Source organism: Microcoleus sp. PH2017_28_MFU_U_A (genome assembly GCF_020738035.1).
Taxonomy (GTDB): domain Bacteria; phylum Cyanobacteriota; class Cyanobacteriia; order Cyanobacteriales; family Microcoleaceae; genus Microcoleus.
The window spans coordinates 1-41,092 of sequence record NZ_JAEQCX010000143.1; the positions used below are offsets into that span (position 1 = coordinate 1).

General features: G+C 45.7%; 37 protein-coding genes and 2 pseudogenes. 24 read left to right on the forward strand and 15 right to left on the reverse strand.

Going from position 1 to position 41,092, the window contains the following annotated elements:
- From JGK14_RS29980 to sbcC, 11 genes and pseudogenes are all read left to right on the forward strand, one after another.
- Nucleotides 1–379 (forward strand): annotated as a pseudogene (locus tag JGK14_RS29980) (IS1 family transposase); the annotation flags it as partial.
- 409 nt (nucleotides 380–788) lie between these two features.
- On the forward strand, nucleotides 789–1,526 hold the full coding sequence (locus tag JGK14_RS29985; protein WP_293180524.1) for a DUF4079 domain-containing protein: 738 nt from the start codon (nucleotides 789–791) through the stop codon (nucleotides 1,524–1,526).
- A 59-nt stretch (nucleotides 1,527–1,585) separates the two neighbouring features.
- Entirely contained in the window at nucleotides 1,586–1,963 is a 378-nt protein-coding gene (locus JGK14_RS29990; protein WP_293197029.1) for a hypothetical protein, read from the forward strand.
- A gap of 283 nt (nucleotides 1,964–2,246) precedes the next feature.
- Complete coding sequence (locus JGK14_RS29995) at nucleotides 2,247–3,614, forward strand: 2Fe-2S iron-sulfur cluster-binding protein (protein WP_293241876.1); 1,368 nt, start codon at nucleotides 2,247–2,249, stop codon at nucleotides 3,612–3,614.
- A 9-nt stretch (nucleotides 3,615–3,623) separates the two neighbouring features.
- Nucleotides 3,624–4,127, forward strand: coding sequence for a peptide-methionine (R)-S-oxide reductase MsrB (gene msrB / locus JGK14_RS30000; RefSeq protein WP_325315842.1), 504 nt, complete (start codon nucleotides 3,624–3,626; stop codon nucleotides 4,125–4,127).
- 120 nt (nucleotides 4,128–4,247) lie between these two features.
- Complete coding sequence (locus JGK14_RS30005; protein ID WP_293190951.1) at nucleotides 4,248–5,057, forward strand: SDR family NAD(P)-dependent oxidoreductase; 810 nt, start codon at nucleotides 4,248–4,250, stop codon at nucleotides 5,055–5,057.
- Nucleotides 5,058–5,068: 11 nt separating this feature from the next.
- Complete coding sequence (locus tag JGK14_RS30010) at nucleotides 5,069–5,317, forward strand: NAD(P)-binding protein (RefSeq protein WP_293197031.1); 249 nt, start codon at nucleotides 5,069–5,071, stop codon at nucleotides 5,315–5,317.
- 22 nt (nucleotides 5,318–5,339) lie between these two features.
- The gene (locus tag JGK14_RS30015; RefSeq protein ID WP_293287963.1) at nucleotides 5,340–5,519 is read left to right on the forward strand and encodes a hypothetical protein; all 180 of its coding nucleotides are present in this window, start codon (nucleotides 5,340–5,342) and stop codon (nucleotides 5,517–5,519) included.
- Entirely contained in the window at nucleotides 5,516–5,791 is a 276-nt protein-coding gene (locus JGK14_RS30020; RefSeq protein WP_293197033.1) for a hypothetical protein, read from the forward strand. Before JGK14_RS30015 ends, JGK14_RS30020 begins: the two co-directional genes overlap by 4 nt.
- Nucleotides 5,784–6,125 carry a type II toxin-antitoxin system PemK/MazF family toxin gene (locus JGK14_RS30025; protein WP_293180505.1) on the forward strand — a complete coding sequence of 114 codons (342 nt, stop codon included), beginning with the start codon at nucleotides 5,784–5,786 and terminating at the stop codon, nucleotides 6,123–6,125. Before JGK14_RS30020 ends, JGK14_RS30025 begins: the two co-directional genes overlap by 8 nt.
- A 65-nt stretch (nucleotides 6,126–6,190) precedes the next feature.
- Nucleotides 6,191–9,310, forward strand: coding sequence for an exonuclease subunit SbcC (sbcC, locus tag JGK14_RS30030; protein WP_293190955.1), 3,120 nt, complete (start codon nucleotides 6,191–6,193; stop codon nucleotides 9,308–9,310).
- Between the two features lie 264 nt (nucleotides 9,311–9,574).
- On the opposite strand, the gene tnpB is transcribed toward sbcC, so the two are convergent.
- Nucleotides 9,575–10,750 carry an IS200/IS605 family element RNA-guided endonuclease TnpB gene (gene tnpB / locus JGK14_RS30035; RefSeq protein ID WP_293197034.1) on the reverse strand — a complete coding sequence of 392 codons (1,176 nt, stop codon included), beginning with the start codon at nucleotides 10,748–10,750 and terminating at the stop codon, nucleotides 9,575–9,577.
- 180 nt (nucleotides 10,751–10,930) lie between these two features.
- Here tnpB and JGK14_RS30040 point away from each other — a divergent pair, with 180 nt between their 5' ends.
- Entirely contained in the window at nucleotides 10,931–14,251 is a 3,321-nt protein-coding gene (locus JGK14_RS30040; RefSeq protein WP_293277498.1) for a PAS domain-containing sensor histidine kinase, read from the forward strand.
- Nucleotides 14,252–14,531: 280 nt separating this feature from the next.
- Entirely contained in the window at nucleotides 14,532–16,400 is a 1,869-nt protein-coding gene (locus tag JGK14_RS30045; RefSeq protein WP_293190959.1) for an adenylate/guanylate cyclase domain-containing protein, read from the forward strand.
- Nucleotides 16,401–17,287: 887 nt separating this feature from the next.
- On the opposite strand, the gene JGK14_RS30050 is transcribed toward JGK14_RS30045, so the two are convergent.
- Nucleotides 17,288–18,817 carry a YifB family Mg chelatase-like AAA ATPase gene (locus JGK14_RS30050; RefSeq protein ID WP_293190961.1) on the reverse strand — a complete coding sequence of 510 codons (1,530 nt, stop codon included), beginning with the start codon at nucleotides 18,815–18,817 and terminating at the stop codon, nucleotides 17,288–17,290.
- A gap of 244 nt (nucleotides 18,818–19,061) precedes the next feature.
- On the opposite strand from JGK14_RS30050, the gene JGK14_RS30055 reads away from it, so the two are divergent.
- From JGK14_RS30055 to lnt, 3 genes and pseudogenes are all read left to right on the forward strand, one after another.
- Nucleotides 19,062–19,409, forward strand: coding sequence for a histidine triad nucleotide-binding protein (locus JGK14_RS30055; protein WP_293180488.1), 348 nt, complete (start codon nucleotides 19,062–19,064; stop codon nucleotides 19,407–19,409).
- A 615-nt stretch (nucleotides 19,410–20,024) separates the two neighbouring features.
- A complete protein-coding gene (gene psbA / locus JGK14_RS30060) occupies nucleotides 20,025–21,107 on the forward strand; it encodes a photosystem II q(b) protein (protein WP_293180485.1) in 1,083 nt (360 codons plus the stop codon).
- A 479-nt stretch (nucleotides 21,108–21,586) separates the two neighbouring features.
- Nucleotides 21,587–23,254: pseudogene (lnt, locus tag JGK14_RS30065) on the forward strand (apolipoprotein N-acyltransferase); the annotation flags it as partial.
- A gap of 312 nt (nucleotides 23,255–23,566) precedes the next feature.
- Here the strand turns inward: lnt and JGK14_RS30070 are convergent.
- Nucleotides 23,567–24,472 carry a bestrophin family protein gene (locus JGK14_RS30070; RefSeq protein ID WP_293197036.1) on the reverse strand — a complete coding sequence of 302 codons (906 nt, stop codon included), beginning with the start codon at nucleotides 24,470–24,472 and terminating at the stop codon, nucleotides 23,567–23,569.
- 351 nt (nucleotides 24,473–24,823) lie between these two features.
- Between JGK14_RS30070 and recJ the strand changes: the two genes are divergently transcribed.
- On the forward strand, nucleotides 24,824–26,899 hold the full coding sequence (gene recJ / locus JGK14_RS30075; RefSeq protein ID WP_293180477.1) for a single-stranded-DNA-specific exonuclease RecJ: 2,076 nt from the start codon (nucleotides 24,824–24,826) through the stop codon (nucleotides 26,897–26,899).
- Between the two features lie 496 nt (nucleotides 26,900–27,395).
- Here recJ and psb30 read toward each other — a convergent pair whose 3' ends face one another.
- Nucleotides 27,396–27,536, reverse strand: coding sequence for a photosystem II reaction center protein Ycf12/Psb30 (gene psb30 / locus JGK14_RS30080; protein ID WP_293180474.1), 141 nt, complete (start codon nucleotides 27,534–27,536; stop codon nucleotides 27,396–27,398).
- A 17-nt stretch (nucleotides 27,537–27,553) separates the two neighbouring features.
- Here psb30 and JGK14_RS30085 point away from each other — a divergent pair, with 17 nt between their 5' ends.
- Nucleotides 27,554–27,688, forward strand: a complete 135-nt coding sequence (locus tag JGK14_RS30085; RefSeq protein WP_293203180.1) for a hypothetical protein — start codon at nucleotides 27,554–27,556, stop codon at nucleotides 27,686–27,688.
- Nucleotides 27,689–27,714: 26 nt separating this feature from the next.
- Here JGK14_RS30085 and JGK14_RS30090 read toward each other — a convergent pair whose 3' ends face one another.
- Entirely contained in the window at nucleotides 27,715–28,368 is a 654-nt protein-coding gene (locus JGK14_RS30090; RefSeq protein ID WP_293180471.1) for a Uma2 family endonuclease, read from the reverse strand.
- Nucleotides 28,369–28,464: 96 nt separating this feature from the next.
- The gene (locus JGK14_RS30095; protein ID WP_325315843.1) at nucleotides 28,465–28,689 is read right to left on the reverse strand and encodes a ribbon-helix-helix domain-containing protein; all 225 of its coding nucleotides are present in this window, start codon (nucleotides 28,687–28,689) and stop codon (nucleotides 28,465–28,467) included.
- 328 nt (nucleotides 28,690–29,017) lie between these two features.
- On the opposite strand from JGK14_RS30095, the gene JGK14_RS30100 reads away from it, so the two are divergent.
- From JGK14_RS30100 to JGK14_RS30110, 3 genes are all read left to right on the forward strand, one after another.
- The gene (locus JGK14_RS30100) at nucleotides 29,018–29,386 is read left to right on the forward strand and encodes a YkgJ family cysteine cluster protein (protein ID WP_293180468.1); all 369 of its coding nucleotides are present in this window, start codon (nucleotides 29,018–29,020) and stop codon (nucleotides 29,384–29,386) included.
- A gap of 170 nt (nucleotides 29,387–29,556) precedes the next feature.
- The gene (locus JGK14_RS30105; RefSeq protein WP_293197038.1) at nucleotides 29,557–29,880 is read left to right on the forward strand and encodes a hypothetical protein; all 324 of its coding nucleotides are present in this window, start codon (nucleotides 29,557–29,559) and stop codon (nucleotides 29,878–29,880) included.
- 221 nt (nucleotides 29,881–30,101) lie between these two features.
- Nucleotides 30,102–30,389 carry a YggT family protein gene (locus JGK14_RS30110; RefSeq protein WP_293180462.1) on the forward strand — a complete coding sequence of 96 codons (288 nt, stop codon included), beginning with the start codon at nucleotides 30,102–30,104 and terminating at the stop codon, nucleotides 30,387–30,389.
- A 151-nt stretch (nucleotides 30,390–30,540) separates the two neighbouring features.
- On the opposite strand, the gene JGK14_RS30115 is transcribed toward JGK14_RS30110, so the two are convergent.
- The 6 genes from JGK14_RS30115 to JGK14_RS30140 form a co-directional block, all read right to left on the reverse strand.
- The gene (locus JGK14_RS30115; RefSeq protein WP_293180459.1) at nucleotides 30,541–30,972 is read right to left on the reverse strand and encodes a hypothetical protein; all 432 of its coding nucleotides are present in this window, start codon (nucleotides 30,970–30,972) and stop codon (nucleotides 30,541–30,543) included.
- A gap of 111 nt (nucleotides 30,973–31,083) precedes the next feature.
- Nucleotides 31,084–32,085, reverse strand: a complete 1,002-nt coding sequence (locus JGK14_RS30120) for a shikimate dehydrogenase (protein ID WP_293180456.1) — start codon at nucleotides 32,083–32,085, stop codon at nucleotides 31,084–31,086.
- A 266-nt stretch (nucleotides 32,086–32,351) separates the two neighbouring features.
- Nucleotides 32,352–33,722: a P-loop NTPase fold protein gene (locus JGK14_RS30125; protein ID WP_293180453.1), complete on the reverse strand. Its 1,371-nt coding sequence runs from the start codon at nucleotides 33,720–33,722 to the stop codon at nucleotides 32,352–32,354.
- 238 nt (nucleotides 33,723–33,960) lie between these two features.
- Nucleotides 33,961–34,224, reverse strand: coding sequence for a hypothetical protein (locus JGK14_RS30130; RefSeq protein ID WP_325315844.1), 264 nt, complete (start codon nucleotides 34,222–34,224; stop codon nucleotides 33,961–33,963).
- 58 nt (nucleotides 34,225–34,282) lie between these two features.
- Nucleotides 34,283–34,963: a type 1 glutamine amidotransferase domain-containing protein gene (locus JGK14_RS30135; protein WP_293324492.1), complete on the reverse strand. Its 681-nt coding sequence runs from the start codon at nucleotides 34,961–34,963 to the stop codon at nucleotides 34,283–34,285.
- Nucleotides 34,964–35,092: 129 nt separating this feature from the next.
- On the reverse strand, nucleotides 35,093–35,260 hold the full coding sequence (locus JGK14_RS30140) for a hypothetical protein (RefSeq protein WP_293180444.1): 168 nt from the start codon (nucleotides 35,258–35,260) through the stop codon (nucleotides 35,093–35,095).
- Nucleotides 35,261–35,274: 14 nt separating this feature from the next.
- On the opposite strand from JGK14_RS30140, the gene JGK14_RS30145 reads away from it, so the two are divergent.
- Together JGK14_RS30145 and JGK14_RS30150 are read left to right on the forward strand one after the other, a co-directional pair.
- Nucleotides 35,275–36,165, forward strand: a complete 891-nt coding sequence (locus JGK14_RS30145) for a LysR family transcriptional regulator (protein WP_325315845.1) — start codon at nucleotides 35,275–35,277, stop codon at nucleotides 36,163–36,165.
- A gap of 49 nt (nucleotides 36,166–36,214) precedes the next feature.
- A complete protein-coding gene (locus JGK14_RS30150; protein ID WP_293180438.1) occupies nucleotides 36,215–36,853 on the forward strand; it encodes a Uma2 family endonuclease in 639 nt (212 codons plus the stop codon).
- Here the strand turns inward: JGK14_RS30150 and JGK14_RS30155 are convergent.
- The 3 genes from JGK14_RS30155 to JGK14_RS30165 form a co-directional block, all read right to left on the reverse strand.
- Nucleotides 36,850–37,356, reverse strand: a complete 507-nt coding sequence (locus tag JGK14_RS30155) for a hypothetical protein (RefSeq protein ID WP_293180435.1) — start codon at nucleotides 37,354–37,356, stop codon at nucleotides 36,850–36,852. The genes JGK14_RS30150 and JGK14_RS30155 overlap by 4 nt on opposite strands.
- Nucleotides 37,349–37,582 (reverse strand): hypothetical protein, encoded by a 234-nt coding sequence (locus JGK14_RS30160; RefSeq protein ID WP_293180433.1) that lies wholly within the window; start codon nucleotides 37,580–37,582, stop codon nucleotides 37,349–37,351. Before JGK14_RS30160 ends, JGK14_RS30155 begins: the two co-directional genes overlap by 8 nt.
- Before the next feature lie 344 nt (nucleotides 37,583–37,926).
- Nucleotides 37,927–40,713, reverse strand: a complete 2,787-nt coding sequence (locus tag JGK14_RS30165; RefSeq protein ID WP_293324511.1) for a phycobilisome rod-core linker polypeptide — start codon at nucleotides 40,711–40,713, stop codon at nucleotides 37,927–37,929.
- Nucleotides 40,714–40,775: 62 nt separating this feature from the next.
- Here JGK14_RS30165 and JGK14_RS30170 point away from each other — a divergent pair.
- Nucleotides 40,776–41,092 (forward strand): hypothetical protein (locus tag JGK14_RS30170; protein ID WP_325315846.1); only part of this gene is annotated, 317 nt, incomplete at its 3' end.

A 41,092-nucleotide genomic window follows, 5' to 3' on the forward strand; every position in this document is an offset into this window, starting at 1 on the left:
AGTAAAGGAAATCAGCAGTGGGTCTGGCTGGCATTGGATGCCCAGACTAGGGAAATTGTTGGTGTACATATTGGAGATCGTAGCGCAGTATCGGCTCAATCTTTATGGAATTCAATGCCACCAGTGTACCGTCAATGTGCAGTAATTTATACCGATCACGCTTTGTGCTTATGATTCTGTCTTGCCCAGCAAACGTCATCACGCCGTGTAGATAAAGATAGTGGTTTTACTAGCTATATCGAGCGCTTCAACTGTACTATTCGACAACGAGTATCAAGGGTTGGTAAGAAAGAGCTTAGCCTTCTCTAAAAAATTAGAAAATCATATTGCTGCAATTTGGCGCTTTGTACATCATTACAATGATAATTTACAACTCTAAATGTCTACTTTTATTTGAATTCAGTTTTATTCTGTCGATCCTTTCCTTCAGGGCACTACCGGCACGGTGATGCCTTGCAGGGTAAGGCGGCAAAGACGCTGGCTGATGCAATCTTAGATCGTGACGAGGATTAGATGTTAGATGTCAGTGAATTGACGTGTCGTGACAGTTACTGAGAATTAGCTGAGAATCGGCTGAAAGATACATACCCAAAAATTCAGGAAATTATTAAGTTCATTTCAGGCGTGCTTAAAAAACCATTGCGATGATACTAATAACCCAAGTTGCTAGTAGCATTTTTCGAGTGAGAAGTTGGAATTTTGGGAGCATCTATGTTCCCCAGTCCGCCAGTCGAAAACGAACTGCTAACTGACGTTAATAGTCGATCTTCTGCTGTGGATTTATTTTTATGAATGCCAACGATCTATTCTTGCTATTGCATCCTTTTTTCGCCGTTGCCGTAGTTTTCCCCCTCATCGGCATGGTAGTGAGAATGGCATGGCAAACCCGCCAACGACGGCTAGCTGTGGCAACTGGTGGGAAAAGTCAAATTCCTGGAGTTGTAGGCAAAGAGCACGTAGATTTGGGTCGATGGCTGAGCGGCTCGGTTGTAGTGCTGTCCTTAATTGGACTGGCACATCCGATCTTCTCAAAAATACTCGAACAACAAGCTTGGATTAAAGAACCATTTCGGGTGGTATTTATCCTGATGATGTTCGTCGCCACTAGCGGAGCGCTGTTCTTTTTATATCGATCGAGCGAAAAGATTTGGCTGGGCATATTTGCCACATTAACGGGAATGGGCTTAGTAGTGATCGGTTCTCAACCAGAGATCTATCGACGCGAATCTGAATGGTATGTCTCCCATTATTACTATGGGATCGTTGCTGCGATGTTAATGATTTTTTCATTAGCGATTATTCAAGATATTTATCGCGATCGCAGCAATCGTTGGCGCAACGTCCATATCATTCTCAACTGCTTGGCACTACTATTATTTATCGGTCAGGGGTTTACTGGCACGCGAGATTTGTTGGAAATTCCGCTGAGTTGGCAAAAGCCCTATGTAGAATCGCTATACAAATATGAATGTGACAAACAAACCTGTCTGGTACAACCTCAGTCTGCACCATCGATCCCAAAATAGTCGATCTTTATACTCGACTTCACTTCTAATTTTTACAACCCAATTCTAGGATTTACAACATGAAAGCTACTTCTTTTCTGCTGACAACAATCGCTCTGGGTACGATCGCCATCGCCACCGTTCCCTTCCAATCATTCGCTCCTAATTCTCTCCAAGCATCTGCCCAAGAAGTTAAGATCGCTCAAACTGAAACTACGCAAGAAAAGATCGACCAAATTACAGCGGTTAAAGGTAAACCAGGTAGTGGAGACTTACTCCGCAAACTATATCCCAAAGATCTCAATCCAATTGGCGTGCAACCAGGTGGTGCGGGCATGGTAGTTAATCTTTACAGCAAAAACAATGACACTACACTTTCACTCTGTACTGTTTACGATGTGGTTGTGGCAGTCAAAAAAGGCAAAATTGCTAGGTTCAATCCCAGTGAAGTTAAGTAATATCCTCTGCGATCGATTCTAGAATTTAGTATTCTTAGTCTCTCGATCGAACTGGATGGTGGGCATTATCTTAACCAAAATCATCGGGTTTTCCGACGAGCGGGAGCTGTTGCCCACTATCTATATTTTAGCAAAATTTACTGCCATGAAAACTTGGATAAACCTGCTCTGAAGATCGTTGATGCCAACAAGTAATATCTATAACCAAAATAGAATTCAGTCAAATATTTGCCCATTAATTTGATTCTATTGGAAAGAAGCTATACCAACGAGGAATTAGAAAATGCTAGAAAATATACAAAAAATTTCCAATCCCATTATTAGATCGATCGCTGCTGGTATCTTTCTAGGCAGTTTAGTCACAATTCCTGCTGGACTTGCCTTAGAATTACTCAAATCTCCAAAGCAGACAACTCCCGAATCTGCAAGTAAGCTAGTTGTCTACACCTCGTTAGCGAGTTCTGTTATCGGTGCGGCGATCGGTTTGAGTTCGGGTAAGCGTAATAAAGATAATGAAGTTGAGTCTAACGATTTAGGCGATCGAGAATCATTAAATTCGGGATGGCATGATTGGCGAAAATTTATCGTCATGCGGAAAGTAAGCGAAAGCGATAATATTACATCTTTCTATTTACATCCTGAAGATAACGAGCCGATTCCGGCTTTTATGCCGGGACAATTTCTGACGATAAAACTCGATTTGCCAGAGCGAGCCGAGCCAGTAATCCGCACTTATTCTCTATCCGATTATCATCAATCTCCACTTTATTATCGCCTGTCGATTAAGCGAGAAATTGCACCAGTCGGTACCGATCTACCTCCAGGAATTGCTTCTAATTTTATGCACGATCGCATCCAAGAAGATTCGATAATTTGGGTAAAACCTCCGGCTGGCAAATTCGTACTCAATCTTCACCATCCCCAACCTGCGATCTTAATTAGTAATGGTGTGGGAATTACGCCGATGATTAGTATGGCAAAAGCGGCGATGCAACTAAATCCATTGCGACACATTTGGTTTTTACATGGTGCTAGAGATAGCCAAAATCATGCTTTTCGCGATGAAATTAATGCCCTCGCTGCCAGTCATTCTAATTTACATATTATCTACTGCTATAGCCAACCGATGGCAACAGATATCGGACATTATCACCAGCGTGGATATGTCGATGCTGCTCTGATTCAAAATATAGTGGCACCAGAAATGCAGCAATTGTGTGGTTCCACTGAAGCAGATTACTTTCTGTGTGGCTCGGCATCATTTATGGATGCGATTAGAAATGGATTGAGAACGTGGGGGGTAGCAGACGAGCGAGTAATGTTTGAATCCTTTGCCAAGGCAATGCCAAAACCAGCAAAAGCGGGTGAATCTGTAACCACAGCAACTAGCAATACTAAAGAAATTGTCTTCAGTAAATCTGGTCGAACTCATACTTGGAATCCTGCCGATGGGACGATTTTAGAGTTTGCCGAAGCAAATGGTCTGCGACCTGAATATAGCTGTCGTGCAGGGATTTGCGGTACCTGTACGTGCAAGATTGCTGAAGGAGAAGTGGAGTATCAAGAACAACCAAGTGCGACTGTAGAGCGAGGTTCGGTACTCATCTGTATTTCTCATCCCAAAACGGCAAGGGTAGTTCTCGATCTGTAGATTAATCCTATGAAAAAACGTTATTTTTTATCTGCTGGAATTGCGACGATCGGTTCGATTTGGTTGTCGGATTATTTACCGAACAAAGTTCAAGGAAAAACCATAAAAATAGCTGAAAATCATCAGTTTGAAATTATGAAAACAGAGCAAGAATGGCGGAAGATTTTGACACCAGCTCAATTTGAAGTGTTGCGTCAGCATGGCACCGAACGTGCGGGTAGTAGCCCCCTGGATTTGGAGCATGGTAACGGCACTTTTGCCTGTGCTGGCTGCAATTTGCCACTATTTACCTCTACTACTAAATATAACAGTGGTACGGGTTGGCCGAGCTTTTATGCCCCGATCGAGGGTGCTATTGGAACGACGATCGATCGAGCTTTTGCAATGACTCGAACTGAGGTACATTGTCGTCGCTGTGGCGGACATTTGGGGCATGTCTTTGCAGATGGCCCCAAACCGACGGGTAAACGCTATTGCATGAATGGGGTGGCAATGAAATTTATTGCAGCTTGACCAGCTTTTACGAAGTGGGGAGCGGAAGGTAGAAAGGTCTATTTGCAGTAAGCTTTGTCCGAATCATACTACTGATTGTATTAATCAGATTTGTTGTCAAACTATCAATTCACAATAAAAATGATGAAACTGAATGAAAAAGTTGCTTTAGTCACTGGTAGTAGTGGCGGTATCGGTCAAGGTATTGCAATTCGATTGGCACAGGAAGGCGCGAAAGTTGTTGTCAATTATCGTTCCAATCCTGAAGGCGCGGAACAAACGCTGAAGGCAATTAATGAGATCGGCGGTAATTGCTTGATGGCTGATGGATTTTGCGATCGAGATCGGGGTTATAGTATCGGTGCAGATTTGGGAATGGTTGATGATGTACGGCGTTTAGTTGCTGAAAGTATCGAACATTTTGGCACGATCGATATTTTGGTTAATAATGCTGGGATTGAAAAACATTCTGACTTTTGGGATATAACAGAGCAAGATTTTGATGCGGTTATGAATATCAATTTCAAAGGAGTTTTCTTTGCTACACAGTCTTTCGTCAAACATCAAATCGATGCGGGCAAAAATCGCGCCAGTATTATTAATATTAGTTCCGTTCATGAAGAATTACCATTTCCACACTTCACTACTTACTGTGCTAGTAAAGGTGCCGTGAAAATGATGATGCGAAATCTGGCGGTAGAGCTGGGAAGATTGGGTATTACTATCAATAATGTGGCTCCAGGTGCGATCGAAACGCCAATCAATCAACAGCTACTAAATAACCCCGCTCAATTGCAACCTTTGCTTAAAAATATTCCATTAGGTCGATTTGGAAAACCAGATGATATTGCGGCGGTAGTTGCTTTTCTAGCTTCAGATGACGCTCGGTATATCACTGGTTCGACAGTAGTCGTTGATGGTGGTTTGTTGTGGAACTATCAAGAACAATAGAGATGAAAACCATGCTTAACCAACATTACGATGTTATCATTATCGGCACTGGTGCAGGCGGTGGAACGCTGGCACATCATCTGGCTCCTAGCGGTAAAAAGATCTTAATTCTCGAACGCGGCACATTCTTACCTAGGGAAAAGGAAAACTGGAGTGCCTTGGAAGTCTACCAGCGAGAACGCTATCATACCCAAGAACAGTGGTTTGACAAATCCGATCGAGCCTTTCGTCCAGCAACGAACTATTGCGGGCGTTGCTGATTTACGGTATGAAAGGCTAAATATGCCAGTCATAGAAACCAGTATCGACAAAGCTTGGGGATTTTTAACTTATTTTTTTCATACCCTCGGAAATTCGCAGGATGAGGTGAAAATTGAAGTGCGATCGCCGATATGGATTTTCCTCAAAGATATAATGATGGTTGGATCGCACTTTCTTACCCACCACCCAAAAAAACCGTGACCAAAACAGAAATCTTAGCAGCACTCAAAAATCTGACAGCAGAAGAACGCCTAGAAATCATCGAAACAGCTTCGCGGATGATGCGCGACGACATAGAACAAAAAGCCCAGCGCAAAGCCGAGAAAAAGCGCCAACTCAGAGCCGCAGCAGAAGCAGCAGTCAAGGATTATATGCCGGGAGGTGCTTTACATGATTTGTGGTCGCCAGACAGCGAACCATATTTTGAATCCGAGGAAGAATACCTGAACGCTGGGATAAAAACTAATGCGTAGAGGCGAAATCTGGCTGGTTACACTTGAACCTACTGTTGGTGCAGAAATCGGCAAAACCCGTCCCGCAGTTATTGTCAGCGATGAGACGGTGGGAATTTTGCTGCTTGAAGTGATTGTCCCCATCACTGACTGGAAAGAACGATATACAGAGAGAAATTGGATGGTTCGACTAGAACCAAGTAGCGAAAATGGCTTGGCTAAACTCTCAGCCGCCGACACTTTTCAAGTCCGTTCCGTTTCCCAACAAAGATTTGTCCGACAACTCGGAAGCCTTTCGGAAACAATTATGGAAGAAATTGCAGATACACTGACAATTGTGCTGGATCTGGATTGAATAACTAGCCAACAGCGTACAAATAGTGTTATTTATAAATAGATTGTATGGCGCGATGGCCTTAAATGATTCCTATACAACTTACACTCAAAAATTTTCTCAGCTATCGCGAAGCTGCTTTAGACTTTCGCGGACTTCACACTGCTTGCATTTGCGGGCCTAACGGTGCTGGTAAATCTTCTCTCCTAGAGGCGATCGCCTGGTCGCTTTGGGGCAGTTGTCGCAGCGATACAGAAGACGATATCATCCATATCGGCGAAATTGATGTCCGAGTTGATTTCACTTTCTCTACGGGCGGCCAAATCTACCGGGTGATTCGCAACCGCCGGCGCGGACAATCGGGAAGTTTGGAATTTCAAGTTAGCTTGAATTGCGCCGAAACTCAGGATGGACTCAGTTTTCGCACTCTCACTGACAAGGGGCTGAGAAATACTCAGCAGAAAATTCTCGAACATATCAAGCTAGATTACGATACTTTTATTAACTCGGCTTATTTGCGGCAGGGGCGTGCTGATGAGTTTATGCTCAAAAAGCCGATCGAGCGCAAGCAAGTTTTAGCCAACCTCCTCAAACTCGATCGATACGACACTTTATCCGAACAAGCCAAGGAAAAAGCCAGAGATTTTAAAGCCAAAGTCGAAGTCCTAAAACACGGCTTGCAGACAACCCAAGAGCAACTGCAACAAAAAGAAGCGATCGCATCCGAACAAATTCAATTGCAGCAAGCAACCGATTTGCTCTCTTCGCAGCAGCAAGCCGACACAGCACATTTGCAGCAACTGCAACTCCAGCACCACAACCGCCAAACTTGGCAAAAACTCCTCGCCGGCCACCAGCAACAACACTATAATATCTCTCAAGAATGCCGTCGCTTGCAGCAAGAACTCGCAGCCGCCAAGCGGCAGCAACACGAGCTGCAAGCCCTGCTCGCCCAAGAAAATGAGATAACAGCAGGAATTGCCTATTTTCAGAGTTTACAATCCACAGAAGAGACGCAGGCTGGAAAATTCAAAGCTCACCAACAAGCGCAAAATCAGCGCCAAAACTTGCAAGAACAGCAACGGCAAGAATTGAGCCTTTTGCAAAACAAAATTCAGCAGTTGCAAGCTCAATTAGATGTCTTAGAACAAGATGAAAAAGATGTTCTAGATGTTCTCAAGCAGCAGCCGGAGGTTGACAAAGGACTCGCACAGTTGCAAGCAGCCCGATCGCGCCTTAACGAACTAGAACAACTGCAACTGCAAGTTTCGCCGCTACTCCAACAGCAGCAGCAGGCGCAAACTAAGCTCGATCGCGCCCATGCCGGTTTAACCGCCCGCTTAGCCGAAATCAACCGACAGGTGCAAGTTCAGCAACAGCAGCGACAGCCGAAATTGCAGCAGGAAATCTCGGCCATCGCCCATCAAATTGTCCAGTTGGAAAACAAGCGAGTTTATCAGGAACGAGTCCGCGAAAAAGGCCAAGAAAGGCACAGCTTTCTAGAAAATCTGCAAGCTAAAAGCCGCGACTATCAAACCCGACTCGCGGAAATTGACCAAAAACTCCAACTGTTGCGGAAAAATGAAGCAGAAACTAGCGCGGGGGAAGGTAAAGCTGCCCAGTTTGGGGAAACTCAGGAAGCGAATTCGCCTTTAATTGTGCGCGATTCGGGTTTTGGCGCCTGTCCTTTGTGCGATCGACCTTTAGACGAACACTACTGGAATTTGGTAGTCACCAAGCACCACTCCCAACAGCAAGAAATCTGGAATCAACTGTGGGTTGTCCGCGAACAGTTGGCAGTTTCCGAGCGCGAAATTCAAGTCCTCAGACACGAATACCGCGAACTAGAACAGGAATTAGCGCCTTACCAAGAATTGCGGGAACGCCGCAGCCATTTGCAAGCTCAATTGGATGGCCTGGGCCAAGATGAAACTCGACTGCAAAGTATGCGTCAAGATGCTGCCCAAATCGAGCGGTTGTTGCGTACTGGCGAGTATGGATCTGATGATTTGAGGGAACTTCAGCAAATTGAACAGCAACTGCAACAGCTCAATTATAGCGATCGCAGCCACTCCCTCGCCCGCAGCGATGAAAAGCGTTTGCGCTGGGCGGAAATTAAGCAAGCTCAAATCAAAGACGCTCAGCAGAAACTTAATAAAATTAACAGCCGCCGCCCGGATTTGCAAACTCAATTAGCCGCCGTACAGCAACAGTTTGAACAGCAAAAAAATAGCTCGGAAATTCAGCAGCAAATTCTGTCTTTAAATAGATATATCGCGGAAGTTGGCTATAACTTGGAACAGCACGAACACGTCCGTAGCGAAATGCGTAAAACGCAGTTTTGGATCGCCCGTGCTGAAAAATTGCGATCGGCAACTCAGCAATTCCCGCAAGTGCAGCAGCGGGTTAATGAAATCGCCAGTTCGATCGCCGTGCGCGATCGCGATTTGCAAGCTGTCACCGCTCAAAGTTCAGCGATGAACCAGCAGTTGCAAGAACATCCCGATCCGACTGCTCAAATAAGTGCGATCGAACAACAAATGGGCCGCCGCCGCCAGCAGCTAGACCAACATTTGGGAAGTCTCGGACGCCTCCAACAACAGCAGCAAAATCTAGAAGATTTGCAAGTTCAGTTAGTCGCTCAAAAAGAGCAAATGCAGGTTGCTAAACGCCAATACAAAGTTTATCAAGAGTTGGGTCAAGCCTTTGGCAAGAACGGGATTCAAGCTTTGATGATTGAAAATGTTTTGCCTCAACTGGAAGCTGAAACCAATCAGATATTGTCGAGATTGAGCGCGAATCAGTTGCACGTACAATTTATTACTCAGCGGGCGGCTGCTTCTAAAAAAGCAACTAAATTGATTGACACTTTAGACATTCTCATTGCTGATGCTCGCGGTACTCGTCCCTATGAAACTTACTCGGGTGGCGAAGCTTTTCGGATTAATTTTGCGATTCGGCTGGCGCTGGCGAGATTGCTGTCTCAGCGGGCGGGTACGGCTTTGCAAATGTTGATTATTGATGAGGGGTTTGGGACTCAGGATGCGGAAGGGTGCGATCGCCTAATTGCTGCCATTAATGCGATCGCCTCTGACTTCGCCTGCATCCTCACCGTTACCCATATGCCGCACCTCAAAGAAGCTTTTCAAGCCAGGATAGAAGTCACCAAAACTGCTCAGGGTTCTAGCCTTGCCTTGTCAATCTAGATTGATTATTCGATTTTCGATTTTCGATTTTTGATTGGCGATCGCAGATAATACCAGTTTCAAAAAAGAATGCAACTGCTGTAGATCTGCTCCCCACCCTGAGAATATAAGTCATCGGCGAGAGAAAATCTTAAATCAGAACTCGAAAATGAGATAGCCGTTGAAATTGCCCGATATTATTTGTTTATCGGCTTTTTTTCTGTAGGCTTGGTGGAAAAAGCTAAATTACAATAAGATAATAAATTGACACTCCCCCCTAAAGGGCTAGGATTCTTCGTTCACAGGGAGATGCCTTGTAAAAGCAGTGCCTTTACTTGGTCTTACTCTCCCTCCCGAAGCAGTAACGGTATGCCCTGCCGTCAAAATTCGTAAACCTTCATATAAAATATTCTTAGCAGCATTAATATCTCTATCATGGTTTTCTCCACATTTAGGACATTGCCAACTACGAACATCCAAACTCAAGCTATCCACGCGACTTAAACACTTATTACAAGTCTTAGAACTGGGATAAAACCTATCTACTTCGACATAGGTTTTTCCTGCCCACTGGGCTTTGTACTTCAACATGGTGCAGAATTGTCCCCAACCAGCATCACTAATAGATTTAGCTAGTTTGTGGTTTTTGACCATGTTTCCAACTGCTAGATTCTCGACTACTATGACTTGGTTTTCGTCAACTAATTTACGACTTAGTTTGTGTAAAAAATCTTCGCGACACCGAACTATCTTCGCGTGAACTTTGGCAACTTTAACCCTAGCTTTGTTGCGGTTGCCAGACCCTTTAAGCTTATGACTTAATTGCTTTTGTCTCTTCGCTAATTTCTTTTCATACTTTCGATAGTATTTGGGATTCCCATGTTTGGTTCCATCGGATGTAACAGCATAGTGAGTTAGTCCCACATCTATGCCAATGGCTTTTCCTTCTGTTGATTTCTCAGGTAAGTCTTTGCCGTTATCATAGAGGCAGGCCGCCAAGTATTCCCCCGATGGATTAACTGAAACCGTAACCGACTTTAGAGTCCCCTCTGGTTGTCGTGATACTTTACAACGAACATCACCAATCTTAGGCAGTTTCAATGTATCATCTTTTAATTCACAACCTTGAGGAAATCTAATAGACTGTCTATTTTGTTTCTTTTTGAAGTTGGGATATTTAGCCCTACCCTCGAAGAAGTTCAGGAAAGCACTAGAAAGATTTAAAGCAGCTTGCTGAAGGACTTGTGATGGTGCTTCAGCCAACCACTCATACTCTTTCTTCAGGGAGGGTAGAAGTTTGATTATTTCATTTCTGCTTAACCCCTTCCCCGTTTGCTTGTAAGTTTCAGACGTTAAGTTGAGGGCATAGTTATAGAACCATCTAGTACATCCAAACGACTTGGCAAGCAAAACTGATTGCTCACTTGTCGGATAGATTCTGTACTTGAAGGCTTTTAACATTTTGTTTACCAAACCAGTCTTAACTATGGTAACACAGGACAGCCTAAATGCAAATCAGTCTTAAAAGACGGGTTTTTAGACCCATTTTTTTGATAAAATTTGATAAAATAAGAATGTGTCAAGCTATCGATAAATTTTTATTTTCATGTCCGCTCCCTCGGAGTGTGTGTATTGCCACCGATGACAACAGACTCTTTCCACCTGTCTCTCCTAGAAAGGGCGATCGCAGCGTCGAGCAACAGCATCCTGATCGCAGATGCTGGCAGGCTCGACAGACCTATTATATATTGCAATCCTGCTTTTGAGAAACTGACTGGCTACACCCGGGAAGAAGTCATTGGACACAACTGCCGGTTTTTGCAAGGCCCGGATACCGATCGCGCCGAATTAGACAGACTCCGCAGCAGTTTGCGATCGGGAACAGAAGTTAAGGTAATTCTCAAGAATTACCGCAAGGATAAAACACCTTTTTGGAACGAATTAACTGTTTCCCCCGTCCTCGATGGCGACGGAAACCTCACTCATTTTATCGGAGTTCAGAACGATATTACCCAAAGAGTCGCAGCCGAAACAGCCCTGCAAGAAAGCGAAGAAAGATTGCGGGCGATCGCTACTGCGACTCCCATTCCTACGATCATTACGCGCCGCTCAGACAGCACAATTTTGTACGCAAATTCTGCCCTCGGAGAAACTTTCGGTTTGAGTTCAGACAAGCTGATCGCTAGCAAAAAGATCGACTTTTATGCTAATGCGGGCGATCGCCATCAATTGCTAGAATCAGTCAAAAAACACGGCTTTAGCGACAGCGATCAAATCTGCCTCAAGAAAGCAAATGGCAGTTGCTTTTGGGCAAAGATGTCGATGCGAGCGATTAATTTTAAGGGCGAAGCATCAATTTTATCGTCATTTTATGATATTACCGATCGCGTAGAAGCAGAAACCGCACTCCGCCAAAGCGAAGCGAGGTTGCAAAAACTAGCCGCCAACGTTCCGGGAATGATTTATCAATTTCAGCTAGCAGCCGACGGCGCTGTGTCATTCCCCTACATCAGTTCTGGCTGTCGCGAACTCTACGAATTAGAACCAGAGGTGCTGCAAAAGTCAGCTATTCCTGCGATCGAAATGATTCACCCAGAGGATGCACAAAACTTCCACGAAACTCTGGCTATCTCAGCTAAAACTTTAGATCCTTGGCGGTGGGAAGGCAGATTAGTGTTACCGGGCGATCGCATCAAGTGGGTTAGCGGGGCTTCCAGACCCGAACTGAGCGAAAAAGGTGACATTATTTGGGATGGTTTGTTGATCGACATTAGCGATCGCAAACTTGCCGAATCAGCACTGCGACAAAGCGAAGCCCGATTCCAAAAAATGGCCGGCAACCTGCCGGGAATGATTTATCAATACTTGCAGCATCTCGACGGTACCAATGAATTCATTTATGTCAGTCCCGGCTGTTGGGAACTCTATGAATTAACTCCAGAAAAAGTTCAAAAAAACTCAAATTCAATGTGGTCGTTGGTGCATTCAGAAGACCTACAACCGATGCAAGAGTCACTCACAATTTGCGGGAAAAATTTACAACCTTGGAAATATGAAGGGCGGATCGTTACGCGATCGGGAAAACTGAAATGGATTCGCGCCATTGCTCGCCCCGAACTGCAACCGGGCGGCGAGATACTTTGGGAAGGGGTGACAATCGATATTAGCGATCGCAAGGTAGCAGAAATCGCCCTCAGCGAGTCAAAAGTTGCCCTGGAACAAGCCAATCAAGAACTAGAAAAGCGCGTCCTAGAACGCACAGAAGCTTTGCAAAAATCCAAAAAAATGCTGTGGTTGGTGATCGACAACATCCCTCAGTTAATCGCCTGGAAAGATCTAGATTCAGTTTACTTGGGAGGTAACAAAAACTTTGCCACAATCGCAGGTTTAAATCATCCCACTGAAATCACCGGTCTCACGGACTACGATATGCCCTGGAAGCCAGAAGAAACACAATTTTTCCGAGATTGCGATTGCCGGATCATGGCAAAAAATACCGCTGAATATCACATTATTGAACCTCAAATGCAAGCCGACGGCACCCAGCGCTGGATGGATGCAAATAAAATACCTTTGCATGACAATTACGGCAATGTCGTCGGCATTTTATGTACTTTGGAAGACATCACCGATCGGCTTTCACTTGAAGCTAAAGTCCGGGCCAGCGAGGAACTATTTCGCAAAATATTTGAAGATGCACCCATCGGTATCTATTTAGCCAATTTAGACGATCGCCAGTTGGTGCGAGTCAATAAAACTTACTGCGAAATGCTGGGATATACAGCAGCAGAATTGCTGAGTACAACATTCATAGAAATTGGGCATCCCGAAGATCGTCAAAACAATCTCGAAGCTGCTGCCGCTCTCAATCGGGGAGAAATTCCGAGCTATCAAATCGAAATTCGCCATATTTCGGCTACAGGTAAAACTGTTTGGGTAAATGTGACAGCTACTTTGATCCGAGACGGGGAAGGAAAAGCTATTTACAACTTAGGGATGATTGAAAATATTACTAACCGCAAAATTTCCGCAGCAGCACTCCAAGCTTCGGAATCTCAATTGAGAAAACAAGCAACTCAATTGCAAGAAGCCTACGAACAACTCCAACATACTCAAATCCAATTAATTCAATCAGAAAAAATGTCTAGCCTCGGGCAGATGGTGGCTGGTATCGCCCATGAAATCAACAATCCTGCAAATTTTATTAACGGCAATATTTCTCACACCAACATCTATTTTAACGACTTAATAGAACTTTTGAATCTCTACCAGCACTATTACCCGTCTCCTGCTCAGCAAATTACCGAAACACTGAAGCAAATAGAGTTTGATTTCCTCAAGGAAGACTTGCCCAAGATGCTAAATTCTATGAAAGTAGGAGTTGAAAGAATTAGTGATATTGTATTGTCGCTGCGGAATTTTGCGCGACTAGATCAATCAGAAATAAAGTTAGCAGATCTTCATGAAGGAATTGAGAGTACGCTGTTAATTGTGCAGCATCGATTGCACCACGACACTCAAGAAAAACGAATTGAAATCATTAAAGACTACGGAACTATATCGAAAATTTACTGTTGTGCGGGGCAGTTAAATCAGGTGTTTTTTAATATTATCAGCAATGCAATTGACGCTGTGGAAAACCGCAAACAACCCCGGACGATCGTGATTCGTACTGAAATGAAAAAAGCTGGGTTGAACAATAGTAAAAGCAATGTCGGCGAGTGCGATCGCGTGGTCATTTGCATCGCCGACAGCGGCCCTGGAATGACCGAAGACGTTAGCAAGCGCCTGTTTGACCCCTTTTTTACCACGAAACCGGTTGGGTCTGGAACAGGTTTGGGATTGTCCATCAGCCATCAGATTGTGGTAGAAAAACATAAGGGAAGTCTGCGGTGCATCTCAGCGCCCGGACAAGGAGCAGAATTCTGGATTGAAATTCCGGTTTCAACAGTTGACAGTTGACAATTGACAGTTGACAGTTTGAGAGCGACCTCTACCCTTAAGTCCGAGGATTGGAGTAATGAATACTCTGATTTTAATTTCTCCCGCTCCGGCGGGCGGGCTTTCAACCAATTCTTTCTGGTAAAGGATGAAAATTTAGATAAAACGTACGGTCTTCTTTTAATCCCCAATTGCCGTCGGTGCTTGAGTTATCAGGGTTTTGAATTAACGGCACTGAGACGCCGAAATTAATCTCATTTGTGCGGTGTGCTCATCTGCTGCCCTTATTCGCTAGGCAATTATGCTGAAAAAACTACCTTTATCCTGGTCTCGCTACATTCCAGCCGGGTTGACACTTGTTTTGGGTGTCGGATTCTCGGCCCTGGCATTTGCCTTGGTTTGGGACTGGGAAGACAGGCGCCACGACTACGAAATGCACCGCCGCATCGACGATATTTCGATCGGCATTGAACGCCAACTCAACTCAGACTTAGACGCAGTTCTCGCCCTCAGCGACTACATGAAAGCGTTTAGCGTCGTCGAACGTTCTTCTTTTGCTCGGTTTGTCGGCCGTCCCCTATCCGTTCACCCCAGCCTGCAACTGCTGGCTTGGGCCCCCCGCGTTCCCAATTCCCAGCGCGCCAACTACGAAGCCCAAGCCAGAACCGAAACTGACTCCAGCTTCCAGATTACAGAGCGCGGCCCCCAGGGAGAACTCCGCAAGGCCGGCCAGCGTTCCGAATATTTCCCAGCTTTTTACGTCGAACCAACAGCGGGAAACGAGACAGCATTGGGATTTGACCTCACTTCCCACCCAGAAATTCGCGCTGCGATCGATCGCGCGCGGGATACTGGAGAAATGATTGTCACCAGCTACGACGGTCTAATTCAGCGCAATTCGCCGGAAGTGGGTCTTTTGGTAATAGTTCCGATTTACGAAAACAGCACTAAACCGACTACCCTGGAATCCCGCCGCCAACTGCTACAAGGATTTGTTCTGGGCGTATTTCAAGGCAAAGATATTTTCCAAACCTCTTTAAAAGGACGCAATACCGACTACCTCACCATTTATCTCGCCAGCGAGCCTCCAGACAAGCCAGAAGCACTGCCGTTGTTACCGCCAACGCCCGACCCCGTTCTGCAAAATCGGGCTGCTGACGGGCAAATTCCGCAATTTGCGGCTTTGTTCCAATCCTCCACCCAACAAGTGTTCACCGCATCGGCCGCTGCGAAAGTAACTCAAAGGTCAAACTGCCCGATTCTGGACAATCCAGGCCCGCAGTATGCGGCTTGCCAAAGGGTGCTGAAAATTAGCGGCAGCCAGTGGTCTTTATACGTGTCTGCAACGCCGGAAATTCGGAAGACTCGCAAGCACTGGCGTTCTTGGGGAACTCTGAGTATGGGGATGTTGTGGACTCTGCTGCCGGTGACATATATGCTGACAGCGTTGAGTCGCACCGCCCAAATCGAAAAGCTAGCCCGAGAAAGAATTCTCCAAACCGAACAGTTGCAGGCTGCTTACCAACAGTTGGAAGTGGAACAAGCGAAATCCGAGCAACTGTTGCTGAATGTTTTGCCGGCGGCGATCGTCCTGCGTTTGAAAGATAATGAACATAATATCGCCGAAAGTTTTGGGGAAGTAACGGTGATGTTTGCCGACATTGTGGGCTTTACAGAGCTTTCGTCGAGAATTTCAGCGACTGCGGTAGTGTCCGTGCTCAATGATATTTTTTCAGCTTTTGATCATTTAGCCGATCGCCACGGTTTGGAGAAAATTAAGACTATTGGTGATGCTTACATGGTTGTCGGCGGTTTACCTACTCCGCGAGAGGATCATGCCGAGGCGGTGGCGAATATGGCGATCGATATGCTACAAGAAATCCGGTTTCTGAGCTTAAATCATTCCGAACCATTCAGCATTCGGATCGGAATTAGCAGTGGCCCTGTAGTTGCCGGCGTCATCGGCTTAAAAAAGTTTATTTACGACCTTTGGGGCGACACAGTAAATATTGCTTCGCGCATGGAATCCCACGGGATTACCGGCTGCATTCAAGTCACCGCCGAAACCTACGAAATATTAAAGAATAAATACACTTTTCAGAAGCGAGGGGCGATTCAAGTTAAGGGCAAGGGATACATGGTTACTTATTTGTTGACTGGTCGTAAATAATAGCAATTTTCCAAATTTATTTTGTAGGGTGTGTCGTTATCGCTCGTACCCGAAAAAATCTAAAATCGAGCTAACGACGCACAGGCGAGAATATTTGAGGAAACAACTTGGACGTTCATTCCACTAAATAATTGTGTTGTAGCAATATTTGTTTGTGCTTGGTATATAGCCTTTTTCAGATAAATGAGGTATGTTGTTGGGCTTGGGCCCTCTTAGGAATGAGAATTAAATAACTTACAATCTTTATTATTCTTGTGGGATGGGCGTCCCGCCCGTCCTTTCTGGACGGGCGGGACGCCCATCCCACTTTCAAGAGTGTAAATTATTCAATTTGCGATCCTTAGTTTAGTTGTTATATAAGCTGTCAGTCATACCTCATCTTTTTGAGAAAGGCTATAATGCCAAGACCCACGCATATTCCAATAAGGTTGAGTTAAGATTTTTTTATGATTGCGAGCGAAAAGCCAAGCAATCAAGTGTGTCTATTTTTCACAGAGTTTTCTAAACCGGACTGTGTTAACTCAAGCTTATTTTTATATATCCAATTTAGTTGAGTAATATCAAATCCGGCAGCATCGGAATTATGAGAGTGCGAGCGTCTCGCTCGCGATCTATGCCACGAGCGAGACGCTCGCACTGATATCATCCAAATATATTATTCCGATGCAGCCGTAAATGATATAATATAGCATTTCGAGCGAAAGATGAGGTATGAATGAAATGGATTTTTTGATGCGAACTCGCTAAGTATATAATCACTATAAGAGGGCTGAAGCCCAACAACATACCTCACTTATCTGAGAAGGGTTATATCGACGTTCATTCTGTTATTTTAGATGAATTAATGTCTCATTTTCCCTACGCCCGATCGCAAATAGCAAATAATTCTACTGCATCCGATCGATCGTCCGATACTGCACCGCCTCCCCCACGTGATTAGTCTTCAAGCTGTCATCCCCCGACAAATCCGCAATAGTCCTAGCAACCTTCAAAATGCGATCGCTAGCCCGCGCCGAAAGCCCCAATTTCCGAATCGCCATCTCCAACAAATTCCGCGAAGCATCATCCAACTGACACCATTGGTTAATGTGGCTGCTTAGCATCTGCGCGTTACACCGCAAGCCAGCTTCTGACTGAAAACGGCGAGTCGCCATCTCTCGCGCCCGCTGCACCCTCACCCGCACCGGTTCCGACTCCTCCCCCGTCGCCTGTCTGGTAATTTCCTCAGGTTTCAAACGATTAACCGCCACTTGCAAATCAATCCGATCCATCAAAGGCCCCGAAAGTTTTGCCCAATATTGTTCCCTCTTTTGGGGCGAACAAGTACACTGTTGGATCGAGTCGCCATAGTAACCGCAAGCGCAAGGATTCGTACTAGCAACTAATGTAAATTGTGCCGGAAACATCACCGATTGTCTGGTTCTAGAAATCGTCACATAACCGTCTTCTAAAGGCTGTCGCAAAAACTCCAAAACATCTCTTTTAAATTCAGTTAATTCATCCAGAAAAAGTATGCCGCGATGTGCTAAGGAAATTTCACCCGGACGCGGAAAACTGCCCCCGCCAACGAGAGAAGGCCCGGATGCTGAATGGTGAGGACTGCGAAAAGGTCGATCGCTCACCAGCATACCCTTATCCTTCAACAAACCAGCCACCGAATGAATTTGAGTCACATCCAAAGCTTCATCAAAAGTCAGCGGTGGCAAAATACCCGGCAAACGTCTCGCCAGCATCGTCTTGCCGCTTCCTGGCGGCCCCACAAAAATCAAATTGTGTCCACCGGCAGCCGCAATTTCCAAAGCCCGCCGCGCGTGAATTTGCCCCTTTACGTCTTTTAAATCTAGACCCTGAAACCTAGTTTTTCCTAACTCTTCTCTACCGTTTACTTGTATCGGTGAATAAACTTGAGGATTGTTCAAAAAATCAGTAACTGCAAATATATTTTCAAAACCGTAAACAGATATTCCTTTTACTAAAGCCGCTTCCTTTGCATTGGCTGCTGGTACAATTAACCCCGAAATACCCATTTTGGCAGCAGCAGCGGCGATCGGCAAAACCCCCGCCACAGGCCGCAAACTCCCGTCCAAAGAGAGTTCCCCCAAAAACAAATAATCTCCCAACAGCTCGGCGCTGACCTGTTCGGATGCTGCTAAAATGCCAATGGCGATCGGCAAATCAAAACTCGGGCCTTCCTTACGCAAATCCGCCGGAGTCAAATTAATCACAATACTCCGCATCGGAAAACCATATCCCGAATTTTTGAGCGTAGCCTTAACCCTTTCTTTAGCCTCTTGCACCGCCGAATCCGGCAACCCCACAACCACAATTTTCGGCAGTCCCCCCGATACATCAGCCTCCACACCCACCTTTACCGCGTCAATTCCTACGATAGATGCACTCCAAACCCTCGCAAGCATTATTTTTTATCCTCAATTTGCCTGTCTTCGATCCATCATCTATTATGATTAACAATGACTAATGAATATCAGAAGAGGCAAGAAAAACTTTTCGTTGCCTCTTCCTTTTCTCCTCTTCTCTTCCTTCTCTCCTCCTGCCTCTTCCCCCTTCCTCCCTCCCCTTGTCCCCTCCGCCTTCCCCCTTCCCTGAAAATTTATCCGTTACATCCCGTACATTGCCCGTTGCCGAACTTCGTTAACACCCATGACAACCCAAGAAACGCTTTTCAGCAAAATCATCCGCAAAGAGATTCCCGCAGACATCGTTTATGAGGACGACTTAGCCCTCGCCTTCAGAGATATCAATCCGCAAGCGCCAGTCCACATCCTCGTCATTCCCAAAAAACCTATTCCCAAATTAGCCGATGCCGAATCGGGAGATCATGCCCTCATGGGACACCTGCTGCTGACTGTAAAACGGGTAGCCGAACAACTCGGACTCAGTAACGGCTATCGCGTCGTGATTAATACCGGCAATGACGGTGGCCAAACCGTAGATCACCTGCACCTTCACATTCTCGGCGGACGGCACATGAAGTGGCCCCCAGGCTAAAGGCTAATTTTTAGGCACAATTTACGAACTCATCCTCAGAAACCCGGTTTATGGCAATTGCAAAGCGCCTTATGAACCGGGTTTTTAGTTGATGAATCCGGTTGATTGCGGATTCTGGAGAATTTAGTGCGATCGCCACATCCGTGAGAACATAAATAACTTCTTGAATAGAGCCGATACTCCTCAAGCATCAATGATTTGATTCTCGTTCTACAACCGTCAACAGTCAACCGTCAACAGTCAACTGTCAACAGTCAATCCACCTAGGATATGTAAACAAATATTAAAATTCATCTGCTCAATCGCCAATTAAGATATGTTTAACTATAAAGAAGTTTGACCTCAACAAAAATAATTTGACTTAACTGCTGAACCAACCTACAGAATAAAGATTCAGCTCTTCTGCCCGCTTTATTTTAACCGTATTTATTCTGTAATATTACTTTGCAAACAGCCACAAAAATTCATCAAGAATCAAGTTATGTAAAGGATTATAAATTTATTCAAATATAAGCACTAATCCCTTTGCAAACTGTTGTGAATAGTGTTACTAATATAAGCGTGGAGATTTCCACAACAGAACGTTGAAAATTCAATTAAGCAATCATAAAACAAATGACAACAACCGTACAGCGTCGCGAAAGCGGCAACGTTTGGGAACGGTTCTGCGAGTGGGTAACTAGCACCGATAACCGGATTTATGTTGGTTGGTTTGGGACAATCATGATCCCAACTCTGCTGACCGCAACCACCTGCTACATCATTGCCTTTGTAGCAGCTCCTCCTGTGGATATTGACGGCATCCGCGAACCAGTTGCTGGTTCCTTGATGTTCGGCAATAACCTGATCAGTGGTGCTGTTGTTCCTTCGTCTAATGCGATCGGGCTTCACTTCTATCCCATCTGGGAAGCAGCCTCTTTAGACGAATGGTTGTACAACGGCGGCCCTTACCAGCTCGTCATTTTCCACTTCCTCATCGGCATTTTTTGCTACATGGGCCGCCAGTGGGAACTGAGCTATCGCTTAGGAATGCGTCCTTGGATCTGCGTAGCCTACTCTGCACCTGTGGCATCTGCTACCGCAGTATTTTTGATTTACCCGATCGGGCAAGGCAGCTTTTCTGACGGAATGCCCCTGGGTATCAGCGGCACATTCAACTTCATGATCGTGTTCCAAGCCGAGCACAACATCCTAATGCACCCCTTCCATATGTTGGGAGTTGCTGGTGTCTTCGGCGGTGCTTTGTTTTCTGCCATGCACGGTTCTTTAGTAACATCTTCTTTGGTTCGCGAGACAAGTGAAAGCGAATCGCTAAACTACGGTTACAAATTTGGTCAAGAAGAAGAAACCTACAACATCGTTGCAGCCCACGGCTACTTCGGTCGTTTGATCTTCCAATATGCAAGTTTTAACAACAGCCGTTCCTTGCACTTCTTATTAGGTGCGTGGCCAGTTGTCGGCATCTGGTTTACCGCTTTAGGTATTTCCACGATGGCGTTTAACCTCAACGGTTTCAACTTCAACCAATCAATTATCGACTCCCAAGGTCGCGTCATCAACACTTGGGCGGATGTCATCAACCGCGCCAACTTGGGTATGGAAGTTATGCACGAGCGCAACGCTCACAACTTCCCCCTCGACTTGGCCGCCGGTGCTGTCACCCCAGTAGCATTGGTTGCTCCTTCCATCAACGGCTAAATTTAGCTGTTGATTAATAAAAAGCGCTCTCTCCAAATGAGGGCGCTTTTTGTTTTGGAAAGCATAAATTAAGAGATTTATTTTTGATATTGTTTCCGCTACACTGACCAGAATCAAATTGGTTTGTAGTGAGGACTTTAGTCCTTTCTTGGATGCAGACTAAAGTCCTCACTACAAACCTTTATGATATGATATATTGATTAAGAATTATTATAGCCTTTATCAAAAAGGTGAGGTATGACTGACAGGTTATATAACCACTGAAACCAAGAGGGCTGAAGCCCAACAACGTACCTTATCTTTCTGAGAACCGCTATATATTTAATTGGTAATCATCAAAGTGGCGATATTTAAAAGACTTAAATTTGAAAAACTCGCGGTTGAGAAATCTCAAATATTCGGCGGGGCGATCCTCTTCGAGGGCTTCGCTAACGCATTTTTCAGCGGCATTTTGATGGCATTGACAACAGCACCAGTCAATGCTTGGCCGTTGGCTTGGGTAGCATTAGCACCCCTGTGGGTTTTGGTTGTCAGTTATGAACGAGCAATAATCACAGAAAAAAAACAAAAAGTTCTTCCTTCTTTCCTATTCATTCTTCCTGCTTCCTTCTTCCTTCTTCCTGCTCTCTGGGGAATCGGCTATCACGGATTAGCCATATCTTGGATTATGGGAATACACCCAATGACTTGGTTGGGAGTTCCTTGGTGGCCCAGTTTGGCGATCGCACTTTTTTGCTGGATATTCATCACCTTCTGGGGAAGTGCATTAGTCACCCTTTGGGCATGGTTATTTGCGATCGTAACTTCCCACATTAGTGGCACAGGCATCTTGCCTGTGATTTCCCAAAAAATTAGTGGCACAGGCATCTTGCCTGTGATTTCCCAAAAAATTAGTGGCACAGGCATCTTGGATCCGCGTGTTAATTGGTACAGCTTTGTGGTGTGCCTTAGAAAGTATTTGGAGTACAGGCTCGCTGTGGTGGACATCACTATCATACACCCAAAGCCCGCACAACTTAGCCATATTGCACCTCGGTCAACTCTCCGGGCCCAGCGCAGTAACAGCGGCAGTTGTAGCAGTAAATGGCTTAATTGCCGAAGCTTTTATCGCAGGAAGAAGGAAGAAGGAAGAAGGCCTTTCGGCTTCGCTCAAGGTAAAAAGAGGGAAGAAGGAAGAGGGAAAAGGAGAGAAGGAAGAAGGAAGAGGGAAGAATTGGATTGCTTATATTTTGCCTGCGGGTTTATTTTTAGTTTTGCATATTGTCGGCTGGAGTTTGTACAATCGCCCGTTAATTCAAGAGGCGGGAACAGGATTAAAAATTGGGATTATTCAAGGCAATATTCCTAACGAGATTAAGTTTGACTCAGGTGGTTGGCGGCGCGCTTTGGAAGGTTACACGGCTGGATATAAAGAGTTAGCAGACAGGAAAGTTGATGCTGTGTTACTTCCAGAGACAGCTTTGCCTTTTATCTGGACAAATGAGTATCAGCGTTCTACTCTTTCTTTTTACCAAGCGATTCTCCAACGCGGTGTTCTGGCTTGGGTTGGAGGATTCGGACAGGAAGGAGATAGCATGACTAATAGCTTATTGGCGATCGACAAAACAGGAGAAATTGTCAGCCGGTATGATAAACTCAAGCTAGTGCCCTTAGGCGAATACATCCCTTTTTACGAAATCTTAGGCGGCATTATTAATCGGCTGTCTCCCTTAGATACTCATTTAGTACCAGGGAACTCAAAACAATGGTTTAATACGCCGTTTGGCCACGCTATTGTCGGAATTTGTTACGATTCAGCGTTTGCTGAAGTTTTCCGATATCAGGCGGCAAATGGAGGTGAATTTATACTCACAGCTTCCAACAATGCCCATTACAAACCGCCAATGCTGGCTCAGCATCACGCTTTGGATGTGATGCGGGCCATTGAAACTGATAGATGGGCTGCGATCGCAACTAATACAGGTTATTCTGCTTTTGTAAATCCTCGCGGCGAGACGATTTGGAAGTCTGGAATTAATACCTATGAAGTCCGAGATGCTACTATTTATCGGCGGCAAACTCGGACTTTGTACGTGCGGTGGGGAGATTGGCTGACGCCTTTATTGTTGGTTTTAGCTGGGTTAATGTGGTTAATTGCTAGAAATTAACGTTAGGCGGAAGCTATAGCATTTCGATCTCCATATGAGGTACTCATGGGCATAGGGCATAGGGCATGAGTTACTGGTTATTGGTTATTAGAACGAACAAGAAACATAAGACAAATAAGCTCCGAGGCATTTAAATTGCACGTCCGAATAAAGTTAAACTTTTGTGGGGCGGGAATCCTGCCCGCCGTAAAAATACAATTTAAATGCACAAAAGCGTAACCAATCACCAATGACTAACGCTCGACAACCAATGACCAATAACCAATAACTAATAACCAATAACCAATAACCAATGACTAATCACTAATGACTTTAATGCTCTTTTGCCCGAGCATGAACGCTAGGAGATAAAGTAATTAAATCGTTGATATTGCGCTGCATAGTAGCACAAATATTATCCAAAGGCAAATCATTGGCATCGTGTCCAAAAGGATTTTCAATTTCAATGCCGATTTCTTCGATACCGAACAAAGCAAAACTAATTAAAGCTACCACAGGGCCTGTCCCCCAAGTTAACTCCTTCACCATTTGAAAAGGCAGTGCCAAGCAGTAAAGCAAGAGTAGCTGTTTGAGATGAATCGCGTAAGCAAGAGGCATCGGAGTTCTCAAAATCCGCTCGCAACCGCTCAAGGCCTCAATCATGTTATTTACTAACTGATTCATCGCAGTTAGCCGATAGACATCGAGGTTATTTGCCTCGTACTGTATCGTCAAATAATCCCCAATCCAAAAAGCAATTTCGAGGGGAGGATTGTTCATCTTTTTGAGATTCTCATACTGTTGGGGTAGTACGTAAGGCTCTATTTCTGAGCTAATTGGTTCTTGGCGCAAGTGCAATTTCATTGCTATGGCAAAAGCCACTAATAATCGCAAAGTAGACTTTTTTTTCGCTAAATCATCCGGTTCTCGATCGCTAATAGATACCCAGATTTGACGTGCCAAATTTCTGACTGCAATAATTAAGGTTCCCCAGCACCTCCGGCCTTCCCAAAATCGATCGTAAGCTGTATTTGTCCGAAACACTAACAATAAGCCGAGGACTATACTGGGAACAATGCTTGATAGGATGGGCAAGGATACTGGGAAGTTAAAAAAGTACAGTACCGAAATCAACAACCCAAAACTAGCGCACAGCATGACGCGGCGCCAAATGAAAAAAATGATCGACCCTTGAAACTGGAAGGCAACTTTAAACCAGGGCCGCTTTTCTGTAATCATCACAATCTCCTGTTAAAATAAAATCCAGCACTGGGGACTGTATGGGCGTGACAAATGCCTGCTAGACATTGTTTTCAGATGCGATCGCACTTTCACCGAATAGCAAGGGTTTGAAGCCCTTACTCAGGTCGGCAGATTGTGATAAGAACCGAGTTTAAATCTCCGTTATTATCACTTCGCTGTCAACTGTCAACTGTCAACTGTCAACTGTTCACCACGCTGCTTTTATCCGCACAACCTTCGGATTTTACCGAAAAAACTCATCTTTGCGATCGATCGCCAATCTAATATTGATTTCATTAGACACTTAATTAGGTAAGATTGGTTATGTATCTTTAGACCTCAGCTTCCGTGCCAGAGCTACCGACATCTGTACCCCCGCATTCTCCCCGATTGCCGAACCAACGGTGGCAAATTTATTCGCCTCAACCACAGCAAGCCGAACAGTTTGCCAATGAAATCGGTTTGTCATGCTTGCTAGCACAGGTACTTATTAATCGCGGTATCGATTCTCTCGAAGAAGTGCAAGGGTTTATCGAACCGGAATCTCTGGTTTTGCCGGCGCCACTGGATGAATTTCCCGATTTGGCTGCGAGTGTCAAATTGTTGCGGGAGGCGATTTCAACAGGTCAGAAAATTGCGATTTGCGGCGACTACGATGCTGACGGGATGACGAGCACGGCTTTGTTGCTGCGAGCTCTGAGGGCTTTGGGCGCGAATGTTGATTATGCGATTCCCAGCCGGATGCACGAAGGTTACGGGATTAACGATCGCATTGTAGAAGAATTTCATGCCGAAGGTGTGGCTCTGATTCTGACGGTAGACAACGGGATTGCAGCCTATGGCCCAGTTGCCAGAGCGCGAGAACTCGGTGTAAAAGTTATTATTACAGACCACCACGATTTGCCGCCAAAACTGCCCCCGGCTGATGCTATTCTCAACCCAAAATTAATTGCGGAATCTTCGCCCTATCGCGGTTTGGCTGGAGTAGGCGTTGCCTATGTTTTGGCGATTACTTTGGCTCAAGATTTGAAGAAAGTTGGCGGGTTGGTGAATCCGCTGCTGGAATTATTTACCTTGGGAACTATTGCAGATTTGGCGCCTCTGACAGGAGTTAACCGCCGCTGGGTAAAGCGGGGTTTGCGACTTTTGCCTCACTCGCAATTAGCCGGAGTTCAAGCTTTGATTCAGGTGGCGGGAGTGCAGCCTGCAAGTGCGGAAAATTTACCTCTTTTTAATTCAAAAACTCAAGCTAACAATACCTTAAAGCCTGAAGATATTGGTTTTCGGCTGGGCCCGCGGATTAATGCTGTGGGGCGGCTGGCTGACCCTCAAATTGTGATAGAGTTGCTCACAACGGACGATCGCGAATTGGCACTCAAAAACGCGATGCAGTGCGAACAAATCAATCAGCGCCGTCAGGAGTTGTGTCAGGAAATTGAGCAGGAAGCGATTGCTTGGTGCGAGAAAAGTGCGCTCAATTTACAGCAGGAACGAGTTTTAGTTGTCGTGCAGCCCGGTTGGCACCACGGGGTGATTGGGATTGTAGCATCTCGGTTGCTCGAACGTTACGGCGTACCCGTTTTTATCGGTACTTTTGAGGATGAGGGTGGCGAAACGGGTAATATCATCCGGGGTTCGGCGAGGGGAATTCCTGAATTTAATGTATTTGACGGGCTAAATTTTTGCGCTGATTTATTAACTAAATTTGGTGGACATAAGGCGGCTGGCGGTTTTTCGATGCCTGCCAAGAATCTCGAACAATTCCGCAAGCAACTGTCAATTTTTGCGAATCAATGTTTGCAGCCGGAACACCTCAAGCCGTTGGTTTCAGTAGATGTGCGAGCGGATTTGGCTGAGATTAATCTTGACCTTTACCGACAAATTGATGCTCTAGAACCTTGCGGGATTGAAAATAAGGCTCCTGTATTTTGGACGCCTAATGTTTGTATTACTGAACAAAAAATTGTTGGTAAGGGAGGTCATGTTAAACTAACTGCAACTCAAGATGAAAAAGGTTCGGCTAGTTTGAAGGGGATTGCGTGGCGTTGGGGCGAATATTTTCCGTTGCCTCGGCGGGTTGATATTGCGTACCGCTTGCGGGAAAATAGTTTTAATGGCAAGACTTCGGTTGAGTTGGAATTGTTGGGTGTCCGCTTAGTGGCCAGTGCTGCTAGTTCGAGGCCGTCGGTGTTTGGAAAAGTTGAGTTTGATTATTGCGATCGCACTTATTCTTGTAGTCTGTCTCCCGCCGGTTCTCAAGAGGAATTGAGAATTCGCAATTCTCAAGGGCAAGTTTTGGTTGTTGAACCTGGACAAAGCATGGGTTTGTTGGGTAACTCCCGCCAGGATGCTAGAGAAGTCGATGTATCTCTACCTTTTTTCGAGAATTTGATTCAAACGGCTAAACACGCCCTCGGTATTTGATCTTCAGTTGACAGTTGACAGTTGACAGTTGACAGCTACCTCTTCCGGTCAGTCCGAGGATTGAAGCAATGAATAGTCTTATTTTAATTTCTCCCTCACTCGTGTTCCGGCTTTCAACCAATTCTTTCTGGTAAACCTAATTCATCGGGGTGAAATTTAGGGAAAATTCGCCCGCACAAAAACAGGTACAAGCCCCCAACACGAAGGTTAGGATCGAATCGACAATTTGAGACCAAAATTCAACGTCGCAGATTTACTGCGCTGCAAGTCAATAGACAAGATTGCAAAAGTCCTTTTAATCAAATTTTGGGACGGGCTAGAAGCCCATCCCACAAGAAAAAAGATTTTTGTGGGATGGGCTTCTAGCCCGTCCTAACTATGAAGTCTAATTTACAATCTAAAATCTCAAATTGACTTGAGTGGCGATCGAGCTTTGGGAATTTTGAATTTTAAATTATGCAAAACTCTCAACTATCGATCGCCAGCCGTGGTATAATTACAGGTCGCCGCCTTTAGCTGCCAACAGAAAAATCACGATCGGGCCAGAAAGCACGACTGCTGCCAGTAAAGCTACCTGAACAATAAGTTGCAAGTTTACAGGGCCTCCGCCGTTAAAAAGATCCGTTATAAAGTCCATGTGTCCTCCTGACTGTAGTGAGTAAGTCTAGATTGATGAGAAAATCCGCTTCTGATTTTACCGGGCGATCGGCCCTCTTTTTTAAGGAAGTTTACAAAATTCAACAAAATGTAAAGAACGATCGACCTGCGGGCGATCGCAAATTCGGCTAAAAAACCCTGAGTTTGGGCGATCGTAATTAGTCCGGTTCATCCATGGGGCTGCTTGGAGGCAAACCTGCCCGAAAAATCAACTCGGCAGTCAACCTCAATTCTGGGAAAGCCAGCGATTCAACAGTGTCATCGCCCCGAAACTGCTTTACCTGATACTCCCCATCTACTAACTGGCAAACTGAAAGGGTGGGTTGTTTGGGATTCCCAATGAACTTGCGGCCACCTAAACCCAAATAGTCCACAATCCAGTATTCAGGGATGCCAATTTCTTCGTAATCAGCAAATTTGAAATGGTAATCATCTCGCCAGTTCGTGCTGACGACCTCTACAGCCAGTCGGATCGAAGACCCCATCGTGATGATGGACTCCCTTTCCCAGCGCGGTTCCTTTGCCAGAGATGCTTGATCTAGGACAATTACATCGGGCTGATAACCAGCCTCATCGCGAGTGGGTTTAAGCAGGCAGTCACCAGGGATGCAGTAAGGTAATTCGCGTCGGTCAATTTCAACTCCTACTTTTAAGCTGATAAAACCTGTAACACCGGAATGGCGGCCAGTTCCTAGAGGCATTTCGACAATTACTCCATTGTGTAGTTCGTAGCGGTGAACTGAGTTCTCTGGATACCAGGCTGCGAACTCATCAAAAGTGACTGTTTTGGGGATTGTTTGGGCTTGGATCATGGTGTTGTTCCTCCTTTGCTAGATTTATACTAGATATTAGCCAGCTTCCTTACTTTCCTTGCCCCGCTTAGCTTTGGTAGTTGGCGGGGGTTTGGTTTATGTGAGTCCGGAGCTATCAGGTTCACTCGGAGGTGCGCTGGCTGGATCTGACGATCGTTTATTCCTCTCTATCAAGGCTTTCTTGACCAAGACAAGAACCAGTTGAGGAATGGAACGAAATTCAGAATCAGCCCAAATTTTTAACTCCTTGTACTCGTCAAAGTCAAAGCTGATGGTAGTTCTTGGTCGCTTGGTAGCCATATCGCGCGGTTGTCTATACATATCAACATTATCCGCGACTGTCTACCGAGGCTTCAATTTACCATCAGGTACATCATACTTGACAAGTGATGTACTTGTAGATTTTGATAAAGCTCACAGCCAAAAAAGAGCCAGCCCCAAGCATAAAACAGTCATCCGTACAGGAACCAGGGCTGGATGCCTTTACCGGAGAGTGTTCGCAATCAAAAATCGAACCGTCTTTTCGCGAACTCCTTCTGCGGCGCTGGCACTTGGTATACTTGAAAGGCTTTAATCTCTCTTAAAGTTGGGCATTTTCCAGATAATGCTCCAAATCTAAAATCTAAAATCTAAAATCTAAAATCAAATTATGGCTACTTGGCGTTGCGTAAAGCAGTGCGGTGCTTGTTGTTACCTAGAACCAACAGAGCGCCCTGACCTGGACGAGTATTTATCTACCGAGCAATTGGCGCTCTACTTGAGCTTAGTGGGAGATGACGGTTGGTGTATAAACTTTGACAAAGAAACGAGGGAATGCGGAATTTATGCCGATCGCCCGCGCTTTTGTCGGGTAGACGAGGAAGTGTTTCAGGATATGTACGGGATTGAGCCTGCTGAGTTGAACGATTTTGCGATCGACTGCTGTTTGGAGCACATTGAAGATATGTATGGCGATCGATCTTTGGAGATGATTCGCTTCAACTCTGAAGTTGGAACGATCGCCTTACCCGACAATTAACCGACTTGATGTCCCTGTGGGCTTTGTGCTTCCGAAGCATTTTTCGAGATCGTATTTCAATCTCAAACCTAAAATCTCAAACCTAAAATCTAAAATCCTCTCCAGGTCGATCGCTCCAGAGAGTGTAAAAATAGACAAATCAAGGAAATATCGCGCAGTTGAGTTGAGCCATGAGCAATCGAGAGGGTTTTACAGGCGGATTTATTGCGGGAGCCGCAGTTGGGGGCTTGGTAGGGGCAGTTTTGGGTGCGGTGCTGTCGAGGCGCGCTGCTGAAGCTTTGCTGAGCGATCCTTCCGATGCCAAGACCAGAAAGATGCGCCAGAGGAAAGCCAGCCAACTCGAAGCCGAAGGGATGGAAGTAGCAAGGCTGAGTTTGGAAGATAAAATTGCCCAGCTAAATCAGGCAATTGATGACGTGCGGCTGCAACTCGGCGATGTCAACGGGAACGCGCCAGCCCACAACAGCGAGGGTTCGATCGCCCCTGACTCCTGAATAAGATTGAAGATTTTAGAGCAGTCGGGGAGTAGAATGCGGGCGATCGACCAACTGTCGCACATTTCTCTGTTCAACTTTCCCATTAAAAACCAAGGCAAAAGTAAAAAGGAACCACAAAATTGCTCAGCCTCTACCCTCAGTGCCTTCCCTCTTCCGCAGCTATGCTAAACTCAAAGTTAAAGTGTCTGTAAACTTTACTCAAACGACAACCAAAATTTATGAGTTATTCAATAGGCCTTTTGGCAAACACGCTAGCGACATTTCTGCAAATCTATCTAGTCCTGATGATTATTAGGGTACTGTTAAGCTGGTTCCCCAACATCAATTGGTACGACCCCCCGTTTTCGATTTTGAGTCAGTTAACAGATCCTTACCTCAATCTCTTCCGCTCAATTATTCCCCCCTTGGGAGGTATTGACTTTTCTCCAATGATTGCGTTTTTTGTACTTCAGTTTGGCTCGCAATTTCTGATCGGTCTTTTGGGCAGCTTGCAAACCGCTTTTTAGTTATCAGAAAAATAGGGTTTAAAACTTCCCCCTTATAGGGGGAATTTACATTTATAGCCGTTCTCGAAAAAGTGAGGTATGCCCTATGCCCTATGCCCTATGCCCTATGCCCATGAGCACCTCATATTTCGCTCGAAAGGCTATAGTTTCACTAACGGCGAACCACGCCAGTAAAACCTGTAGCTTTAAACTGCTTGAGCTGCAAAGGTGTTCGTTGATTGGCTGCAACCGAAATTCTGAGCTGAAAATCGCTAATTCCGGGAGGAACTTCTTCGATAGAACCTAAGCGAGTCCGGTTTTGCATCACTGGATTTTCATCTGCATCATAAATACGACCGAAAATATCAGCATCAAAAACAGGTTTGCCGCTAGTATTTTCAGCTTTCCCAGTAATCAAAAAGCAATTAGCTTCCATAGAACTGCCGCTGGTGACTGTTCCTTCTGCCATTTCTGCGGGACATTCGTGATAGGAAAGATCGGAAAGTTTAATCTGTGTGGTAGCCCAAGCTGGTGGAGTGAATACCAAACTCAAAATTGCGATCGCCCAAGTGGCAAAAAGAAGACTGATAGCTCGAAATTTCATAACAATTGCAGCGTAAATATATTTTACTCAGCTTAGCGCGAATTCAAGGTCAAATTCTTAACCTCCTCCGGGAAACGGCACTGCCGTGTCCGGCTCCAGGAGGAGACGGCATTAGTCTAAACCTAAATGCTGGCGCAAGGCTTGGCGCATTACATCCACAGGGACATATTCTGTGTCCAGCCAAATTTTCAAGGCTGCTGCTCCTTGTTGAACTAGCATTTCTAGTCCGTCAATCGGTATTGCACCGCGAAGCTGTGCATCTTTGAGCAACTGAGTAGGATTCGGGGTGTAAATCAGATCGTAAACGATCGCACCTGCGGAAATTCGATCGAGCGCAGCAGCAGCAACCGGCGACTTTTCCCCGTGCGGGTGCATTCCCACAGGAGTTGTATTCACCAGCAAATCGGCCTGCGAAATCAACATTGACAAATTATCCCAAGTATGCACCTGCAAATTCTGCATCGGCATCGGAGAATTCACCCAACTCTGTTGAAATTCCGCTAAATTGGGGGCGTTGCGGCCGACAACGTGAATCTCTGCAAATCCCAATTGAGCGCATCCAGCCACAACAGCCCTCGCCGCCCCGCCATTCCCCAAAATTACCGCTACTTTCTGACTCCAATCGGAAGCCCGCCCTAGGGGGGTTTTTAAACCCGGAGATCCCCCTAAATCCCCCTTAAGAAGGGGGACTTTGAGTGAATTCTCCCCCCTTCTTAAGGGGGGCTGGGGGGGATCGGAATCTGATCGGAAAGTGGGAAAACCCTCTGTTTGCAACGGCGCGAGAAAGCCTTCTACGTCGGTATTTGTGCCGCACCAACCTTTGTCAGTGCGGTAGACGGTGTTGACTGCGCCGATCGCCCTAGCAATGGGAGAAACCTCCGCCAGCAGCGGTAAGATTGCCTGTTTGTGAGGAATCGTGATGCTAAATCCCCGAAGGTCGATCGCGGCAAATCCTGCCAGCGCAGCCTTTAAATCCTCTGGTTTTACCGGAAACGGCAGGTAAACAAAATCGACACCCAAGTGAGAAATGGCAGCATTGTGCATCACCGGGGACAGAGAATGTGCGATCGGATGACCAATTACTCCGAGCAGTTTAGTAGTGCCTTTAATCATAGTTTGAAGTCAGTTGTCAGTTGTCAGTTGTCAGTTGTCAGTTGTCATCAGGAAGAAGTAAGAAACTTATTGTATCAATCAAAGATTTATGCAGAAGCCGCAGATTTAAGGCAGATCGACGCAGATAATTTGAAAGTAATTTATAGCGGTTCTCAAGCGGGGTGAGGTATGTCCTATGCCCTATGCCCTATGCCCTATGCCCTATGCCCATGAGTACCTCATCTTTCTGAGAAGGCTATACATCTTTAATCTTTTACAAATCAAAGCTATTTGGCCGCATTTTCGGTATCCCGAAACTCCTTCGCGTCAGCCAAAATCGGATTGACATCAAACCAGTAATCCTCGCCGTAACGGTACTCAAATACCCAAAGACTGCGGAGCAAAATTTGGTATTTAGTTTCACCATTCACTGTTTTGGTAGCAGATACTTGGCGGAGTAATTGCCACTCATCAGGTTCGATCGCCAAAGTAAGCTGGTGACGGCGTTGGACAATCACATTTTCCAAAGTTTCCCGCGACACAGGAGGGTCTTGTTTTTGCAGACAGCTATAGAGTAGTTGTAACAAATTGCGAACATGACCCCCGCTAACTCGACAGAGGCGATCGAGAGTTTCGGCAGAATCGAAAATTTTGCCAACCAAAGCATAGCGCTGCGACGCCTCCACTGTTGGAAAAGCGCGCGCCAGAACCATCTGTCGCAGCAATTCGACACCCTCTGCACACTCAGAAGCGTCATTCAATTGCACCGGCACCATCGGCAAAACCTTTGGATCTACCCCGAAGCGATTGCTAAGCTGACCCAAGTCGTTAGAGAAAATCAGCACCAAAGGAATTGTATACACGACATGACAGTTCAGTCTTGCCAACTGCTCCCCGCGATCGACAAACAGATATTCCGGCTGCATCCGCCCCGTTGGTTTCGCGCACAGGTGTATGCGATCGAGATTGTCGATAATTACCACAAGTCCCTGTTTACCTTGGCGCTTGAGTTCTTGATTAGCCGGTTCCAGCAACTCCTTATTGAGCGCATCTAAAATTACATTAGTCCGCGGCTCCAAATATTGCCTCAACTCCGATCGCAAATTCGGAGCATCCTTCGCCTTAGCAGTAATTTTGCCAATACCCAAAGACAAAGAAAACTCTCCATCCGTGCTAGCATTTACCTCACCCAAACCGGGGACAGAAGCTCCCGCTTTCAGATCTATTTGAGTTTGAAAAACATCAGCAACGCCCTTGAGCAAAGCTTTAAAACCCGTCGGTTGCAGCTTGATTTTCATTTTCTCAATGCTTTCGCTCACCTGACGCGCCACGCTCAACAAAATGTCAGTGATATCGACATCAGCCATGTCTAAATCTTTACTCGACTCAAAATAAACCACATGAAAACCTTGCTCCTGCAATTGAGCTTGCAGCCGCAGCAATTCTGTGGATTTCCCCGAGCCGATGTGACCGGTAAATAATTGACAGGTAGGTACATCGGGCGAGAGACGGCTGATGGTGCGCTCCAATTGTTCTACGATTGTGCCGCCCCGCACTGACGAAAAATCGATATAGTATTGTCGGTCTTCTTGATTTGCTACTGCCAGGGTGTAGCTGGGATTGCAGGCCGTATAAAATTTCTGTAAATTTAGTTCCATACCCTGTTCTCTGTTTTATAATATTATGCCCTAAGAGCTTCTTCATTGAGCAATTTGACCGCTCCGCACAAATTGCTAGTTGTTTTGATGTTTTATTGGTCTTTCAATATCTAAATGTAGATCGGAATCCGCAATCACAAATCCCACTTATTTTTTGCAGTCACGGAATGAACAAAAGTCAGTAATAACTTGATTGCTTCGAGCGTGAGGACTTGAGTTCTCTCCAAAATCAGAGGACTCAAGTCATCACAACTAACAGATTGATTGCGGAGAATTTGCCGAACAGCATCTGACACAGGCGATCGCGAATTTGTCTGCTAAAATCAAAGACGAACTGTGGGCGGTAATGTTCTCCAGTAAAATTGGGTATTTGAGTAGGGTTAACCGAATGCAGAAAGGGCGAGCACTTGCACTCGCCCCGATGGATTATCCAGTTAAGATTGGCGGGAATCTCCAACCTCAAATCTAATTGCATCAGCGAATCGCATAACAGATTTCTCACCGAGCCAGATTAATTTGCCGAAACTGTTGGGTGTACCGATTCACCAGATTTCAAAGTGCTATGTTGCATTAATTAATTCTACCATTCGTTCGCCTACACCTGCGGCGGAAGCGGGATTTTGCCCTGTGACGAGTCGATCGCTCGCCACAACACAAACTTGAAAATTAGGAACCTTAGTAAAATTAGCCCCACGCTCAATTAACTTCGCCTCCAGCAAAAACGGCACGATATCAGTCAATCCCACAGCCGCTTCCTCTTCATTAGTAAAAGCAGCCACAGTCTTGTTAGCAACCAGGTATGTACCGTCAGATAGCTTAATATTGACTAACGCCGCAGGCCCGTGACAGACAGCACCGACAATTCCGCCTGCTTCATAAATAGCAGCCGCAATCTCAGCAAGTTCCTGGTTATCAGCAAAATCCCACATGGTTCCATGTCCGCCAGCATAGAAAATAGCAGCATATTCTGCGGGTTTAATTTGTGCAGGATTCAGAGTATTTTCGACTCGCAAAACCTGCTCGGAATCGTCTAAAAAAGCCTTATTTAGCGGGTCTTCTAAATCAATCCCAACCATTGGAGCTTTGCCGCCTTTTGGACTGACAAAATCTACCATTAATCCGGCTTTAGTAAATGCGTCCAAGGGATGGGTTACTTCTGGGAGATAGAAACCAGTTTCTTTACCAGTGTCACCAAGAGTATCGTGGCTGGTTAAAACAATCAGAACTTTTTGGCTAGTCATATTCGATTCCTGTTGTGGGTGTCTTTGTGCTCGTTGTTTTTATCCTAGGTCGAATTCATCTAAAATACAAATTATGAAAGTTTCGTGTAACTATAAATCTAGTTATACCAAATCCCAATGCCGAACTTCCTAACATCCGTTAAATCTGAGATATTTCACCATTGTCAGCAACAGGCTTTCCGGCCTGTTCCACAAAGAGTGCATTTCTTGTGGGGGCTTAGCAACAGGCTTTCCGGCCTGTTCCACAAAAAGTGCATTTCTTGTGGAATGGGCATCTTGCCCGTTCCTAAAATCCATTGCCGAACTTCCTTATGATTAGCTTTGAGTGGTATCGCAGCTTTATCGAGCTTTACCGCGTCGGAACCGTATCCGGGGCAGCCCAAGTTTTGCACCTAACACAACCGGCTGTCAGCCAACACGTCGCAGCCCTAGAGTCAGCTTTGGGAAATCCGTTGTTTCAAAGAACTCCGAGACGGATGGTGCCGACGGATGCGGGAAAAAGACTGTATAGTCAAGTTGCAAGTGCGATCGAGAAACTCGAATCAATTCCCCACAAAAACTCCAGCGCCGAAACACCACAAACCATCAGAATCGGTACACCACAAGAATTTTTTACCGATCGCATCCTCAGTCAATTACCCCAAGACGATCACACTTTTTACACAATCCAATTTGGACTAACATCGGAGTTGATCCAACAACTCAAAGCCGGAAAACTAGACATCGTAATTGCTACCCAAAAAATTACCTTGTCTGACATTGAATATGAACTACTATTCGAGGAAAACTTCTGGCTAGTCGGGCCGCCAAATATGGCGATTCCGATTGCTGAAGGAATCAGTCAAGCAGATTTAAACCCACTTTCTCAATGGCTATTAACTCAACCTTGGATTGCTTACAGCGAAGAATTACCGATCGCCCGCCGCTTTTGGCGCGTCGTGTTTGGCAAAAGAATCGATGTTCAACCCAAACTAATTATTCCCGATTTAAGAGCAATTAGACAAGCCGTTGAATGCGGATTTGGCTTTAGCGTGCTTCCCGATTACTTGTGTGCAGATTGGGTGACAGAAAATCGTTTGACACTTGTGCTTAAACCTACACAGGCTGTTACCAATCGGATTTGGCTGGCTTTTCGGAAATCGGAAAGACAGTTGCCAAAAGTCAAACGGATGTTAGAAATTTGCCAAATCAATGTAAACTAAGTTAGCCTTAGAGTAAACCATCAATATCAATTCCACTTGGAGGTCACTTGTGGTAACATCTGCACCAGAAGCTACAGCAGAACTGCAAAAACCTATTGGCGAACAGCGCGTCGTAATTTGGGGGTTATCTTGGGACGGTTATCTACAAATTCTCAATGCCTTACCCCAGTCACGAGGCTGTCATTTGATCTATGACAACGGGATTCTAGAAATCACCATGCCCTTAGAAGAACACGAATTTTCAAGTCGATTAATCGAGTGTTTTATTCGGACGCTGATTGAACTCATGGGGATGCGGATGAAAACGATGGGTTCAACAACTATGAACTATCCTTTTCTGAAAAAGGGAGCCGAACCAGATAATGCCTACTATATTCAAAATCAACCCCTCGTCAAAGGCCGAAATGTTGATTTTACCAAAGATCCTCCGCCTGATTTAGTGGTAGAAGTAGATATTACTCATACTGATATTGAGAAAAACAAATTCTACGCTGCTATTGGTGTACCGGAGTTTTGGCGGTTCAATGGCAAAGTGTGGCGAATTTATCAATTGCACGAGGGCGAGTATATGGAGGTTGAATCGAGTCCTACCTTTCCTCAAGTGCCGAAAGAAAGGCTAATTGCTTTTCTAGAACAGGCAAAAGAAGATGAAATTGCGGCAATACGCGACCTGCGAGCTTGGTTTTAATGCTGTTTTTCTTGAGTCTTGAGCCACTCCATTGCCGATTTCGATTCAGCCTGCACGTCCTCCGACTGAGTAGCTAGCCACTCCTGATAAGCCTTTTCATCACCACCAAAGGAATCTAGGGATGGAGCAAAGCGATGAGCCTTTTTCATCCAGACATTTTCAGGTGCTAAAGGCTTATAGGCGCAGTAGCAAATGCAAATTGTATCAAATCCTGCACCATAGGGAGGCGGGATTTCAGGGGTGTATTCTTCCACCCGCACAACTTCCCAGCCACTATCTCGAAAGGAGTCCCGGTTTTCTGGCACTGTTTCCGTCAGTCGGTGTCCGATCGCAGGAGCAGGTTTGCCACTAGAGTCGTAGTGTTCGGCAATGGTGTTAGTTAAAGAAGGTACTGAATCCACATTTGCAATGCGGTAAAATGACTTTCCGATTTGTGTCTCAGTTTTCTGACGATACTTTTCAATTTCACCTTTATCCGCTTTGAACAGAATCAGTTTACGCATCTTCTTTGTCCTCCTTGAAATAGTCGCCTTGCGTTAAATCCATGCGAGAGGGTGGAAACTCGCAGTAGCCATCGAAAACGCAATCCACAGGTAAAACATCAGTTGCGACTAGCTCTGCCTGCTTCAGCGTCCACCCGTAATTATCTGCCATATCCTCGCAGCATTCTTCATTCGCTGCCGCATGGCGGGTTTCATCTTTCTCCTCGTCGTATCTGGGTTTTGTCATACTTAAGTTACTCCTAGTTCGGATAGTCGAACTTTGGAGAAGTCGTCTCGGTTGAGTGTGTCCTCACTCACCGGGGCGCATTCACATAATTTATATTATAGAACCCAATTTTTATACCAATTTATTCTATCCATTGTAATTGACACTTTCACGTTGAGGAACACGCGATAAAGGAAACAACTTCCACTACCACACTCTCTCTTTCCTCACTCTGCGCTCTCTGCGCCCTCTGCGGTTAAAAAACTCCAAATTATCCCAAAAAAGGGCTGGTATAGTTACCAGCCCTTCAACTAATTTTAGATGTTAAATTACCAGTAATTTAACATCCAAAAACTCAAATTAATCTAACTTCTGTCAGTAACAGTCGCAGGCTCAAAACTCGGAACCACAACATCAGAATTCTGCTTAGTCAACTGGTTGTACAGCCTTTCAGTATTCGGGAAATTAGCAGCCGGTAAAGTCGGGAAGCGACGATAAGGAACAGTATCCTCACCAAAAGCCTCAGCATATTCAACAGTCAGCAACATCGCATTGATAAAGCCCTTAATCCCTTTACTTGCCAAGATTTGGTTATAAGTCCGAATCTCCGCTTGATTCAGAGGAGCACGGCCCAAGAAGTGCTTCGTACCCAACTCAATCACCTTAGTATTTGGATAAGGTGCATAGAACTGTTTCACGTACAGCGGCGAACAACCTAAACACTCAATGAACTCCTTGAGATTGATTTCATTGTTGCCAAGTTTGCTTTCCAACGCCGTGAATTCATTCTTCACAACATACGAGTTGATGTCACGCTCAAAAATTTGACGGTAAACAGCTTGAATTAAAGTTTTCAAAGCTACCTTATCCGAAGTAGTTGTTAGCTTGAACACCTTAGTTTGTTCACGGCGCTTGCTCACACCTTGAGCAATCCGAGTTTGCAACTGAAGATCTCCGCCATCGATCGCAGTACCCAATTCGATAAACCGAGGTGTTTCAGGAGTCGGCTCAACGTTGGCCTTTTTCTCACCAAAGGAACCCGATCGCATCGTCCGCATCGACAAACCAGCCGGAGTCACATAGCGCTCGTAGGGGACTGTATCTTCCCCGAAAGCTTCGTTGTACTCCATGCTGTCCATGATGCTATCGACCAGCGCGTAGAAACCCTTCTTAGCGCAAATGTCAAAGTAAGCATTCATTTCCTGGCGGCCGTAGGTAGGGCGTCCCAGGAGTCGGCGGTGGATGTACTCGATCGCCTTACAAACATAAAGCTTGCTCCAGTACATATTGCGGAACACATCGGATTTCGCCAACATCCGAATAAACTCGCGCATCGGAATGTCGCCGTTTTCCAGCTTAATTTCCGCCACCTTTTGGCGCTGGCCGTCGAACACATCGCGCCCGAACACTTGCAGGTAAGCAGCCCGAATCACCGCTTGAGTCGAACTTTCGGTATATTTGACACTGGAAGCATTGCTGTAGCTGCTAGAAACACCGCGAGCGGTTTTCTTGGAAGCCACATAGTTGCTGGGTAACTGGTCTAGTTTAAAGACCTTGGGGCCCAGAGAACCAGGAGCCGCACCGCGAGCCGCTGGGTTACTCAATTGATTGTCAATCCCCGCACCTTGACGGATCAAGATCCGGCGAGTGTCTTTGCCAAAGGGAGCTGGACGGTTCTTAGGGTTACGAGTTTCTTTCGGGAAAATCGCACCGAACTGAATTTCCAGCGGATCGTTACCAATACCGTAAACGTGCTGATCTGGTAGAGGCTGAGTGTAGCCTGCGAACAAGGTGATGAACTGAGGAACCTTGCGGAAAGGAGCGCTGAAATTGAACAAATCAATTTGCGGGCCCCAGTTGCGACATTCCTGAGCTTCCTGGCCCAAACCGCGCAGGTAAGGGACTGTTTCTTCGCCGAAGTAGTCGGAATATTCCTGAGAATAAACCATCGCGTCTACGAGGGCTGCCAGGCCGCCTTTGGTGACGATCGCAAAATACTTGCTAAATTCTTCCCGCGAGCTCAAACCACGGCCGAGGAAGTGGCGGGCCGCCAGTTCTACAGCGCGGCTGTTGACAAACGGCTCGTAGAATTGCTGGCGGTACAGAGGAGATTTGCCAAGGCGGCGAATAAACTCTTTCATGGAGATTTCGCCGTTTTTGACCTTAGATTCCAGGTCAGAAATGCTTTGGCTGTAGGCGCGGGTAATGTCGCGCTCAAAAACTTGGCGGTAAGCTGCTTTGATTACTTCAATCTTTTCAGCCGACGACAGACCCGTCTTCATGACGAATTTCGCCCGATTTTCCGCTGCGTTGAAGTAGATTTGAGGAAGTTGCAGCCCTTGCTGGTCATTGGTTTCGCGCTGACGCACCTTCGGTGAAGGTGTAGGAGCTTTAAATTCGGTAATTGCTACGTCAAAATACTGTGCGACGATCGTGCGTGCGGCCTCATCATTCTTGAAATAGTTCAAGGATGCAGCCTTCATTTCCTGCATTGCCACAATTGTCGCCGCCGACGAGCAAGCATTTTCGATAATTTCCCGCAATCCGCGGACATTCACCGAAATAATGTTCGGGTCGCCAGCAACGATCGCGTAGGTAATGTAGCGCAAAAACCAGCTCAAATCCCGCAGAGATTTGGTCATGTTGCTCGGGCCGTAGCGCGAGACATTAATCGGCTGGAATCCTGCTGGAATTGGGCCGCCACCGCCGCCGTTAGTCGAAAACAGATTTCCCAAGCCCAAGAATCCGCCGCCACCTGAGCCTTTGCCGTTACCGCCGCCGCCACCTGCGCGACCTTCAACGTAAGTAACAGTTCCTAGTTTCATGCCTTCAGAGACATCTACCGAGCCGCCGCGAGTTGCGCCAGCCATAGCCATCACAGGTTCTGCTGGTCTTTCCAAAAATGCCAGCGGGGAACCGCCGACAAAAATCCGGTTGGCTGCGCGGGATACTATGAGTTCCGAGTTTCTGGTTAGCGTCTCAGAAATCGCGATCCGAAGAGCACCGGAACTGAAATAACTTGCCAGTTCGCTCAGTTCGCCCCGCTGTAGGAAGCGGTCTTGCTGTTCAGCTTGCGAAATCGTTGCGACTGGTACAGTTTGATATAGTTGCGGACGGGCAACTGAGCTTCCACCACTTGCTTTTACAGTCATTAGACTCCTTCGCTCCCTATCTAAATCGTTACAGCATTTACCCAGACTAACCTTGCCTTCTTATGCAGGTAAAATTAGGTATTTTTGCTTTGTTTACTTTTTGCCTTGACCTGTCACGAGGTTGGGGCGCTTACTTTCTTAGATTAAAATGTTTTGGTTTCATCTTTCGTCCTGCCGGGAAATGTCCGACCCGAAGACACCGACGGGGCACTCCCTCCGCGCTTGCTTCGCCCGTACATTCCTGGAAAAAATACAAAGGCAGGATAGCTGACTCCTGCGACGATCGCTACGCCTCTAATCGCCAATTAATTGGACAAACGTGGACTCAGCATACAAAAGAAAACCTTGGCACCTCAAAAGTGGTCATTCTTTTTGGCAT

Coding starts and splice junctions, on each gene's coding strand:
- JGK14_RS29990 (WP_293197029.1), top strand. CDS start 1,586: ATGAAAGCTACTTCTTTTCTGCTGACAACAATCGCTCTGGGTACGATC.
- JGK14_RS30115 (WP_293180459.1), bottom strand. CDS start 30,972: ATGAAATTTCGAGCTATCAGTCTTCTTTTTGCCACTTGGGCGATCGCA.
- JGK14_RS30045 (WP_293190959.1), top strand. CDS start 14,532: ATGCTGAAAAAACTACCTTTATCCTGGTCTCGCTACATTCCAGCCGGG.
- JGK14_RS30135 (WP_293324492.1), bottom strand. CDS start 34,963: ATGACTAGCCAAAAAGTTCTGATTGTTTTAACCAGCCACGATACTCTT.
- JGK14_RS30040 (WP_293277498.1), top strand. CDS start 10,931: ATGACAACAGACTCTTTCCACCTGTCTCTCCTAGAAAGGGCGATCGCA.
- JGK14_RS30105 (WP_293197038.1), top strand. CDS start 29,557: ATGAGCAATCGAGAGGGTTTTACAGGCGGATTTATTGCGGGAGCCGCA.
- JGK14_RS30145 (WP_325315845.1), top strand. CDS start 35,275: ATGATTAGCTTTGAGTGGTATCGCAGCTTTATCGAGCTTTACCGCGTC.
- JGK14_RS30155 (WP_293180435.1), bottom strand. CDS start 37,356: ATGCGTAAACTGATTCTGTTCAAAGCGGATAAAGGTGAAATTGAAAAG.
- JGK14_RS30100 (WP_293180468.1), top strand. CDS start 29,018: ATGGCTACTTGGCGTTGCGTAAAGCAGTGCGGTGCTTGTTGTTACCTA.
- JGK14_RS30095 (WP_325315843.1), bottom strand. CDS start 28,689: ATGTATAGACAACCGCGCGATATGGCTACCAAGCGACCAAGAACTACC.
- JGK14_RS30055 (WP_293180488.1), top strand. CDS start 19,062: ATGACAACCCAAGAAACGCTTTTCAGCAAAATCATCCGCAAAGAGATT.
- msrB (WP_325315842.1), top strand. CDS start 3,624: ATGAAAAAACGTTATTTTTTATCTGCTGGAATTGCGACGATCGGTTCG.
- JGK14_RS30015 (WP_293287963.1), top strand. CDS start 5,340: ATGCCAGTCATAGAAACCAGTATCGACAAAGCTTGGGGATTTTTAACT.
- psb30 (WP_293180474.1), bottom strand. CDS start 27,536: ATGGACTTTATAACGGATCTTTTTAACGGCGGAGGCCCTGTAAACTTG.
- JGK14_RS30050 (WP_293190961.1), bottom strand. CDS start 18,817: ATGCTTGCGAGGGTTTGGAGTGCATCTATCGTAGGAATTGACGCGGTA.
- sbcC (WP_293190955.1), top strand. CDS start 6,191: ATGATTCCTATACAACTTACACTCAAAAATTTTCTCAGCTATCGCGAA.
- tnpB (WP_293197034.1), bottom strand. CDS start 10,750: ATGTTAAAAGCCTTCAAGTACAGAATCTATCCGACAAGTGAGCAATCA.
- JGK14_RS30090 (WP_293180471.1), bottom strand. CDS start 28,368: ATGATCCAAGCCCAAACAATCCCCAAAACAGTCACTTTTGATGAGTTC.
- JGK14_RS30005 (WP_293190951.1), top strand. CDS start 4,248: ATGATGAAACTGAATGAAAAAGTTGCTTTAGTCACTGGTAGTAGTGGC.
- JGK14_RS30125 (WP_293180453.1), bottom strand. CDS start 33,722: ATGGAACTAAATTTACAGAAATTTTATACGGCCTGCAATCCCAGCTAC.
- JGK14_RS30160 (WP_293180433.1), bottom strand. CDS start 37,582: ATGACAAAACCCAGATACGACGAGGAGAAAGATGAAACCCGCCATGCG.
- JGK14_RS30120 (WP_293180456.1), bottom strand. CDS start 32,085: ATGATTAAAGGCACTACTAAACTGCTCGGAGTAATTGGTCATCCGATC.
- JGK14_RS30165 (WP_293324511.1), bottom strand. CDS start 40,713: ATGACTGTAAAAGCAAGTGGTGGAAGCTCAGTTGCCCGTCCGCAACTA.
- JGK14_RS29995 (WP_293241876.1), top strand. CDS start 2,247: ATGCTAGAAAATATACAAAAAATTTCCAATCCCATTATTAGATCGATC.
- JGK14_RS30070 (WP_293197036.1), bottom strand. CDS start 24,472: ATGATTACAGAAAAGCGGCCCTGGTTTAAAGTTGCCTTCCAGTTTCAA.
- JGK14_RS30025 (WP_293180505.1), top strand. CDS start 5,784: ATGCGTAGAGGCGAAATCTGGCTGGTTACACTTGAACCTACTGTTGGT.
- JGK14_RS30110 (WP_293180462.1), top strand. CDS start 30,102: ATGAGTTATTCAATAGGCCTTTTGGCAAACACGCTAGCGACATTTCTG.
- JGK14_RS29985 (WP_293180524.1), top strand. CDS start 789: ATGAATGCCAACGATCTATTCTTGCTATTGCATCCTTTTTTCGCCGTT.
- psbA (WP_293180485.1), top strand. CDS start 20,025: ATGACAACAACCGTACAGCGTCGCGAAAGCGGCAACGTTTGGGAACGG.
- JGK14_RS30140 (WP_293180444.1), bottom strand. CDS start 35,260: ATGGATTTTAGGAACGGGCAAGATGCCCATTCCACAAGAAATGCACTT.
- JGK14_RS30010 (WP_293197031.1), top strand. CDS start 5,069: ATGCTTAACCAACATTACGATGTTATCATTATCGGCACTGGTGCAGGC.